Genomic DNA, 57,671 nt, shown 5'->3' with positions numbered 1-57,671 from the left:
GGAATTCCAGAAGGTGGACGTGGTTCTATATTATATTATGGAGCAAATGCTTCACCATTAACACCAATATTTGACGGAACTGACGGAAGCGGTCCTTCGCGCGGATTCTCATATATTGGCTCTGAGCAAGGAATTGAAATCATTAACCCTTTTGCGGTAATCAACAATACCTTCAACGAAACAAAAACAAATCGTTTCACAGGAAAGTTAGAATTGCAATATGAAATTATTCCAGATTTACAAGCGACATCGCGTTTCAACTTTAACTATGCGGATGTTGTCAACCGTTTTTACATTCCATTGCAATACTACGGACCAAACAAAGTGCAAAACACAGTAAATGTAACCAACAACCAATTTGTATTAGATACGAATGATGATGGCGATAGAGATGTGTACAGTTTGGTAGGTGAAAACGTGCAAAACTTCTTTGATTACACTTGGGAAAGTTTCATCAACTACAAAAAATCCTTCGGAGATCACAACTTTGATGGATTACTAGGAACATCCTTACAAAGTTTCCAATACGACGGATTCTTCGCAACAGGTTTCTTAGTAAACGGACCAGACGAGTGGAGCAATGCCTATTTAAGCAATACACAATCATTTATCATTGATGATGACGATACGCCAAACGGCGATCCAAATGACATTCAACAAACGCTAAGTCCAACAACAGGTATTGGAGAAGATCGTTTATATTCTATCTTTGGTAGAGTTCAATACGATTATCAAGGAAAGTATTTATTTTCAGCAATGTTACGTCGTGATGCTTCTACGCGTTTCGGACCAAACAATCGTGTAGGATATTTTCCATCATTATCTGGAGGTTGGATTGTTTCGCAAGAAGAATTCTTCAAATCAAGCATCATCGACAACTTAAAACTAAGAGGAAGCTGGGGAATCACAGGTAACGACCGAATTGGTAGTTATCGTTGGTTAGGATTGTTACAAGGAGCCAATGCCGAAGCAACCTATCCTTTTGGCGATGTATTATCGTTTGGAAATGCCATTGGAGCACTCTCAAACCCTAGCTTACAGTGGGAAACTACGAAACAAACCAACATTGGTTTGGATATGAGCTTATTTGATCGTAAATTAAACGTAACTGTCGATTACTATAAAAAACGTACGGAAGACTTGTTATTAGTGCCAGAAGTATCTGCGTTATTAGGAACAAGTGCTGGAGGAAGTTCAGCGCCAGTCGTAAATGCGGGAATCGTAGAAAACAGAGGATTGGATTTAAGTATCAACTTCTCTCACGATTTCTCTGACGATTTCAGCATTCAAGTTGGGTACAACCTAACAAGTATCGACAACGAAGCCATTGAAGTAAACAATGCCGCAGGATTCTTGCCAGGAGGTTTATTCGATTTGAATCAAACAACCTCGCGTTTCCAATCGGGCTTACCAATTGGTGCTTTTTGGGGATTACAAACAGACGGAATCTTCCAAAATCAAGCAGAAATTGATGCGCATGCAGCACAACCAGGTGCGCAACCAGGAGACATTCGTTACGTAGATGTGGATGGTGATGGCGTCATTGAATTTGGAAGTGAAGACGATCAAACGATGATTGGTAATCCAATTCCAGACTTTACCATGGGCTTCAACTTAAACTTAAATTACAAACAATTTGACTTTGGTACGTCATTATACGCTTCTATCGGAAATGACATTGCAAGAAGTTATGAGCGTTTCTTAACATACAGTAACAAACCAACACTATACTTAGATCGTTGGACAGGCGAAGGAACGTCGAACTCTGTACCAAGAGCTTCTACAAATGCGTCTAACAACCGTTTATTCTCAGACTTCTTTGTAGAAGATGGATCATACTTACGTATACAAAACATTCAAATTGGGTACTCGTTGCCAAGCGAAATCTTAGAAAAAATTCACTTAGATCGCTTCCGACTGTACTTCAGTGTTAACAACTTGTATACGTTTACAAAATATCGTGGATACAACCCAGATGTCAACAATGCCAATCCATTAGCAGCAGGAGTTGATTTAGGGCAATATCCATTAGCAAGAACATTTACAACAGGAATCAATGTATCATTCTAAACACATCACTATGTATAATAAGATAACAAAACTAGCAGCCGCACTGCTAATCATTATGAGCATACAATCTTGTGATGATTACTTAGAAATATTGCCGCCAGGGCAAGAAAACACCGAAAACTTTTTCAACACTCCAGAAAACTATCAAGATGCACTTGTAGGTGTGTACGATTTACTCTCTACAACGTATTTGAATAATATTTTGGGTGAAATTGCCTCTGATAACAGTCTCTGTGGAGGAGAAAATCCTACAGATGTTCTCGATTGGCAACAAATTGACGACATGATTCATACACCAGATAATGGTGCGTTGCGAAACGTATTTCAGTGGATGTATGCAGGAATCAGTCGTGCAAACTATATTGTAGAATTTCAAGACAATCTAGACTTTGATGGAAAAGAGCAACTATTAGCAGAAAATCTATTCTTACGCTCGTACTATTACTTTGAATTGGTAAAATTCTTTGGAGATGTTCCAATGTACACCGACAGAAGAATCACCATCGAAGAAACACAATCGATTGACAGAACACCAAAAGAAGATGTCTATTTACAAATAGAAGTAGATTTGATGAATGCCATTCCAAACTTACCTTGGACGCAAACACAACCAGGGCGCGCAACCAAAGGAGCTGCGTGGGCATTGCTTGGTAAAATCTATCTCTACCAAGAAAAATTTACAGAAGCAGCACAAGCTTTTAATGAAGTTATTAACTCTGGACAATATCAATTGGTACAAGATTTTAATACAATCTTCCTAAACAACAACGAAAACAACTCAGAATCTGTATTTGAAATTCAATACTCAGGTACGCAAGAAGGAGCAAGTTTCGGTTGTTTTCAATGTGTAGAAGGAAATGTTGCCGTAGGATTTATGGGACCACGTTTTCAAAGTGGAAACTTTAGTCCGTATGCTTCAGGTTTCAGTTTCAACGTGCCTGTACAAGATGTGGTAGACTTATACCAATCTGGAGATTCGCGTTTGGCAGCTACGGTATTAGACATCAATGCATTTGTAGTAGAACGTCCAGATGTAACCTTTACAGAAGGTTCTGAGCATACAGGATACTTCAACCTAAAATACATTCCGTATGCGAATGACAACGTAATTCAAGATGCAAACATCAACCGTAGTAACAACTACAGAGCTATTCGTTATGCAGACGTACTATTAATGGCAGCTGAAGCCAACTTGCGTGCGCCAGCACCAATTGCCAATCCGCAAACATTCTTAGATGCGATTCGCGATAGAGCTTTTGGAAATACCAACAATCGAATTACAGCAACGTTAGAAAACGTATTAGCAGAAAGAAGAAGAGAGCTAGCAGGCGAAGGACATCGTTTCTTCGATCAAGTTAGAACAGGAGAAACAAGTACTATTCCAGGGTTTACGCCAGGGAAAAACGAAATATTTCCAATTCCACGAATCGAAATTGAATTGGCAGGAAATCGTTGGCAGCAAAATGCAGGATATTAATCGCTAGAAAAAAGAAAACATACAATATGAAAGCAATAAAATATGTATTCAGTATCTGTCTTATCGCGCTGATTGTCTTCAGTTGCGATGACGACGAAAACTTGGACTTTGTAGATACCGTTAACGCGCCTACAAATCTGTCCTTACTCACAGAAATTACACAAGACAATACAGGTCTGGTAAAAATCACGCCACTTGGCGAAGGAGTTACTACCTATAACTTAAACTTCGGAGATGGCTCAGACGCCGTAACAGGCATAGCTCCAGGAAGTTTTGTAGAACACACATACGCAGAAGGAACGTATGATGTTACTTTAACAGCAAAAGCATTAAATGGCGACACTACAACGCTGACGCAGCAAATCGTCGTATCATTCATTGCACCGCAAAACTTAGTAGTAACTATTGAAAATGATCCAGGCGTATCTAAGCAGGTAAACATTACCGCTACAGCGGATTTCGCTATGAGTAACCAAATCAATTTTGGAGACGGAAGTGAGCCTGTAACAGGAAACATCGGAGAAACCATTTCGTACATCTACGACGAACCAGGGATTTATACGATTACAGTAGTAGCGATGGGTGGAGCAATTGAAACCACTACCTATACAGAAGATTTTGAAGTAACAGCAATCGTAGCGCCAATAGCATCTGCGCCAGCACAACCTGCTAGAGCAGCAGAAGACGTTATTTCTATATTTAGCAGTGCGTACGACGATGTGCCAGGAACTAACTACTTCCCAGATTGGGGACAAGGCGGACAAGGAAGTAGCTGGGCAATGTACGATTTGAATGGCGACCAAATACTTCAATACATCAACATCAGTTATCAAGGGATTGCGTTGGCAGACGGAACAACGATTGATGTTTCAGGCATGGAATTTTTACACTTAGATGTATGGACAGCGGATGTAGTAACTGATTTAGAAGTATCACTCATCAACAGTCCGTCAGCAACAACAGAAGCGCCAGTAACGCGACCATTAACAGCAGATTCATGGACAACTATCGAAATTCCAATTGCAGAATATGTTGATCAAGGATTATCAGTCAATGAAATCTTTCAATTAAAATTTGTAGGAACGCCATGGGCGCAAGGAACGGTATTTATTGACAATATTTATTTCTACAAGCAACCAACACAAGCACCAACCATTGCAGGAACATGGAAAGTGGCTCCAGTAGCAGGATCGTTAGCTGTAGGACCAACACCAGGTTCTGGAGAATGGTTCTCTATCAGTGATGCACAAGTAGCAGAAAGAGCTTGTTATTACGATGATACCTATGTTTTCGGAACTGATGGATCGTTTAGCAATGTATTAGGAATGGATACTTGGATTGAAGGTTGGCAAAGCGGAAGTGGCGATGCTTGCGGAACACCGATAGCTCCGCATGACGGATCTGCAGCAGCAACCTACACGTATGATGAAACGGCAGGAACAGTTACAATCAACGGAACAGGAGCATACATCGCTTTACCAAAAGCAAATAACTCGGGAGAACTTTCAAACCCAGCAGATGCGCCAAGTTCTATCACATACAATGTCACATTAGACGATATCAACAATATGACCGTTCAAATTGAAGCAGGTTCAGGTGTATTCTGGACGTTCAAATTAGTTCGTGAAGGCGATGTACCAAGTTCACCATTAGTAGGTTCATGGAGTATTGCTCCAGAAGCAGGTTCATTAGCAGTAGGACCAACAGCAGGTTCAGGCGATTGGTTTGCTATCAGTGATGCACAAGTAACAGAAAGAGCTTGTTTCTACGACGACGAATATGTGTTTAATGCAGACGGATCTTTCAGTAATGTACTAGGAATGGATACTTGGATTGAAGGATGGCAAAGCGGAAGTGGCGACGCTTGTGGAACGCCAGTAGCACCACATGACGGATCTGCCGCAGCAACCTACGTGTACGATGACACTTCAGGAACGGTAACGCTCAACGGAACAGGAGCGTATTTGGGAATTCCAAAAGCGAATAATGCCGGCGAACTTTCAAATCCAGCAGATGCGCCAAGCTCAATTACGTACGATATCACCTTTATTGACGATAATACGATTACAGTACAAATAGAAGCTGGTGCTGGTGTATTCTGGACATTTAAGCTAATTAAAAATTAACACAGAAAACGATGAAAAACATAAAATATATACTTACATCCTTACTTGCGGTCGTACTGTTTACAGTAAGCTGTCAAGATGAGGCAACTGTAGGAGACTTATTAACGCCAACAAATTTGCAAGTAACGGCAACCATTGTTGGACAAGATGCAAACAATCCGAATGGTGATGGAAGTGGTGTTGTTAATTTTAGCGCTACTGCAGATGATGCCATTTCCTACCGATTTATTTATGGAGCCAATCAACAAACAGCCGCAACAGGAACAGCGTCGTTTATTTTCTCTGAATTAGGCGTAAATACATACACTGTTAATGTTGTAGCGTATGGAACAGGTGGAAATTCTACATCAACTACAATAACAGTAGATGTATTAGCAACGTACGCACCTCCTGCAGAATTGATAGAAAAATTAGTTGGTAACGGTTCTAGAACATGGAGAATCAAATCTGAGCAAGCAGGTCACTTCGGATTAGGACCTGTCGGTGGAAGCATTCCAACCGAATGGTATGGAGCGCAACCTGATGAAAAAGCAGATGTAGGAATGTACGATGATAGATACATCTTCAGCGCAGATGGAACATTTACATTTGTTACGGATAATACCAATGACGAAGGCGGAGAAGATCCAACAGGAACAGTATTTGGTCGTATCAATTTGATAGACGAACTAGGCGCTTCTGGTGGAACTGTTGACGGTTCTGATATTGAAAACCTTCCTTACAATGATTTCCAAGAAAGTTGGGCATTAATCGCGCCAGGAGGTGTAGAAACGATTAGCCTTACAGGAAATGGATTTATCGGGTATTACACAGGAGGAACACACAATTACGAAATCTTTGATCGCTCTGTCCCAAATGAATTGATACTAAGAACTACAGACGGAAACGGCGAATTTGATTGGTGGTTTATCATTACATCGGCAGAACCTTCTTCAAGTGATTTCCAAACGCAGTATAACAACTTAGTTTGGGAAGATAACTTTGATGTTGCTGGAGCGCCAGATGCTAACAACTGGACATACGACCTCGGCGATGGCGGATGGGGAAATGAAGAAGTGCAAAACTATACAAACAATGCAAACAACGTTATTGTGGAAGATGGTATGTTAAAAATAACTGCTATCAAAGAAGCTGGAGACAACTACACGTCTGCACGTATAAAATCGGAAAACCTTTATGAATTTACCTATGGTAGAGTAGAAGTGCGTGCCAAATTGCCTGCATCACAAGGAACATGGCCAGCAATTTGGATGCTCGGAGCCGATTTTGACACGGTAGGTTGGCCAGTTTGCGGAGAAATTGATATTATGGAGCAAAAAGGACAAGACAAAAACACGGTTCTTGGAACGGTACATCATCCAGGAGTTTCTCCAGGTGCTGGAGATTCTTCTACGACAGCCTTGCCAACATCTACTTCCGAATTTCACAATTACACAGTTGAATGGACCGATACAACCATCACATTTTTAGTAGATGGATTTGTATATCATACGGTAGATAACAATGTTACATTGCCTTTCAACGGAGATTTCTTCTTAATCTTAAATGTTGCCATGGGCGGAACCTTAGGAGGAGATATTGATCCTAATTTTACGCAAGATACAATGGAAATTGACTATGTAAGAGTGTATCAATAAGCATTGAAAATTTATTGAATACAGCTATACAACTTGTAAATGTTAGTTCTTTTCAAGCTTGAAAAGAACTAACATTACAAATAAACAATTGTAAAAATTAGTTTTTTAAAATTAGGATACCTTAATAAATTTTACAATCTTTAAGACATTAACACACCATATTACTAAAATCTACACCTAAAAAATGCGAATTCCATATTTCGATATCGATTTCGTTTCACAGTTTAAAAAAGTGAAAAAGCAAGAAAACTATAAAATTGTTTAAAAATAGATACTAGAAAAGCTTTCAAATCACTACAACATTACCACAACATGCAGTAAAAATCAACTGTTGTTGCTATAATGTTTTAAAAAAAGGTTCATCTGAAAATATTGTGAATCCTGCAAAAACAGGCTAACTATATTGAAAAAAATATAAAATTAACATCTTATTATTGAGATGTATGTTTTTTGTTGTAGTATAAATTTACAATTCCATAATAATTATATATAGATTTAGAAAACATAAAAAACATAGTGAATTACGCTACCATACCAAACCAATGTAAATTAAAAAAGCAATGAAATGAGCAGAATCACCTTCGTAATTCACAAAATAGATTCTAAGCGAATTCCATCTGACCTAATTAACAAACTAAAAACAAACAGATGAAAAAAACCTTTCTAACGTTAGCACTGATTTTTTTAACGACATCTATGTTTTCGCAAGCAGATAATGTAACTGTTCAGAAATCGGATCAAGGAATGAAATTAGTAGTGAATGGAAAAGATTTTATGATCAATGGTATGAACTGGGACTACGTGCCAATAGGTTCAACCATTACCGATCCTGGAATATGGAACCGATCGGACGATGTTATCAAATCTGCTCTAGATGCTGAAATGCTACTACTCAAAAACATGGGCGTAAACGCCATTAGAACGTATAACTTACCACCAAAGTGGATTACGTATATCTATGAAAACTACGGCATCTATACCATGTTGAACATTACGTTTGGTGCGTATGGACTTACCATCAACGGCGCATGGACACCGCAAACGGATTATGCCGATCCTGCAACCCGAGAGGTATTAATGCAAGAAGCCATCGACATGGCAAATACCTACAAAAACACACCAGGATTACTCTTATACATGATTGGAAATGAAAACAACTACCACTTATCATGGACTGGTGCAGAAACAGAAGCAATTCCAATTGAAGGAGTCGATTCTGAAAAAATAAAAGCCGCACGTGCACTCTACAAAGCATTCAATGACGCGGCTATCGAAGTAAAGAAAATTGATTCGTCGCATCCAATAGCCATCTGTAATGGAGACTTATTATATGCTGATTTGGTAAAAGAAGAATGTACAGACGTTGATATCTATGGTACAAACATGTATCGCGGAATCTCTTTTGGCGATGCATTTCAACGAGTAAAAGACGAATTAGACATGCCGATTCTATTTGCAGAATTTGGTGCTGATGCTTTCAATGCGAGAGACAATCAAGAAGATCAATACTCGCAAGCATACTACATGACAGGAAACTGGAAAGAAATTTATGCAAATGCTGCTGGAGTTGGTGGCGCACAAAACTCTTTAGGAGGTTTTACCTTCCAATTCTCTGACGGATGGTGGAAATACAAGCAAACAGAAAACTTAGACGTTCATGATAACAATGCTTCTTGGCCAAACGGAGGATACTCTAGAGACCAAGAAAAATCAACAGACAATAACATGAACGAAGAATGGTTTGGCGTTTGTGCCAAAGGACCAACAAATGCGAGAGGATTATACACACTCTATCCACGTGCAGCATATTATGCATTAAAAGAAGCACATCAACTAGATCCGTACGCACAAGGAGTTACCAAAAAGTTTGTAGAAAATTACTTTGACAACATTCAAATTATGGATGCGGTGCTCAAAGCTAGAGGAGACCAAGCAGCGATGGGCGGCGGAAGCAGTCAAAAAATACGCGTAAGTCAGTTGAGAGCAGAATTTACAACCTTCAATACAGGAGGAAGCTTAATCACAACACCAGACAATCCTGATCCAGATTCAAATGATTTTCCAAATCAATTGGGATTCGATCACATGCAATCGTACTTTATTGGTGTAGAAGGAAATCCTGCGCCAAACATGAGAGCCAATGTAGTTATGAACGTGATTGGAAAAGTAGCTGAAAATCCTATCAATGAAATTTTCTATGAAAACCGAGCGCGTCCAGTAACAATTACGGATGCTAGTGGAAATGAAGTGGTACTCAACGATAACAACCGCGTCAATGTGTACCAAGCTGAATTTGAATGGAAAGCGAAAGATTTCGATTTACGAGGATTCTATCGAACAGGACACTATCATTGGGGATACGAAGGTGATTTCTTCGGACTTTACCCAGAAGCCAACTATGGTCCAAACTTAGACATCTACGGAGGTGAAATTCTAGGTTTCGAAGTAGACGGTAAAGGTGCATTAAATGGCGCAAAAGCAGCGTTTGGTCCACAATTATGGTGGGGTGCCAATCCAACAATGTTATTCAAATACTCAAGAAACATCAAAGGTTGGGACGTAACAGGAATTTATCACAGAGATTTTGAAACCGATTTAACGTTTGATGAGACAGGACGTCGTGTTTTAGATGAAAATCAATTGCGAAGTGGTGTAATTCCACCGTGGCCAATGGAACGCGCTACGTTAGCTGTAGAACGTGATTTTGGTAAATTTGGGTTGCAACTTGGAGGTATCTGGGCAGGAAGTCCTTTAAATGGAAGTACCTATCAAGATGTGGCTGGTTCGTCAGGAAATTACGTTGTTGTACAAGACAAAGTAAAATCTAGTGACAACTGGGGAGCAAAAGCAAAAATTACCTATCAAGGTGGACGTTTCAATTGGTATGCACAAGGTTCTGTAATGGGATTAGTTGCTAATGGTGGTGCTGACCAAACACAAACTTTTACAGGATGGCGATTAAGAGACTCAGGAAGTGGAAACATGACCAACTTCTTATCTGGTTTCACATATACGTTTGGAGATTTCCAAATTGCGCCAAACTTCATGTACCAAAAACCATTAGTAGAAGCAATTCCTACGGATGCGCCAGCACCGGCGAGACTTCGTAATGTAATTGATGATCCATTTGCGGTACGCGGTGGAAATCGTGAAACTACAGCAGGTGAAATTTTAATCACGTATGATCCAACACCTGGAACTTGGATGTATGAGTGGAACAATGACAGAGCAGAAGATGCAAAATTTGCTGCCAACTTAGGATTTGTATTCCGCCACTTGCCAACACAGCAAGATGCACACATTGGTTTCAACGCAAATCGTCAATTCTTTGCATTTCCAAATACAGTTCCTGCGGAAGATTTATGGGAAATCAACTCCCGTATGGTATCCAAAGTATCTCCAGATTTAGGAATCATTGGTAACTTCTACTACGGAAACGGACAGGCAAATGGTGATAGCAACAGACTCATCAAGCGTTTTGGAGGTGATATCAGAATGATTTACAAGAATATAAAAGTAGAATCACACGTAAAAATCAATGATTGGGGACCATTTGATTACCATAGAGATTTTAACCTAACATATCCAACACAGTTGATGTTAGACGTTTCTACATCACTCGGAAAACCAGATTGGTTCATTTTGCCAAGTACTCGCATCGGAATTCGTGGAACATGGCGTTCGCTAAACGAGTTTTCTCCACGATACGCTCCAAATGCAACAGCTGGACAATTTTCAAACGTACCAATTCTAAGTCCTGTCGGATTTGACAATGGTACCGAATGGGAAATTAGAACTTACATACACATCAACATCGGAAAATAATAAGCTAGTACAATGAAAGCATTTACATATATAAAAAATACACTGCTTGCAGGATTGGCAATTGCGCTAACCGTAAGTTGTGAACGAGAAATATCGGATGATGCCGTATTAGCATCATTCCCAAATACACCAGACATTTTTACGGATACTCCAGTGGGACTTACAGATGCATTCTTCGAATCATTTGATCCTGCGGTGGGAGCCAATCCTAATGGTTTTGGAACGGACGAAAACGAAGCCTATGAAGGTTCAACTTCTATTCGAATTGACGTGCCAAGTCCAAGTGACCCAGATGGTGGTTTTATTGGTGGAATCTTTAGAGATCGTGGCGCTGGTAGAGATTTATCAGGCTATGACGCATTGACTTTTTGGGCAAAAGGAACCTTAACGGGAAATGTAACTGTTGGTTTCGGAACCGATTTTGAAACAAACCTATATCCTGTATCAACAGAAATTCAATTGACAAGCGGGTGGTCAAAATATGTGATTCCAATTCCAGATGCTTCCAAATTAACCCAAGAAAGAGGAATGTTCCTATTCTCAGCAGGTTCATTTGATCCGCTAGGAAATGACAATCCAGCGATTGCTGATTCTTTCAGCGATAACATCGGATATACTTTTTGGATTGACGAATTACGATTTGAAAAATTAGGCACAACAAGCTTGCTATTTCCGTACATTCTCAATGGAGAAGATGTTGCCATTGACAATTTCACAGGCTACATGCAAGCCATTGACGGATTGGGCGCAACGTTCAATCTTGCCAATGGACAAAATGTATCTGTAAATGCAGCCATAGCATATTTTGAATTTGCTTCTTCAAACAACTCAGTTGCTACAGTAGATACTTTTGGCAATGTAAATGTTATTGGCTCTGGTGTGGCAACAATCACAGGAAGTATTGGGAATCAACAAGCAAATGGTTCGTTAGAAATCACATCTTCGGGAGCATTTGTAAATGCACCAGTTCCAACGCAGGCAGAAGCAGATGTCATTTCAATCTACAGTGACTCGTATGTAAGTGTCAACGGATTCGATCCAGGTGTTTTTGCAGGTTCAAATACAGAAAACATTTCGGTACAAACCTTTGACGGAAACAATCATGTGCGCTATGAAGGAATTGACTTTATAGGAATTGGTTGGGACGGAACTGTAAACGTAACCGGAGAAACAATGGTACACGTAGACATTCAACTAACAAGTGCGGCGGGCTCAGCATTGGTGATGGAACTTATCGATTTTGGACCTGACGATACAGACAATGGTTTTGGTGACGGTTCTGCCGGAGGATTCAACGTAAGTAGCCAATTAATTCAAGGACAATGGGTTGGAATTGACATTCCACTAAGTGCCTTTACATTGCCAACAGGTGGTGGCGGATCTGGAAATCCTAACTTGGCGAATATTGGGTACATCGTTTTTGTTTCTTCAAACGGAGCATCATTCCTAGTTGACAATATCTATTTCTATTAAGAACTCAAAAATTGAATACATGAAAAAATTAATCAAACATACTATACTAGCGCTGACGCTCATTTCAAGTATTGCTTTTGTGAGTTGTGAAGCAGACGAAACGCAAACCGTGGTGACCAAAACGAATCTAATCATGGCAGATGAGTTTGATGTTGACGGCGCGCCAGACCCAAGTTTATGGACATACGATGTAGGCGATGGTTCGCAAGAAGGATTGCCAGGTTGGGGAAATAACGAACTACAAGTGTACACGAGTAATGCTGAAAATGTAGAAGTGCAAAACGGACTTTTAGTAATTACAGCTAGAGAAAATGGTTCAGGTGGGTATACTTCTGCAAGAATCAAAACAGAAGGACTCTTTGAGCAACAATACGGACGTTTTGAAGCGCGAATTCGTTTACCGCAAGGGAAAGGACTATGGCCAGCATTTTGGCTCTTAGGAAACAATTGTGACCAAAATCCGTGGCCAGCTTGTGGCGAAATTGACATCATGGAAAATGTAGGAGACGAGCCAACCATTGTTTTTGGTAGTGCGCACGGACCAAATTTTTCAGGAGCGGAATCCATCACAAAAAAATATGAATTGGCTAGCAGCAGATTTGACACTGAATTTCATGTTTTTGGTATTGAGTGGAGTCCAACCATCATCAATTACTATGTAGATGATGTATTGTACCAAAGCATTACACCAGAAACAATAGCACAAGATACGAACGGTGAAGGAACGTGGGTTTTTGACAATCCTTTCTACATCATCATAAACGTAGCTGTCGGCGGAAACTTGCCTGGAAATCCAGACGCAAACACCACATTCCCGCAACGAATGCTTGTTGATTACGTAAGAGTTTATAACTAAAAAAAGAGTAAAACATGAAATTTCTAACATATAAATTAACCTTTCTCGCTTTCGCAGTATGCTGTATAAGCTTATTTACTTCTTGTGAAGATGATAACGAAAGCGGAGTAACACTAATAGGACTAGAAGCCAGATTTATTGCTGAAATCAATTCAAAAACCATCACATTTGTAAATGCTTCTAACAATGCTACCTCATATTCATGGGATTTGGGTGATGGCACTACGTCTACACTTGAAGAATTAGAAAAACGCTATTCCAACGGAACCTACACAGTGGTTTTAACGGCTTACAACGACAAAGGAGAATCTAGCACATACGAAGAAACGTTTATCATTGATGGCTGTGTGGATGAAGAAACGCAAAACATCAATCCTGCTAATGGCGACTTAAATTGGACATTCTTAAATGACGATGCTGCTTTTGATGCATTTGGTGATATTGGTGGCGCTATTGTGGCAAACCCTGTATTAGACAATGTAAATAACAGCTGTTTTGTCTACAGATATGACAAAACTACAGGTTGTCAAACATGGTCAGGAGTTGGTGTAGAATTGGCAACTTCGCTCGATTTTTCAACCATTACAAACAAAACGTTTAAAATGAAAGTATTGGCAGAAAACCAAATCACGGACGTAACGCTGCGATTGGAATTTATGCCATTTCCAAACGTAAATCCTTTCCAAGAACGAATTGCAAGCATCACGCAAGTAGGCGAGTGGCAAGAACTTAGTTTCGACTTTACCAATGTCAACTCTGGAACGTTTAAAAGTGTGATTATCTACTTTGAACGAAATGCACCTTGTGATGGCGATGTTTATTATTTTGACGACATCACGCAAGAATAGAAATTAACAACACTATATCACAATAATAGAAACGAACCTAATACTAAGACCAAAGATACCTAATCAATTATGTCTCAAATAGAAACCGTACACATAAACGACGAACGTTTTTTTAAAATTTCCAATAGCGATACTATTCGACCATTTTTTATGAGTATTGTGAGCGATTCCAATCACTGGATGTTCATCTCTAGCAATGGCGGATTGACCGCTGGACGTAAAAACTCAGAATATTCGTTATTTCCATATTATACAGACGATAAAATCACTGAATCAACTGAAATTACAGGAAGTAAATCCATCTTTCAAGTTGAAAAAAATGGTAAAACTCACTATTGGGAACCGTTTTCAGAACGATTTGACGGAATGTATAAAGTTACGCGTAACTTGTATAAAAATACCTATGGAAACAAAATTCTCTTCGAAGAAATCAATCACGATTTGGCATTGACATTCCGCTATCAGTGGAATTCGAGTGATGAGTTCGGATTTGTTAAAAAATCTGAATTAAGCAACAATGCTGACGAAGGAGTAACTGTAAATGTGTTGGACGGAATTCAAAACGTATTGCCGTATGGTGTCGGTGCAGACATACAAAATGCGAGTAGTAATTTGGTGGATGCCTACAAACGCACAGAACTAGAAGAAAACTCAGGTTTGGGAATCTTTGCGTTGAGCGCGATTATTGTAGACAAAGCAGAACCAAGTGAAGCACTGAAAGCCAATGTAGTTTGGTCATTAGGAGTGAAAAATCCAACGTATTTATTATCGTCATTACAACTAAAAGCGTTCCGAAAGCAACAGCCAATACAGCAAGAAACAGACGTAAAAGCTGAAAAAGGTGCGTATTTTATCAATACCAAAATTGACTTAAAAGCAAACGAAAGTAGCAATTGGATGACAATTGCCAATGTAAATCAAGATCACGACGATATTGCTACTTTGGTACATCGCATTACCAATGAAGCTGACTTAGCAGACAAAATTCAAGCGTCTATTGATGCTGGAACAGAAAAACTACTAGCACTCAATGCCGCTTCCGATGCGATGCAGCTTACGGCAGATAAATTTAGAGATACACGTCATTTCGCCAACACATTGTTTAACATTATGCGTGGCGGAATTTTTGACAATAACTATCAAATAGAGAAGTGGGATTTCAAAAACTATCTAGCAAAAGCAAACAAAAAAGTAGCGAGAACAACCGAAGCAATCATCGCAGGATTGCCAGAAGAATTCTCTGTAGCTGACATCCAAAAAATAGCGTACGAAAGTGATGATAAAAACTTCAGACGTTTGTGTTTGGAATACATGCCGTTGAAATTCAGTCGTCGTCACGGAGATCCAAGTCGTCCTTGGAACAAATTCTCCATCAACACACGAAGTGAAGAAGACGGTTCTAAAATTCTAGATTATGAAGGAAACTGGCGCGATATTTTCCAAAACTGGGAAGCGTTGGCACATTCGTATCCAGAATTCATCGAAAGCATGATTCACAAATTCCTAAACGCCACTACGTTTGACGGATACAATCCATATCGTGTGACAAAAGACGGTTTCGATTGGGAAGTTGCCGAACCAGACGATCCTTGGTCGTATATCGGTTATTGGGGCGATCACCAAATCATCTACCTGCAAAAGTTTTTGGAAATCATTGAAAGTCACAAGCCTGGCAGATTGGAAAGCTTCTTTGAGAAAGATTTATTTGTGTACGCAAACGTACCGTATAAAATAAAGCAATATGCCGATTTGCTCAAAAATCCAAAAGATACGATTGAATTTGATGAAGAATTAGACCATAAAATTCGTCAACATCGTGAAGAGTTGGGAGCAGATGGCGCGTTGCTTCGCGATGAAAACAGATTCATTGTCAAAGTAAACTTTATCGAAAAAATACTAGCAACGACGCTGGCTAAAATCTCCAACTTTATTCCTGAAGGCGGAATTTGGATGAACACACAACGTCCAGAGTGGAACGACGCTAACAATGCGTTGGTTGGAAATGGTGTATCGATGGTGACATTATATTATTTGCGTCGCTTCTTGAAGTTTTTTGAAACTATTTTTGAAGGTGCAGATACAGAAACTGTTGAAATTTCTAAGGAATTGGCAACATTTTTCCAAAAAGTTAGCAAAACGCTTACAGACAATCAATATGTGCTTGCTGGAAAAATAAACGACAAAGACCGTAAAACAGTCTTAGACGGATTGGGAATTGCAGGTAGCGAATATCGTGAGCAAATCTACAATCATGCGTTTTCAGGTAGAAAAGAAACGGTTTCCATTCAAAATATCAAGTCGTTTGTAACGGTAAGTTTGGCATATTTAGAACATTCTATCGAAGCCAACAAACGACATGACAATTTATATCACGCCTACAACTTAATGACCGTAGAAAATGATAACGAAATCTCTATTTCGTATCTCAATGAAATGTTGGAAGGACAAGTTGCTGTATTAAGCTCAGGATACATTTCGTCAAAAGAAGCCTTAGCGGTGTTGGACGGATTGAAAAGTAGCAAACTCTTCCGACCAGATCAGTACAGTTACTTGCTCTATCCAAACAAAGAGCTAAAAGGCTTTATGGAGCGAAATACCATTCCGCAAAAAGCAATTAATGAATCAACACTATTCACAAAACTGCTTGACGACGGAAATAACGCCATCGTTTCAAAAGACATCAACGGCGAATATCACTTCAACGGAAACTTTAAAAACGCTGGCGATTTAGAAGCAGCGCTTACCAAATTAAAAAATACCCAATACAGCGATTTGGTTGAAGCAGAAAGCAAACATGCATTGGCAACGTTTGAAGAAGTATTCAATCACAAAGCATTTACAGGTCGTTCAGGAACCTTCTATGGCTATGAAGGTTTAGGTTCTATCTACTGGCACATGGTTTCCAAACTGCAATTAGCAGTGTTAGAATGCTGTTTAAAAGCCATTCGCGATAGTGAAAGTGGTGAAATTGTGGGCAGACTTTTAGAACACTATTACGAAATCAACGAAGGAATTGGCGTGCACAAATCACCATCATTATACGGTGCATTTCCAACCGATCCGTACTCGCATACACCAGCAGGAAAAGGAGCTCAACAACCAGGAATGACAGGACAAGTAAAAGAAGACATTCTAAGTCGTTTTGGCGAATTGGGTGTTTTTGTATATGAAGGAAAACTCTATTTTGATCCGTGTATGTTGCGTAAAGATGAATTTTTGATTAAGAATAGCACTTTCCAATACATTAACATTGCTTCTGAAGCCAAAGAACTTTCCATTGCGAAAGGTTCGTTATGTTTTACCTATTGTCAAGTACCAATTGTATACACAATAGCAAATTCCAATGGCTTAGAAGTGCAACTATCTGACGGAAGTACGCAAACATTCGACAGTTTAAGTTTAGATGCAGCAACCAGTCAAAAAGTATTTGATCGTTCAGGCGATGTTGTACAAATCAATGTACATATCCAAAAAGATCATTTAAAGTAAAAACAGCAATCATGAGAACGTTAAAGCACATATCTAAATTACTAATGGTAACGCTCTTAATGGTGTCTTGTGAAAACGGACAAAAAAAGAAAGCTTCGTCAGAACAACTAACACAAAAAGCAGTGACAGCGAAAGATATACTAGGAAATAAAGACTATGTAGCCATTTCTTACGGTGGATATCGTGCCAAAACACGCGATATACAACCTACCATAGCCGAATTGAAGGAAGATATGAAGATTCTCCATGCGATGGGCATCCGAGTTTTGCGTACATACAATGTACAACTACCACACGCAGCTAACCTTTTAAAAGCAATCAGGGAACTGAAAAACGAAGACAACGATTTTGAGATGTATGTCATGTTGGGTGCGTGGATTGATTGTAAATATGCCTGGACAGGGCAAACTCCCGATCACAATCAGGAAAGTGAACAAAACGAGGGCGAAATCGAAAGAGCTGTCGCATTGGCGAATCAATATCCAGATATTATCAAAATCATAGCCGTAGGTAACGAAGCTATGGTGAAATGGGCAACAAGCTACTATGTACAACCTGATGTCATTTTAAAATGGGTGAATCATCTGCAACAGCTAAAAAAAGACGGAAAACTTGACAAAGACTTGTGGATAACCAGCTCTGACAATTTTGCATCTTGGGGCGGAGGCGATAGTTTGTATCATGTAGAAGACTTAAACAAACTCATCAAAGCAGTTGATTATATCTCCATGCACACCTATCCGATGCACGATACACATTACAATCCTGTATTCTGGGGAACTGTGGACGATGGAAAACGCTCAAGCTTGGAAAAAATCGACTATGCCATGCAAAAGGCAAAAGAATATGCCATTTCACAATATGACAGTGTGTATAAGTACATGAAAAGTCTAGGTGTTGACAAGCCAATTCATATCGGTGAAACAGGTTGGGCATCCTATTCCAACGGACATTACGGCGATACAGGAAGCAAAGCAACCGACGAATACAAGGAAGCGTTGTACTATCACAGCATACGCGATTGGACAGAAAAGAACAACATCTCTTGTTTCTACTTTGAGGCTTTTGATGAAATATGGAAAGATGCGCGAAATCCTGGCGGTTCTGAAAATCATTTTGGATTATTTACCATCGATGGAAAAGCAAAATATGCGCTTTGGGATTTGGTAGACAAAGGCGTCTTTAAAGGACTTACGCGCAATGGAAATCCTATCGTAAAAACCTATAAAGGCAATAAAGACTCACTTCTGATAGAAGTACAATTACCACCAGTAAAAGCAAAACTAGTCGTAGACCATTAATCATGAAACAACTAAAAACATATAGCTTTTTAATGCTACTCATTATGATTACAGCTTGCAACGAAAAAGAAGAAAAGAAAACGTTGAAACAGTTGGAAGCAGCTGTGTTTGAAACTTCCGAAAGCGGAAACAAACTCACAAAACGTGAAACATTCAATATGCCACAAGATACTACAGTAAACGTAAGTTCGATTGTATTGAATCCTGAAAAACAATACCAAACAATCACTGGATTTGGCGGCGCGTTTACAGAATCTTCTGCATATCTATTAAACAAATTAAGTAAAGAAAACAGAGAAAAAATTATAAAAGCATACTTTGATAAAGACCATGCCAATTATTCACTCACGCGAACGCACATGAATTCGTGCGATTTCTCACTGACAAATTATTCCTATACGCCAGTGCCTGATGATGTGAATTTAGAGCATTTCTCTATTGAAGAAGACCGAGACGACCTGATTCCGATGATAAAAGATGCGATGGCAGCTTCGCAAGATGGTTTCAAAATATTTGCGTCACCGTGGACAGCAGCTCCTTGGATGAAAGACAACAATCATTGGGTTGGAGGAAAATTACTCAAAAAATACTATGATACGTGGGCACTATTTTTCTCAAAATATGCAGACGCTTACAAATCAGAAGGTATTGATATTTGGGGATTCACGGTAGAAAACGAGCCACACGGAAACGGAAACAACTGGGAAAGCATGCACTTTACGCCAGAAGAAATGACCGATTTCGTTCAAAATCACCTAGGACCAAAACTTGAAAAAGACGGAAAAGGCGATTTAATCATTTTAGGATACGATCAAAATCGAGCTGGACTCAAAGAATGGGTGGATGTAATGTACAAAGACGAAGCTTCCTCAAAATACTATGACGGAACTGCGATTCACTGGTATGAAAGCACCTATAAAATCTTTGCAGAAGACTTGCAATACGCACACAACAAAGCGCCAAACAAATACCTAATAGAAACTGAAGGTTGTATTGATGCGGAAGTTCCTGTATGGCAAGATGATGCTTGGTACTGGAAAAAAGAAGCAACCGATTGGGGTTGGGATTGGGCAAAAGAAGAAGAAAAATACTTGCATCCAAAATACGCACCTGTCAATCGCTATGCGCGTGACATCATTGGCTGTTTAAACAACTGGGTAGATGGTTGGGTAGACTGGAATATGGTGTTGGACAAGCAAGGCGGCCCAAACTGGTTTAAAAACTGGTGTATTGCGCCAATCATTGTCGATCCTGAAACCGATGAAGTCTACATGACGCCATTGTATTATGTCATGGTTCACTTTAGCAAATACATTCGCCCTGAGGCAAAAATTATAGATGCACAACATACAGACAAAGAATTAATGGTAACTGCCGCAAAAAATCCTGATGGAAGCATTGCAGTAGTCATATTTAATGAGGGAAAAACGGAGAAGCACTTTTCACTTCACCTAGGTGAAACAGCTAAAAACATTTCCATCAATCCTCAAGCCATTCAAACCATTGTTATAACCAACTAAAATTACCAATATGTCAAAAATTATAACTGCTAGAAAAGACAAAGTCCCTTTCGTTCAGAAAATCTCATTCGGTTCTGGTCACTTTGTTTTAAACATTCTTCCAGGAACTCTGGGTGTTTTTATTCAATACTTTTTATTAACTGCATTTGGAATGGATCCATTCTTAGCAGGATTATTGGGTGGATTGCCTAGAATATTTGATGCCTTAACAGATCCTATCATGGGATTCATTTCTGATAATACAAAATCTAAATGGGGAAGAAGAAGACCATACATCTTTTTCGGAGCCATCTTTAGTGGATTGATGTTTATCTTAATGTGGCAAATTGATGAAAATGATACTGAAATGTATAATTTTTGGTATATCATGATACTTCAAATTATTTTCTTAATTGGAAATACCATATTTGCAACTCCTTTAATTGGTTTAGGATATGAAATGACATCAGACTATAAAGAACGCACGCGATTAATGGCATTCTCAAACACTATGGGACAATTTGCTTGGATGATTGTTCCTTGGTTATACTTCATAATTCCAGACGAAACACTTTTTACTACGCAAGCAGAAGGAGTTCGCTTCATGGCTATTGTGGTTGGTTTAATATGTATTGTATTTGGAATCATTCCTGCAATATTTTGTAGAGGAATTGATGCTGAAAATATGGAGAATCGTAAGGAAATCAATATGAAAACCTTGTCTTCTAACCTCAAAGATTTATTTATTGGGATTAAGCAAATTACAAGGAATAAACCTTTTATGAAGTTATGTGGAGCAACATTCTTAGTATTCAACGGATTTCAAATGGTAGCAGCTTTTAGTGTATATATTATTGTATTTTATATGTACGGAGGAAGCTATGAAGCTGCTGGCACTTGGCCTGCTTGGTTTAATACCGTAAATGCTATAGCAACAGCTTTTCTAATCATTCCAATTATATCTTGGATGGCAAACAAATTAGGAAAACGTAAAGCTTTTTTAATTTCAACGTTTATCTCAATTATCGGCTACATCTTAAAATGGTGGGCTTTTGATATTGACAATCCATACTTAGTATTTATGCCAATTCCACTAATGGCATTTGGATTAGGAGGGTTATTTACACTAATGATGTCCATGACAGCTGATGTATGTGATTTGGATGAATTGGAGAATGGAATGCCACGTAAAGAAGGAACGTTTGGTGCCATTTATTGGTGGATGGTAAAACTAGGACAAGCTATTGCATTAATTTTAGGGGGCTTAGTGTTAAAATTAATTGGCTTTGATGGTGAATTACCAACACAAACAGCGGAAACTTTACATCAATTACGAATAGCCGATATAACCATACCTGCGGTAACTGCTGCATTAGCAATGATTGTAATGTGGAAATACAGTCTTACCGAAAGTAGAGCTATGGAAATAAAAGAAGAGCTCGTAGAACGAAGAGGAGAACTATAAAAAACCTATTATAAATCAGAATAAAATTTAAAAATGTCATACAGAGAGGAAGATTATCACTTATACGGCGGAATTAATTTCACCGAACATTCCGGAATAGACTTTAGCAAATATTCTTCGGAAGATTTAAAGAAACTTTGGAGAGCAACCCTCAAAAAAGGCATGCACGGTATTTGCTTTAGTATGTACGAAGACGGGCAAGAACCAGGCGATATTATCAGTGAAGCTCAAGTAGAACGACGCATCAAAATTTTAAAACCCTATTCAAAATGGGTACGTTCGTTTTCTTGTATTGAAGGAAATGAACACATTCCTCGTTATGCAAAAAAACACGGTATGAAAACACTCGTAGGAGCTTGGCTTGGCGATGACAAAGAGGATAATGAAAAAGAAATTGAAGCGCTAATTCAACTTGCTAAAGAAGGAGTTGTGGATATTGCAGCGGTTGGAAATGAAGTATTATATCGAAATGACTTAACGTTAGAAGAACTGCTAGATTACATCCGAAGAGTAAAAGAAGCTTTGCCTGAAGGAATTCCAGTAGGATATGTAGATGCATATTATGAATTCTCTGTACATCCTGAATTGGTTGAAGTGAGTGACGTTATTCTGGCCAATTGTTATCCGTATTGGGAAGGTTGTCACATCGATGGTTCATTGGCACACATGCAACAAATGTACGGACAAGCATCGCACGCGGCAAAAGGAAAAAAAGTCATCATCACCGAAACTGGTTGGCCAAGTGAAGGCGGAAGTCTGCGAGGAGCAGAATCATCGGAAACCAATGCCATGAAATATTTTATAAATACTCAGGTTTGGGCAGAAAAAGCCAATATCGAAAGTTTCTATTTTTCATCATTTGATGAATCGTGGAAAACAGGCGATGAAGGCGATGTTGGTGCCTATTGGGGATTGTGGGATAAACATGAAAAACTCAAATTTTAAATAAAAACAATGTCTCTACGTAAAGAAAAATTCTTTTCACTAGCAGCTTTAGAATTCGAAGGACATTCCTACGAAGAGCTAAAAGTGCTATGGCGCAAAACACTCCAAGCAGGGATGCATGGTATGTGTTTTAGTCCTTATGTAGAAGGGCAAGAGCCAGGAGATACATTATCGGAACAACAAGTAAGACGCCGTTTGGAAATCATCAAACCGTATACCAATTGGGTGCGTTCATTTTCTTGCACGGAAGGCAATGAATTAATTCCTGAAATCGCAAAAGAAATGGGGATGAAAACGCTTGTGGGTGCTTGGTTGGGAGACAATCCTGAAATAAACGAAGCTGAAATTGAAGGGTTAATCAATCTTGCAAAAAAAGGCTGTGTAGACATTGCGGGCGTTGGAAATGAAGTCATGTATCGTGGTGATTTAACAGAAGAAGAATTATTACAATTCATTTACGACACAAAAAAAGAACTCAACGGAATTCCCGTAGGTTATGTAGATGCGTATTATGAATTCATAGAACGCCCGGAAATAACGGAAGCCTGTGATGTTATCCTAGCCAATTGTTATCCGTTTTGGGAAGGTTGCGATCAAGATTATTCGTTGTTGTACGTAAAAGATATGTATAACAGAGCATTGCGTGCAGCAAACGGGAAGAAGGTCATTATTACAGAAACAGGATGGCCAAACAACGGAACGAGTCTGGAAGGCGCGTATCCGTCTAATACAAATGCAATTAAATATTTTATAAACACTCAAAGATGGGCCCAAGAAGAAGGCATCGAAATCTTTTATTTTTCCTCTTTTGACGAATCGTGGAAAGTCGGAAGTGAAGGCGACGTTGGCGCGTATTGGGGACTTTGGGACAAACATGAACAATTAAAATTTTAAACAAACTAGTATATTATGAAGAAAATTACATTTTTGTGCTTGTTATTGATGACCTCACTAGCATTTGCACAACCAACAACAAATCCTGCAGCACCAACAAATGCTGCTGTGGATGTGATTTCTGTGTATGGTGATACCTACACGAATATCGCAACAAACTATGACCCTAACTGGGGACAATCGGGTCACATGCAAGTAAACCCTAACTATGACCCAGGAACAGGACAGTTTTTATTAGCGTACCCTAACTTTAATTACCAAGGTACAGAAGTAACAACTACGGATGCTTCACAAATGGAGTTTTTACACATTGACATTTGGACATCTGCAAGTCCAGGAGCTACAGACATCCAAGTGAGTCCAATTAACAATGGCTCTGGTGTAGGAGAAACGTTAGTTTCTATCGCTTATACCTCTGGTACATGGACAAGCGTTGATATTCCAAAATCTGCTTTTACAGGAATGACATGGGATAGTGTTTTTCAAATGAAATTTGCAGCTAATGGACCAGGAAGTACGGTGCCAGTAGACATTTACTTAGATAATGTATACTTTTGGAAAAACCCAACGGCACCTGGCTCTGATGCTACATTGAGCGACTTGCAAATAGACGGATCAACAATATCAGGATTTGGTTCAGGAGTTTTCAATTACACAGTTGGACTAGCGCCAGGCACTACAATGCCACCTCAAATTACAAGTGTTACAACTACAGATCCTGCGGCTACTACAAACATTACACAAGCACCAGCAGTACCTGGAGATGCAACAGTTGTAGTAACTTCTCAAAATGGTATGGTAATGGAAACATATACAGTATCTTTTGAAATTAGTGGTCCAGCAACAGGAGCACCACAACCACCAAACAGACCAGCAGCAGATGTCGTTTCTATCTATAGTGATGCATATCCTAATATAACTGTAAATACGTATGATGCAGGTTGGTGTGGAGCAGCAATTACTGAAGTACAAATAGGTGGTAATAATACATTCAAAAAGAATTCAGGTATTCCTTGTCAAGGAATTGATTTTTCTACAAACCGACAAAACTTAACAGACTTTACATATATACACTTTGATTTCTACACAGATGATGTGGATTTAACAGGAGATGTATTTAATGTAAAATTAGTTGATTTTGCTGGCGGCGGAGGAGAAGCTTCTGCACTTGAAGTAAATATTAATACAGGAACAACACCAGCGATAGTTGCAGGAACTTGGGTTTCCGTTGATATTGATATCACTTCTTTAGGAGGTGTGGTAGCAGGTAGTCTTACAAGAAGTGACATTGCTCAAATAGGAATTACAACAGCTAATTTGACAAATGTTTGGTATGATAATATTTACCTTCACAAAAACACGGTATTGAGTACGGAAGAATTTAATACGTCTTCATTCAAAACCTATCCAAACCCAACAAATGATGCATGGAATGTGGTAACTGACGATACCGTAATCAATACCATTGCAGTATATGACATTTCTGGAAGACAAGTACTGACAATGGAGCCAAAAGCGACACGTGCTACCATTGATGGAACATCTCTACAAGGAGGAATCTATTTTGCCAGCATTAGTACTGATAAAGGAACAAGTAGTGTGAAACTAGTTAAAAACTAAATCATATTTCTTTTAAGTAAACCAAAGTGAGTTTGTTGTAAAGCAAACTCACTTTTATATAAAAAATAAAGTAATATATTTGATACTATAATTAATCTTTAAACTTAAAACCCTATAAAGTATGAAGAAACTTTACTTTTTTATTGCAGTATTAATTAGTTACGCAAGTGTAGCACAAAATGATGTTACCTTTAGTGTTGACATGAGTAGCTATGGAGGTTCATTCACCACGGTATATGTAAGTGGAGAATTGAATGGTTGGAGTGGAGATTCCAATCCTATGACGGATATGGGCGGCGGAATATGGTCTACGACTATTAATCTTGCTGCTGGCGAATACCAATACAAGTTTACAATTGATAACTGGACAGACCAAGAAAATTTTACTGCAGGCGATGCTTGTACAGTAACTGATGGCGGATTCGTAAACAGAATTGTAGAAGTAAACGGAGCCATGACATTAGATACACCAACATTCAGCGTGTGTTATGATGATGGAAATCCAGGACCACACGATACTACATTCAATGTAGATATGAGTGGATACGGCGGTTCGTTTACTACAGTATATATCAGTGGACAATTCAACGGTTGGGACGGATTATCCAATCCTATGACAGATATGGGCGGCGGAATGTGGTCTGTAACACTTCCTCTTCCAGAAGCATATACAGAATTTAAGTTTCAAGTAGATAACTGGACCGACCAAGAGAATTTTGTAGATGGAGACGCAGGAACGGTAACCAACGGCGGATTCACAAACCGATACATCAACGTTACGGGACAACAGTCTAGAAACTATGTTTGGTCAACGGAAGGAAGTACGTTAAGCACGGAAGAATTTACGCCAGCTTCGTTCAAAACCTATCCAAATCCAACAAACAATTCGTGGAATATTGTCACAGACAATGTAATTATCAATACCATAGAAGTGTTTGATATTTCGGGAAGACAAGTTTTAACCTCTTCTCCAAAAACATCACAAACTTCTATTGATGGCACAGGATTGCAAAACGGAATTTACTTTGCAAAAATTAGTACTGATAACGGCGCAAGTAGTGTCAAATTAGTAAAAAACTAATTGTACAAAACTATAAAAGTGTGTTTATGAAAATAGACACACTTTTTTTAACTTATTGAAGTTGCAAGATTGTAACACAGTTCGAATCAAATAACAAACAACCTATGAAAAACGTAGTTTCTTTAAAATCACTAGCAAAAGAATTAAATATCTCAGTTTCTACGGTGTCAAAATCGTTAAATGATAGTGAGGAAATCAGCGAACAAACGAAAGAGCGTGTAAAAAATCTTGCCAAACTTCGAGGGTATTCTCCAAATCCTATTGCGGTGCGTTTGCAAAAGCAAAAAACCATGCAAATAGGAGTCATTCTGCCAAATATTGAAAATCCTTTCTTTGCTTCTGTATTAAAAGGAATTGACGAATTGGTAAGTTCGTCCAAATACAATATCATTACGTTTTTTAGCAATGAAAGTCTGGAAAAAGAAAAAGAATGTTTGGACTTTTTCTCCAAAGGAAATGTAGACGGAATTCTCATCTGTATCGCAGAAGAAACCAACAAAAAGAAAACATTTGACCATATTATAGACATCAAGCAAAAAGGAATTCCGCTCGCATTATTCGATCGTATTCCAATGCAACCACTCGGATTTGATGCAGTACAGGTAAACGACTACGAAAGTATTGTCAGTGCTTACAAATACTTAGAAAGCAATAAGTGTCAAAACATTGCTTTTGTATCGTCCATTCCAACTCTTATTGTAGGTAGGTCAAGAGAAGAAGGCTATTTATCGCAAACTAACAATCCAACAGTGATTGCGTTTGAAGATTTGGAAGAATTAAAAATCACCTTAGAGAACACAATCAAACAAGGTGAAATTGATGGCTTTATCGCCGCAGATATCAATGCAACCTTGTTATGCAATGCAGTACTTCAAAAACAAGGATTTACGCCGGGGAAAGAAGTTTCGTTAATTGGCTATGTAAATGCCGTTCAAAACGATTTAAGCTACCCAAAAATATCGTACATAGACCAACATCCGCAAGAAATTGGCAAGCAAACGGCGAAAATATTATTGCTCCGACTCGAATCAAAATTAGAAGACATTCCTGTGAGCGATATCGTGCTCAATACCACCATTACCATTGGTGATACCAGTCGTTAACATTGAAAAAGAACATTTTGTAGTCTACTGTTTTTAGACAATCCTATAAAATCTTGATCATCGAATGATGGTTGGGTTAATTTATGATGAAATCTGCTGACAAATAACATTTTATACAGCGATTATTGTACTTTTGCCAAAACATCATGTAGAATAATGAAAAAACTATTTCCCTTATTCGTATTGTTATTGGTTTCTCAACTTGCTATAAGTCAAGTTGTTATTAACGAAATTGACTGTGATACGCCAGGAACCGATACAGGAGAATTTATTGAACTCAAATCTGATACGCCCAACTTTCCACTTGATGGCTATGTATTGGTACTTTTTAATGGTTCTACTTCTGGAAACGACAGTAGTTATTTTGCGTTAGATTTGGATGGACAAACCACAGATGTCAACGGTTTATTATTGATTGGAAGTAACACAGTTTCGCCTGTACCGCAGCTTATCATTGGTGCCAATGTAATTCAAAATGGAGCGGATGCTGTGGCGATTTATCAAGCAAGCGGATTCGATTTCCCGCAAGGAACACAAGCTACAACTACAAATCTTATTGATGCAATTGTATATGACACAGGAGAAGCGGATGATGTCGGATTGTTAACGCTACTTGGTTTGACAGAACAAATCAGTGAAGGCGGAAACAACAATACAAACTCTATTCAGCGCAACGAAACAGACGGAACGTATTACACGGCAACACCAACACCGCGACAATTGAATGACGGAAGCGGAATTGTTCTTAACGGAATTGCCATCAACGTAGCTAATAATCAATATACAGAAGGCGAAACGTTCACAATAGAATTTACTACAGAAATGCCAGTATCGTCTAACTTGGACATTACGTTTACGCTTGACAATGGTACCTTTGATGCTGCCGATTATACAGGAACAACCACAGTAACGATTCCAACAGGACAAAGTTCCATCACTACAAACATTACGCTTGTAGATGATACACTAGACGAAGGCGATGAAGAACTTATTATAGATTTAATAGATAACTTTTCAGTAGAATACATCATTTTAAATGATGAGGTGTTAATTCGTGCGGTGGATGATGACTTTACGGTGGCACCATTCGGAACGCCTTTAAATCCTACGTTTGGTGTAGTAACAAGTACAGCTCCAACTGGATATTACGATACGATGGATGGTTTAGCAGATGCAAATTTACGAGACGCTATGCAAGCCATTATTGCCGATCCTGCTGTGGTAAGAGCGCAAACTTATGCCGATGTATATGATATTCTGCGCGAAGCAGATCAAAATCCAGCAAATAGCAATCAAGTATGGCTGGTATATACAGAGCAGGGAAGAGCCAAACTCGATGTACAATCGGGTTCTAACAATACAGGAACTTGGAACAGAGAACACACCTTTCCACGTTCATTAGCTGGTTATAATAGCATTGAAGCAGATGATGTTGCCGATGGAAGAGATGTTTTTTGGGTAACCAGAGCCGATTCGTTGCGACATGGAAACTCTGACGGACATGCCTTGCGTGCTGCAGACGGACCTGAAAACAGTTCGAGAGGGAATCAACATTACGGACAATATACAGGACCTACAGGAACTGCGGGAAGCTTTCGAGGCGATGTAGCACGAAGTGTTTTTTTCTTAGCGGTTCGTTACAACGGATTGTCTGTGGAAAATGGCTTTCCTGCTACTACAGGACAAATTGGGGATTTGGCAACCTTGTTAGACTGGCACCGAAACGATCCGCCAGATGATTTTGAAATGAATCGTAACAATGTCGTGTATACGTGGCAATTCAATAGAAATCCGTTTATCGATCATCCTGAATTGGTAGAGCATCTTTGGGGAAATCAAATAGGCGTGGCGTGGCAACAACCGTTATCTACGGAAGAATTTACGGCAGAAACTATCAAACTCTATCCGAATCCAGCAAAAAATCACATTACAATCGCAGGAATTCAACAAGAAGCATCTATCGAAATCTTTTCGGTTGATGGACGAAAACTGCAAACAAGTCAATTCTCGGGAACGACACAAATACCGTTACAGCTACAAAGTGGTATGTATGTAGCGAAAATTACTGTCGATGAGAAAACTGTGACAAAAAAGATTATTATTCAGTAATTTTTATAGTCTGAGTTGCAAACTCAGATTAGCCAAGATTTCTAAAAAATCTAACAATCTAAAAATCTAAGCGTCTAAAGAACAAGTCTAAAAAATCACTTCGTTCCATAGGCTAAATCGCCTGCGTCACCCAATCCAGGTACTATATATCCGCGAGCGTTCAGTTGGTCATCTACGGCGGCAATCCATAAATGTGTGTGTGATGGAAAGTTATTTTTGACATAAGCTACACCTTCAGCAGCACCCAAAACGGAAATGATATGGAGCTGTTTTGGCGTACCTTTTTCCAACAACATATCATATACACTTTTCATGGTTCTTCCTGTGGCTAACATTGGATCCACGAGCAACAAGGTTTTTCCTTCAAGAGAAGGTGATGCCATATAATTCACCACAATTTCAAAATCATCGCCGTCGTCAATATGGTCGCGATAGGCTGAAACAAAGGCATTTTCAGCATGGTCAAAATAATTTAAAATTCCTTGATGCAAAGGCAAACCTGCTCGGAGAATGGAGCAAATAACGACGTCTTTTTTCGGCGTTATGATTTCCTTGCTTCCTAGAGGAGTCGTTACAGTTTCGGTAGTATTTTCAAGCGTTTTGCTGCATTCATAACTTAAAATTTCACCAATACGCTCAATATTTCTGCGGAAGCGCATCGAATCTTTCTGAATGGTAACATCGCGCAGTTCACTGATAAATTGATTGAGTAAAGATGATTGAGAAGTAAAATCGTGAATGGTCATACTACAGTTATTTAATGCGATAAAGATAGTATTTTCTTAAATTAATGTCACGTTAGAATCAGGTACTTTTTAGTATATTCGCTCAAAATAAAAAACATGTTACAAGGAGTTTTATTTGATATGGACGGCGTTATTGTGGATACAGAACCACTGCATCACAAAGCATATCACCAAATGTTTGATGAAGTAGGTATTGAGGTGTCTCCTGAATTATATCAATCGTTTACAGGACAATCGACCATCAATATTTGCAAGCGTTTGTGTGACCTTTTTGATTTAAAACAAACTCCTGAAAGTTTAATGTACACAAAACGCAACAACTTTAAACAGTTGTTCGCAAACGATTCTAGCTTGCAACTCATTGACGGCGTGTTGGATATTATTAAAGAATATCATGAAAATGAGCTAAAATTGGTATTGGCTTCTTCCGCTTCTATGATGACGATTGACAATGTGTTTGAGCGTTTTAATTTGAATCAATACTTTATTGCCAAATTTAGTGGTGCTGATTTGAAACAATCCAAACCGCATCCTGAAATCTTTGAAAAAGCAGCGTTTGCAACAGGTTACAAGCGTGAAAATTGTATGGTGATAGAAGATTCTACCAACGGAATCAAAGCGGCAAATGCAGCGGGAATTTTTTGTGTAGGGTATGACAGTAAGCATTCCAAAAATCAGGATTATAGTATTGCCAATATGGTCATTTCAGATTTTAAAGAAATTCAACACGATAAAATTCAAAAGGTTTTTCGTCGAAAAACCTAAGTCTAGTGTTATATTAATTGTTTAGATTTAGTTTTTAGTATGTACATCATCGTCTGTGTACGGAATTTGATCTTTACCAACAGAAAATAGGACATAATCTTTTCCATCATTAATACGCTCGTAAATCAGTGGGTTTTTCCAACCATCCATAGTTCTATATTCATAACAATCCAAATTATATGGATATTCATTTGTAGCAGCTTTTTCAAGCTCTAAAAACTTTGAAATCCAATGCAATCTGTTAGTTGTAGCACGATTTATTTTCATAGAAGTGTACGAAGTGTAGAAAACAATAGTGATCAAAAAGAACACAGCAATGGCAGTAAAAGAAACTAATTTTTGAAATGTTACTATGCTTATCATTTACTAACGCACTTATATGTTTAATACATATTAATATATTTAATCAGCATTAAATATAAGTAAAATATTATAAATATGTAAGAAAATTATTTTATAAGCATCATTTTCTTCTGAATGAGAAATAATTATAGAATCATCTTAAAAATCAAAAGCATTTAAACTTGAAGTCCAATTCCGATTGAATATATGGTATTCCCGTAAATACTTCAGAATCAGTTTTTATATATTAAGTTTTTAATCTAAAAATTTCATATCATGAAAAAAAGAAACCTAAAAAGCTTAAAAGTTAGAAAATCTATTATTTCAAATTTCAAAAAAGAAAAAATTAAAGGTGGCGACACTGATAATAGTTGGCAATTGACACATTGTTGCAATGTTCAAAAGCATTAAAAAGTAGAAAAAGCGAGTTGAAAAACTCGCTTTTTTTTATACAAATTATAGAAACTTCGAATCATTCATCATCCAATCATCCACTTAAATTTTAATCAAACTTTACTTCACTAAAGTTTGTTAGCAGTACAAATTGTACGTAATTTTGCATTTCTTTTAAAATAAAATTGTGATTAAGGATATATTGATAACGATGATGTGGAGCATTTCGCCATTAGGAGAAGCCAAAGTTGGCATTCCTATCGGGTTGCAATCCGAAGTGAATCCATATCTGATTTTTGTAGCCGCATTTGTGGCGAATGTATTGGTATTTCCTGTGATGATTTTCTTCTTAGACCACGTAAATCGTTACTTTTTGCGTTGGCGTTCGTATAAAAAAGGCGCTATTTTCGTGGCTCGCAGAGCTAAAAAAGGTGCCAAAGATAAAATTCAGAAATACGGTTTTTGGGGTTTAATGATTTTCGTGATGATTCCTATTCCAGGAACAGGTGTGTATGCTGGTACCATTGCTACGTATTTGTTCAATATTGAACGTAAGCAAGCCTTTGCCGCCAATACCATTGGTATCTTTTTCTCTTCCGTAATTGTTTGGGTAACGTTTATGTTTTTTAAGTAATATTTACAAAAACAAACTCGTAATACTCAGTACAACCAACGAAAGCAAACCAATAACAAAAATGACAATCATTTTGTTAGTGGCTTTTTCTTTTTCCTGTTGTGTTGCTTTGGAAAATACTTGATAACTTTTCTCATAACGCTTTTTTGAACCAAAAAGTAGCATCACAATTACATAAATAATCGCCACAATTGGAATCGCTACAACTTTACTCATGGCTTTTCCCATACTTCTTCCAAACATGCGCCGTAAAGGTCTAAAAACATCATCCAAAATATCTTCATTAATAAAATTTAAAACCATCACAAGTAAAAAAAGGTAAATGATAATAACAGCAGTTAATAGGAGATTTCCATAAAATCGCCCTTTATTCACATCGTAGCCTTTCTTTTTTAATTCCGCGTATTGTCCGCCGTACAGCGCATCTATAATATTCATGGTGGTAAAGTTTGTGTTAAATTAAAAATAAAATAATAGGACGACAAATTCGTAGTGGTTTTTAAAAGTCTTGCAAACAATTAATTGTATCTTTTTTTAAAATTTTTGTCACATTGGAAAATGTGCTACGTCTTTAAGAATGTATAACAATTACCAAAACCAAAAAAAGCGAACCAAAAAGTATGTCTCAAATTGAGCTCATCGAACAGTGTAAACGAAATGACAGGAAAGCACAACTGCATCTGTACAGGCAGTATTGTGAAGGAATGTTTGTGGTTGCCTCTCGATTTTTGAAACATACGCCAGATGCCGAAGATGCCATGCAAGAAGCATTCGTCAACGCATTTCAAAAAATTGATCAATACAACGCGGAAGTAAGTTTTGGAGCTTGGTTAAAAAAGATTGTCATCAATAAAAGTCTAGACAAATTACGCACTAAACAACAATACTATTTGAGCATTGACGAAGCACAATTGGAAGTTGTTGCCGACGAAGATAATTGGCAAACAAGTGATGAAACTACGTTAGAAGAAGTGAAAACTGAAATTGAAAAACTACCCGATAAATACAGAGTCGTCGTGATTTTATTTTTGTTGGAAGGATATGATCATCAAGAAATTTCAGAAATATTAGACATTTCAACCACAGCATCACGCACACAATTATTACGAGGAAAAAAGAAGTTACAACAAGCATTACAAAAGAGAAATCATGGCACAGGATATTAAAGATTTGTTGAAAAAAGAACCATTGCACATTCAAAAAGGATTGTCAGACGGACATGAAGCTCGTTTTTTAGAACGCTTAGATGCTGCATTGCCAACTGAAGAAAAAGTAGAAAAGAAGCGCTCGTTTGCGTTTTACAAAATTGCGGCAGCAGTGATTCTATTAACTAGTTTGAGTATTTTGGTGTATCAACAACTCTCAAATACTCCTTTTAATTCGAATACAGAATTGACAAATGCAGAAGATACTGCGAAAAACACCAAACCTTCTCTAAAAAGCTTGGGCGATATTTCTCCCGATTTAAAAAAGATTGAAGATTACTATGTGGCAAGTATCAATTACGAACTGACGCAAGTAGAAGTCTCTGAAATCGGGAAGCAATTGTTTGATAGTTATATGCAAAAACTCGCGCAGCTTAATGAAGAACATAAAGTATTGCAACAGGAGTTAACCGATATTGGACCAAACGAGCAAACCATCAACGCGATGATTGACAATCTACAATTTAGACTGAAATTGTTATACCAATTAAAGGAAAAATTAAACGAACTAAAAAAATCAGAAAACGATGCATAACGCAAAACTAACAGCAAGTTTATTGATGATGTTATTTATCATCAGTCTTGGCTATTCACAATCAAAAACACGAACAAAGAAAGAAGTTTTTACGGTAAATAAAGACGTGACACTTGAAATTAACACGTCTCATGCCGATGTAGAATTTGATACTTGGAATAAAGATAAAATAGAAATTACCGCAACAATTGAAGTAGAAGATGCTACCGAAGCTGAAATTGACGAATACTTTAAAAACTGGAATTTTAAAGCGATTGGAAACAGTGAAAAAGTAACCGTGACCTCTAAAGGTGGACATAGTTTGTTTGGAAATACGGGACAATTCGTGTTAGCAGATCCTATTGTGATAGAAAAAGAATTTCCAGTTATTGTTGAAGTTCCAGAAATTGCAGCGTTTCCAGAAGCAGTTCAAATTATTGAAGTGCCTGATTTTCCAGAAACCCTTCTCGAATCGATGGAAGGCATCAAGTTTGATTACGAAGCGTTTGCCAAAGATGGAGAAGCGTATATGAAAAAATGGAAAGAGCAATGGAAATCGGGCTTTGACGAGAAAAAATTCAAAGAAAGCATGGAGCAATGGCAAGAAAAATTTGAAGAACAACAAGAGAAACGTGAGAAAGTTTTAGAAGAATTTTACAAAAAGCATGCTGGAAAACAAAAAGAATTAGCAGAAAAGAAAGAAAAAATATTGGAACAATTAGAAAAATCTAAAGCGTTGAAATTACGCGGAAAAGCAATGTTGCAACATGCTGATAAGGACAATATTTTTATCATGTCTTCAGGTGGAAAACATTTAAAAGTTAAGAAGAAAATCAACATTAAAATGCCTAAAAAAGCAAAGTTAAAACTCAATGTGCGTCATGGAGAAGTTACAATTGCTTCGGTGGGAGAAAATATGGATGCAAAGCTGTCTCACGCAGCTTTGTACGCCAATGTTATTGAAGGTGCAAATACGACGATAGAAACGTCGTATGCACCTATTCATGTTACCAAATGGAATGATGGCGCTTTAAAGGTAAATTTTGTGGAAAATGTAGATTTACAGTCGGTTGCAAAAATTAATTTGATGTCAAATTCGTCCAAAGTAAGTGTTGGAACGCTAGGAGAGAAGGGAATTATTAGTGGAACTTTTGGCAATTTGCTGATTCACAATATTGGTGAAAATTTTCAGACATTAGACATTATTTTAGAGAATACCGATGCGCGAATTCAATTGCCTGCTGCTGCGTTTAAATTGTACTATATAGGTTCAAACTCTAGTATTGCATATCCGGAAACGGTAAACGGAACAAAGAACAAAACGCAATTCAACACGATTGTTCGCGGCTATCAAAAAAGTAGCAACTCTGGAAGCGAAATCAACATCAACGCTAAGTATAGTGATGTGACTTTGCATAAAAAATCGTAGTTTCAGTTATCAGTTATCAGTTATCAGTTATCAGTTATCAGTTATCAGTTATCAGTTATGAGTGAAGAGTTTATAAAAGATTAATTCAACATTCAAAACTTAACATTCAAAATCATTTAGAAGTTGAAAAGTTTATGAGTTTAGATGTTTAAAAGTTCACCTAAAACCCAACACCTAACACCCAAAACCTAAAAATCAAGGTAAATAAATCTTATTCTTAATGGCATAAATCACCAAGCCGATTCTATTCTTCACATCTAGTTTTTCAAACAGCGCATCACGGTAGCCATCAATGGTTTTTGGACTCAAACACATTTGATCGGCAATTTCTTTATAGGTCATTTCCGTGCACACCAATTTCATAAATTCGATTTCGTTGTCTTTCAAGCGCAAGCCAGAACCTTTTTTTCCATTCAGTGAACCAATCAAAATATTCGTCACGTGTTTTGAATGATAAAAACCGTTGGTAATGACTTCGTTCAGTGCCATTTCCAACACACTTTTTTCTACATCTTTCATCAAATATCCTTTCGCACCTGCGCGTAGCATTTGAATAATGGTACGTTCGTCTTCTTCAATGGAAAGACCAATAACGTCAATATCAGGAAAATGTTCTGCCAACCAAAGCGTAGTTTCAATACCGTTCATCATGGGCATGTTGATGTCCATTAAGACAATATCGGGCACTTTGGTTCTTTTTTGTTCCAAGTGTGTGATGAGTTCTTTTCCATTTTTACATAAATAGCTTACTTTAAAACGGTCAAACGAATCGACCAAACCGCCAATGGCTTGTGATAGTAATACATGATCTTCTACGATGACAACTGAATACGTTTTCAAAATGGTGTTTTTTTATGGTTGCTATGAGCTTTTTTATTGTTAGCTTTTATTTTCTTTTTAGTTTATAAGTTTAGGTGTTTAGAAGTTTATCAAATTCAGATTACACTAATCCCTAATCCCCAAAACCTAATGCCTAACTAAAGGTAATGAATAATCGTTAGTTGTGTTCCTTTTTCTATGACGGATTCGAGTTCAATTTCGGCGCCTATCAATTTTCCTCTACTTTTCATGTTTTGCAATCCGATGCCTTTATTAGGTGTTTCGAGCGATTTGTCAAAGCCTTTTCCATTATCGGTGGCTGTAATCGTCAGTTTTTCGTCGGTATAGTTGAGCGTAACTTCTAACTTAGAGGCTTTTGCATGTTTAATCGTATTTGAAAAGAACTCTTGTAAGATACGAAACAGAATGATTTCTGCTTTATCATCAATCAATTTTTCTTCACCTGCTACCGAGAGCGTTGCTTCGATAAAGTTCAATCGATTAAAACGCGCGACTTCCAAACTCAAGGCTTCGGGAAGCATGATATTTTTCAGCGCATCCGGATTGATGAGTTTCGACAACGCACGTAATTCGGTTAAACTCTTTGAAATTGTTTCGCTAACGCCAGAAATATCCTCGCTACTTCCTGACAATTGATGCAATTGTATTTTGGCAAGCGTTAACAACTGCCCGATGTTATCATGCAATTCCCAGCTGATATTGCGCAGGGTTTGCTCTCTAATTTCAATCTGTGTTTCGGCAATTGCGTTTTCAAACTCCCGTTGTGCTTGTTGTTTTTCGGTCAAGAGATTATTCTTTCGCTTGATGAATACCAAGAAAAGTGCGATGATTACTATAACTAATAAAATGAAAATCAGAGTTATTGCAATTACTCTGATTCCTTCATCTTGTGACTCCATATAAAACCTATTATATAGCAAATATTTAATATAATTATTAATGCTCTAGATAATACATTTACAGTATCAATTGATTCAGCAAAATACTCTAAAGTAATAATCCATGGTATTATTCCTATATTAAAAAGTAAAACTCCTACGCTTATCCAAAACAGTAGATTTCTTGTTATATTTAAAATCTTTTCAGAATTCAAAACTTCAATGAAATAGAAAATTACTGAAATAATTAAAAATGAAGAACCAATTATGAAAGGATATGTAACCAATTCTATTTCATAATCCTCGAAAAAAATTCCATTAAAAATGAAAATTAAAATATATGAGTATATGAAATAAAATATAATTCTACGGTGTAGTTTATTATTTATAAAATGTCGATAAATAGAAAATAGAAAAGGAAAATTTATTAATAAATATAAATTAAAAATAATTAAATTATATTCTCCTAAAATTTCTGCTAAATACCTTCCTAAGAGCTCATTAAAAGCAATATACCACAAGAATATTAAAAAATACTTTAAATACGTTTCTTTATATTTATAGAAATAAATGCTACCAACTATGGCAGCAATTATTTCTATCCATAATGATAAATTTTCTATTCTTAATGATGTTACGCTATCAAAGAAAGTCATTTTATATTAATTAATTTCTAGGAGGTGGTGGACTAACCTCTCCTAAATTGAAAGATAAACTTGTTCCGTCATCTCCACTTTTAGCATCACCTGATTTTTGAACCATCGTTTCTCTAGTTTCGTCTTTATTGCCTAAGTTATTATTTGCCATAAAAGCACGCTCTTCAGGATTGTATTGGTCTATCAACAAACGTCCAATAATTTTATATTTTCCAATGAGCGGATCGTTTGTGCTTGTTGGCTTGATATAAAACGGTAAATTTTTCATGTTGGAATGTTTTTCACTCAGTTTGGTATCAATAGTCGGTGTAAAGAAAACCGTTTGTTGGTTTGGATAGTCACTATTATTTGCATCATACGCTCCAAAATACACACGAACTCCTGAAATTGGCGGATTATTTGGGTTTTTCATTTGTACAGCTTCCAAATACTGCATGTACTGCTTCATTCTGTCGTATTCAAACCATACAAATTGGGTGTCTAAAAAATTGTCGCCCATTGCATTATTGATAGCCGTATAATGTTCTCCTACGTAGGTTTCATGTAAGGCAATAGCTTGGTTGGTAGAAATAATTCCTGCGGGAGCTTCCGTAGTTGACGTTGGTGGACATTCAGGGCAATTGGTTGGTTTGTCACAGTAATATTCTTTACAAATAAAGAATCCAATCGCTGCTCCTAAAAGTAGCGGAACAATGGCAAGTGCAGTTTTTTTCATAAGGTTGTAGTTTTAGTCTTTTTTAATTTTGTTAAAATTAGCCAAACTTTTGAGAAAAAAAATGCAAAAACAAAAATTGGGTGTTTTTCCCTTATATAAAAAGTGATTAAAAAAAATTATGTAAGAAAAAGATTATTTATCTTAAAAAGATAACAGGAAGAGAGTTTCTTGAAGAATAAAGTTTAATCAGGTAGGAATGGAGGAGTGTATTAATTGTTTTTAGGTGGTGGTGAAATTTCACCTAGATTAAAAGCTAAACTTTCATCAGTATCATCTTCTGAGCTTGTATCTTTAACAATAAAGTCATTTTGTAGATACTCTTGTAAAAGTGTTCCCTTAAAGTTGATAATCGTTTTATTTTCTGTATTGGCAGCTAGGAAAATTGTTTGCGCATTGGATTTCAATTCCAATTCAGCATTGGTGTCATAAACGCCATAAAAAACGTTAATACCCGTAATTCCAAGCTCATATTGGCTTGATTTCTTTGTCACATACGTCAAATATTCTTCAATTTCTTCCAACGAATACCAAACGGCTTTGGTGTAATAATCTTTTTTAACAGTTGCTTTAAAAGGTTCAATGTATTGATTTTGATACTGATTGAAAAGTATAGCCGCTTCATTAAAAGAAATAAATCCATCAGTTGAAAGCACTAAATTTTCGTCATTTGCTGAATGATTTTTAAGTGAAATATAATCGTCAATATGCTTAAACGTCACAAATTCATCATTCTCAATCGTAAAGGATTCTTGATAATCCAACGTAGCATTTCTCGTGGAAGGCATCAAAAATACGGTTCGTTCTCCATGTTGTGTCGCACCAAAAACAAAACTGACACCTGTAATCGGAATATTTTTGGTGTTGGCAATTGTTTCAATATGATTAATGTAATTTTTAAGTGTATTCAATTCAAAATACATCGATTTTTGGCTTAGCGTGGTAGTTGCTTTTCCAATTTTTGATAATCTGGTTTCGTGGTCGTTTGTAAGCAGTGTGGCAGCTTTTGTATTAGAAATAATTTTTTCAGGTATTTCTATAGAAGAAAGCTGTTCTTCGGTGTTTGGGTCATGTAGCTTACAGCTTGGGAAAAATGCAATACACACTAGTCCCAAAGAAAGCAATGACATCATTTTTTTCTTCATGGTGTTTAGTTTACGATATTAATTTATTGAATTAAGATGCTGCTTGGCAGCAAGAATACAATCTACAACTTGAGCAATCTTGGTGGGATTTCCCAAAGTGGTTTTCATTAATAGTCGCGACATGAAATGTAATTACACCATCTAAAGTAGTAAAAATGCGACATCGTTTTCGTGAAGTTGTGTAGATGTCCGTTTTTGATGTATGAATGTCATATTTCTTAATAGAATGTTAAAACCGATAACAAAAAAAGGGTATCGGTTTTAACAACTATATTAAATTAATCCGGGCAAATATAACGCCTTCCATTCTCATCATAACAGTAGTGTGGAGGAGGAGGCGAAAGTTGTCCTTCATTAAACGTCAAACTCTCATTCGATTCTTCTGCATCTGCTTTCAGAAGAAATTCATCTTGCGTCAAAATCTGTAATGACTTTTTAGCAGTATTGACAATAGTCTGTTTATTGGTGCTAGCGGCTAAGAAAACGGTTTGTGCATTTGATTTTAATTCCAAACTAGCATCATTGTCATACACACCAAAAAAGACGTCCACACCTGTAATCGCTAGGTTATATTGCATAGATTTCTTCTGTAAAAATGAAATATACTGTTTGAATTCCTCTAACGAATACCAAACTGCTTTGGTGTAATAGTCTTTAGTTACTTTCTTTGCAAATGGTTGAATATACTGCGTTTGATAGTTATTAAATAATACCGTTGCTTCATTAAATGAAATAAAACCATTTGGCCAAAGAATCAAGTTTTCATCATTTTGAGAACTGTTTTGTGGTTGTAAGGATGGATCTACATGCTTAAAAGTTAGAAACTGTCCATTTTCAATGGTAAATGATTCTTGATAATCCAATTCCGCATTTCGGGTAGACGGCATTAAAAATACAGTTCGTTGTCCGTTTTTATCTGCACCAAACACAAAACTAGCGCCTGTAATCGGAATATTTTTAGAAGTTGCCAATGTTTCTAAGCGATTAATGTAGTTTTCTAAAGTAGTCAAGTCAAAATGTATAGCTTTGTCTTCAAAACGCGTATTTTTCTTGCCAATTTGTTCCAAACGCGTTTGTTGATCGTTTTGAAATAACTTCGCTGCTTGCGCATTGGAAATGATTTTTGCAGGTGTTTCTAAAGCAGTTTGTAATTGTTCTTCTTCTGCTTGGTTGTTAGATTCACAACTTAGGAAAAATGTAGCACATACCATTCCTAAAGAAGCGAATGTGAGCATTCTTTTCTTCATGAGTTTTTATAATTTGATTTGTTAAACTAAAAAAACGCGTTTTTTGTATGTAATTACATTTTAAATGTAAGAATAATAATTAAATGTAGTTGCGATTATTTTGTAAGCGTAATGTTTTTTTTATGAGCGTAAACAATTGATACTATCGTAAACTAAAAACCGACAACAAAAGTCATCGGTTTTTATAATTCAGAATTCAGAATTGATAATTAATGCGCATTCTTCTTTAACAATTCTGGAAATTTCTTTTGAAAACGCTTTAATCTCGGAATGGAAACATTTCTAATATACGGATTGTTTGGGTTTCTAGCTTCGTAATCTTGATGATAGTCTTCTGCATCATAAAAAGCAGTGTATTTGGTCACTTCAGTAGTAATATCGCCGCTAAATACGTTGTCTTTTTTAAGTTGCGCAATATAATCGTCTACAATTTTCTTTTCCTTCGCATTTTTGTAAAAGATTGCCGAACGGTATTGTCTACCAGCGTCAGGACCTTGTCGGTTCAACGTTGTTGGATCATGCGAACCAAAAAATACTTTTACCAAGGTTTCATACGAAACTACTTTTGAATCATAATATACTTTTACAGCTTCCGCATGGTCTGTTCGTCCTGCACTTACCATTTGATAGTTAGCTGTTGCTGCTTTTCCACCAGCATAGCCTGAAACGACTTCTTTTACACCTTCAACACTTTCAAAAATAGCTTCCACACACCAAAAACAACCACTCGCAAAATACGCGGTTTCATAAGTTTCTAGTTGTGCCGGCGTAAATGTTTCTTTGTGGATATTTTTCTGAGTAACATTCGAATTACAACTTAATGTAAAAAACAAAATCGCGATTAACGATACATACATAGATTTCATAGCAATAAAATTAATTTTTAATTGAGTCGAAAGCGATTTCAAAACTTACAAATCAACTTCGCGACGTCTTCTTTTTCTTTTTACAAAGATACAAATTGGATGTTAGACTTTTTTTTAGACAATATTAGATGTGTTAGAGTGTTAGACTTTTTAGAAGATTTTTTTAGTTGACTATGTCACTCAAAATCAAAAAAACGATTGCCTTTCCGAAGAAAAACAATCGTTTTATGCGCAATTAACTAACTGGTTTTTTGATTGATGTGGAATAGTTAGTCCTTTGTAGTTAATTTTTTTGTCACGAAAAAGCCTGAAAATAAAGCAATTCCGCCCACAAAGAAAATCGTTCCTGGATAGGCTACTTCTTCTGGCAAACCTGCAGAGTTGTGTAGCATATATCCAATAAAAATTCCCAATCCGATGCCCATCGCCAATACGGCAAAATTTAATACAATAACTTTCCACGTGGGCGTTAATGATTTTTTAGAACTAAAGAAAATAGAAGCTTCCGCACCTTTTTCAATTAGTGCTAAACGTTCTTTATTTCTTGAAGAAATGTACAAATAATACATTCCGAAAATAACACCAAAAATAGCTGGTATAATAATTACTTCTGATCCCATAATGATTGTTTTTTTAAGAGTTTAGCTTTTGTATTTGCCCATTATGACGAACCCTTTTTGAATTCGGTTACAAAAAAGTTAGATTTTTTTTTAAAAGTTTATGAGTTTATCTGTTTAGAAGTTTACTCGATAATCGAGATTTATGATGCTTCGACGCTAGCGTTGAAATGTTTTAATAGTTTCTACTGAATGCTTCAAGGGCTTGCCCCGAAGTAGTTGACTTCTTTATCAGAGAGCGAATCGAATAAATCGACAAGGAACAAAACACGAAAAACAAAACACAAAGAATAAAAAAACAAAAAAAATCTGTAACCAAATTCTAAAATCAATCGTCTTAACACTAATGACACCAAACACTGACCAAGAATATATAGCACAAATTCGCGCTGGGAACGCAAATGCGTACGCTGCTCTTGTAACTAAATACAAGAATATGACGTTTACCTTGGCGCTGCGAATGGTTGGTAATAGGGAAGATGCAGAAGAAGTGGCGCAAGATACGTTTGTAAAAGCGTACAAAGCGTTGGACAGTTTTAAAGGAACGTCCAAATTTTCTACGTGGCTGTATCGTATTGTGTATAATACAAGTTTGGATTATATCAAAAAGCAGAAAAGAGTTGTATTGTCAGAACATATTGACGAAGTGAATGAAGCAGCTATCGGAAGCATGCAAAACGCGCTGACCTATATTGAAGAAAAAGAAAAAAAGGAAATGATAGAAAAAGCATTGTTGCAAGTACCCGAAGACGAACGTGTGTTGTTGACTTTGTTTTATTTTGAAGAACTATCGCTCAAAGAAATCACTGAAATTGTTAACCTATCGTATGATAATGTAAAAATCAAGTTGCATCGCAGTCGAAAAAAACTATTTCATATTTTAAAAAATGTTGTAGAACCTATATATTTGAATCATGGAAGCAGAAAATAAAAAGTTAGACCAATTTACCAAAGAAGTCATGCAAGATGCTGGATTACAAGCACCTTCTACAGACTTTTTAGCCAATGTGATGGCAGAAGTTTCCAAAGAAAAAGTAGCTGTAAAAGTCTACAAACCGCTGATTTCTAAAGTGGGTTGGCTGACAATTGGTGCTTTATTTTTGATTTTTGCGTACGTATTGACAAATTTTTCTCTCGGATTTTCCATTTTTGGCGATTGGGATTTGTCGAGTTTATTGATGGAAAAGTATCGACTAAACGTAACAATTCCTTCAACTTATGCATATGCTTGTTTCTTTTTCTTAATTTTTGTGGTGATTCAAATTAAAATCTTCCAAAAACAACTAGATAAACGATTTCATAGTTGAAAGTTTGATAGTGAAAATTATGTTGCCAGTTTTCTAGATGAAACCCACATTTTTTCCGCAAAAGAAAAATAAATCGTCGCTAAAAAACTTGTGATAAAGTAAGTTGCCATCAACACGCTTCCGAACGAAAAATACGTGTTCAATCCGTACCAATCACTTGTAGAAACAAGCACAAAAAGTCCTAAAACTAGTTTAATACTTTCAAAAATAATGGTGTATTTGTAATGATCGAGTAGACTTGTGTAACTGTAAATTCCAACAAAAACAATCATTCCATACAACACCATCATGCCATAACCGTAGGATTTTAAAATAGTTCCGAAATTATAAAAGAGAAACAGCATCAAAACAATTGTAAAAATCAACTGAAAAGCGGACCAAATTTGCAATGATGTTGACGTTTTGGTGTTATATTTCTCAACCGCATACACATTTTCGATTATTTTCACAGGATATGTATCTCGCACATCTTTCGGTCGCCAACCTGTGGGCATAAACCAAATACGAAGTTTATCGTAATAACTTTTAGTGTGCCACGCATCTTGGATTAATCGCCATACATGTTGAAAATTGATCAAAATCGGATTCCAAGTCGCCGCAGGTTTTAACACGCCATACACAGGTGGAACTTCATCCAATTCTTCTTGAAACGTACCAAACATGCGATCCCACACACAAAAAACAGCCGCCAAATTCTTATCAATATATTCTGGATTAATGGCATGATGCACGCGATGTTGCGATGGTGTCACAATGATATATTCCAGAACACCCAATTTTCCAATATGTTTGGTATGATACCAAAACTGCGCAAACAGATGAATCGGCGTTAAAATGGCAATGATTTTATACGGAATGCCTAGCAAAGCCGCAGGAATCAACAACAACGGAAAATAACCCAAAATATTCGAAATGGACTGTCGCAACGCACACGCCAAGTTAAATTCCTCGCTACTATGATGAATGACATGTTGGTTCCAAAAAAAGTTGATTTTATGACTCAATCGGTGATTCCAATAACTGGCAAAATCGATGGCGAGAAAGGCTAGGAGATAGGTATACCAGGTTTCAGCAATTGAGAAAAGTGCCAAATGTTCCAGCAGAAAAGGATACGAAATTAAAATCACTGCCAAACCCAGTGAATCCTTCACAATACTCGTCAATCCTGAACTAATACTAGAAATCGTATCATTCACCGTATGTGTTTGATGCTTTACAAAATAGCCATACGCAATCTCCACGATAACTAAAATCGAAAAGAAAGGGATTGCATATAGTAGTGCATTGGCGTAGGCTTCCATCGCGCAAACAATTTTCTATAAAATTACATTTTTTTCTTAAAAAGGAATGCGTGCATGGTATTTTTAATGTATTAACTTGATAATTTGGAGATGCATCAAATTAAACATCATTTTTAGCGTAATTGTTATAAATTGAATAGGTTCATCTGATTTTTGTCCAAGATACTATATTTAGGTAATTCAATCTTTATAGCATTTAATTTTTCAACCTAAAAACAAAAACTCCCAAGTTTCCTCGAGAGTTTTTAAAATTTTAAGCAAAGTACTGTAGCAAGGCTAGAGTACAAGTATGCAAGTCAGGCTGAGCTTGTCGAAGCCTGTAGTTGAGCTTGTCGAAGCTAGTCTTCCACAATCACCCACTGACCTTTGGTAATCAACGGTTCTGCTTGCTTGAACTTTACCGTTTTGTTTTCGCCAGTCATGACGTTTTTGATGGTAACACGTTCGTTACGACCAATTTTCGGCTTTTCGCGAACAATGGTTTCCGTTACTTGCGGACGTTGTCCTTGTGATTGTTGCATGGCTGCACGTTGTGCCGCTTCTTTTTCGTCACTGTTTAATACTTCTTCTTTAGAAGTGGTATAATTGTCTCTTTTACGTTTTTGTTCACGTGCTTCACGAACACGATCTGGATTGTTGTCTGCCAATTCTCCTTTAAACAAGAACGATAAAATTTCACGGTTTACCTTGTCAATTACTTCTTTGAACAATTCGAAGGCTTCAAACTTATAAATCAATAATGGATCTTTTTGTTCGTGAACGGCTAACTGAACCGATTGTTTCAATTCGTCCATCTTACGCAAGTGCGTTTTCCAAGCATCGTCAATAATGGCTAGCGAAATGTTCTTTTCAAAATCGTTTACCAATTGCTTTCCTTGCGATTCGTAGGCGTCTTTTAAGTCACTGACAACGTTCAATTCTTTCACGCCATCGGTAAACTTCACCACAATACGCTCGTATTTATTCTCTGGATTTTCATACACTTGCTTGATGACAGGATATACCATTTCAGCATTCAATTCCATCTTTTCGTTGTAGCTTTTAAAAGCTGCTGTGTATACTTTTCCGATGATTTCTTCTTCTGTCAACGTGCCAAATTGCTCTTCTGTAATTGGACTTGCGATAGAGAAGTAGCGAATCAACTCAAATTCAAAGTTTTTAAAGTCATTTGCCGCTTTGTTCGTTTGCACGATGATTTCGGTAGTGTCATACACCATATTCGAAATATCTACCTTTAAACGCTCTCCGTGCAAGGCGTGACGACGACGTTTGTAGACAACTTCACGCTGTGCATTCATTACATCATCATATTCTAACAAGCGTTTACGAATTCCGAAGTTATTTTCTTCTACTTTTTTCTGCGCACGTTCAATCGATTTGGTCATCATGGAATGCTGAATCACTTCACCTTCTTTCAAACCAAGTCGGTCCATCATTTTTGCGACTCTGTCCGAACCGAACAAACGCATCAAGTTATCTTCCAACGACACATAAAACTGTGAACTTCCAGGATCTCCTTGACGACCAGAACGACCTCGTAACTGTCTATCAACACGACGTGAATCGTGACGTTCGGTACCAATAATTGCCAATCCGCCAGCCGCTTTTACTTCTTCTGTTAATTTAATATCCGTACCACGACCTGCCATGTTGGTGGCAATCGTTACCTGACCTGGACGACCAGCTTCCGCAACAATGTCTGCTTCTCGTTGGTGCAATTTTGCGTTCAATACGTTGTGTGGAATTTTTCGGATAGAAAGCATTCTTCCTAATAATTCCGAAATTTCAACCGACGTTGTACCAATCAATACAGGTCTTCCTTGTTTTGATAATTCGGTAACTTCGTCAATAATGGCGTTGTATTTTTCGCGTTTTGTTTTGTAGATTAAATCTTCTTTGTCTTTTCGTGCAATTGGACGGTTGGTTGGAATTTCTACCACATCTAATTTGTAGATTTCCCATAATTCGCCTGCTTCCGTAATTGCCGTACCTGTCATTCCTGAAAGTTTACGATACATTCTAAAGTAGTTCTGTAACGTAATGGTTGCGAATGTTTGTGTAGCGTCTTCAATCTTTACATTTTCTTTGGCTTCAATCGCTTGATGCAATCCGTCAGAATAACGACGTCCGTCCATAATACGACCAGTTTGCTCGTCTACGATTTTTACCTTGTTGTCCATCACCACATATTCCACATCTTTTTCAAAAAGCGTGTAGGCTTTCAACAACTGATTCATGGTATGAATACGCTCACTTTTTACTTGAAACTCACTGAACAATTCTTCTTTCAGTTCCACTTCTTTGTCTTTTTCAAGTTCTTGCGCTTCAATTTTGGCAATTTCGCCGCCAATATCAGGCATTACAAAGAAATCTTTATCGTTACTTCCCGCAGATAAGTACTCAATTCCTTTGTCTGTTAAATCAATTTGATTGTTTTTTTCTTCAATCACGAACAATAATTCTGCATCTACTTTGTGCATTTCGCGATTGTTGTCTTGCATGTAAAAGTTTTCCGTTTTTTGAAGCAATTGCTTGATTCCTTCTTGACTTAAAAACTTGATTAATGCTTTATTTTTAGGCAAACCTCTGTAGACTCTTAATAGTAAAAATCCACCTTCTTTAGTTTCGCCGTCGCTGATTAATTTTTTAGCTTCCGCCAGAACGCCTGTTAAGTACTGACGTTGTTTTTGTACTAAATCGGCAACTTTTGGTTTTAGCTCGTTGAATTCGTGTAAATCACCTTTTGGAATTGGTCCTGAAATAATTAATGGTGTACGTGCATCATCTACCAAAACAGAATCGACCTCATCGACAATGGCATAGTTATGTGGGCGTTGTACCAAATCGTTTGGCGAATGCGACATATTATCACGCAAGTAGTCAAAACCAAATTCGTTATTCGTTCCATACGTAATATCGGCTAAATACGCTTTACGACGCGCATCCGAATTCGGTTGATGGTAATCGATACAATCTACCGACAAACCGTGAAACTGAAAAATAGGCGCCATCCAAGCGCTATCACGTTTTGCCAAATAATCGTTTACAGTTACCAAATGCACTCCTTTTCCAGTAAGTGCATTCAAATACACAGGAAGTGTTGCTACTAAGGTTTTTCCTTCTCCTGTTTGCATTTCGGCAATTTTACCTTGATGCATGGTGATACCTCCGATTAACTGTACATCATAGTGAATCATATCCCATGTGACTTGCTTTCCAGCGGCATCCCAAGAGTTTTGCCAAATGGCTTTGTCGTCATCTAGGGTTACATAATCATATCGTCCAGATAATTCTCTGTCGTACGGAGTTGCCGTAACGGTTAATTCTGTGTTGTGCGTAAAGCGTTTTGCTGTTTCTTTTACAACGGCAAATGCTTCCGGAAGGATTTCAGCTAAAACGCCTTCAGAAATGGTGTATTCTTCATCGCGGAGCGCATCAATTTCTTGATAGATATCTTCTTTACGCTCAATATCTGAGATGGTTTCGGCTTCTTTTTGTAAAGCAGCTATTTTATCATTTACTTCTTTGCACGCTTCTGTAATGCGCGACTTAAATTGTGTTGTTTTGGCTCTCAATTCATCAAGCGATAACTGTCCTAGTTGTTGCTCGAATTCTTTGATTTTATCAACAATTGGTTGGATGCCTTTAATGTCTTTTTTGGATTTATCTCCAACAAACATTTTCAACACTGAATTTAAAAAACTCATAGTGTGTGTGGTTTTTATTAAACCAAAAAAAAAGTCTCAATATGGAGACTTTTTTCGTGGTTACATTTATTTTAGTATTCGTCTTCGTTCCAGAGGTAATCTTCCTCTGTAGGATAGTCTGGCCAAATTTCTTCAATAGATTCATAAGAATCGCCCTCATCTTCAATAGATTGTAAGTTTTCTACAACTTCCAACGGAGCTCCTGTTCTAATGGCATAATCGATCAACTCGTCTTTTGTAGCTGGCCAAGGTGCATCACTTAAATGCGATGCTAGTTCTAATGTCCAATACATATTCTTCGATATTAATTTTTTGCAAAAATAAATTTTTAAATGAAAAAGTCAAGTAAAAAAATCATTATTTACACATTATTTTTAAGAACGTTTTTTTAAGGATGTTTATTCCTTTAATTTTGAATGATTTACGAATTCTTTTTAGGAATCCATTTTATTTCGTTTGCTTGCAAGTCATGTGACAACTTTCGTGCCAACACAAAAAGGTAGTCAGAAAGTCGGTTTAAGTACTTTAGCGTGAATTCGTCAAACGGTTCTACTTCGTAAAGTGCTGTGGCTAAACGTTCTGCTCTGCGGCACACACAGCGCGCAATATGACAGAATGACACAGTTTGATGTCCGCCAGGTAAGACAAAATGCGTCATTGGTGGCAATTCGGCATTCATGGTGTCCATTTCTTTTTCTAATACGGCTACTTCAGCTTCTGAGATTCTCGGAATGTTTAAACGGTCTTTTCCGTTTTTTAAAGTTGCCTTTTCAGGATCGGTCGCTAAAACAGCTCCCACCGTAAAAAGTAAATCCTGAATTTCCATTAAAACGTTTTGATAATGTGGATTCATTTCTTGATCGCGCAACAATCCAATATGCGAATTGAGTTCGTCAACCGTTCCGTAACTATCTATTCGGATGTGATGCTTGGGAACACGTGTGCCGCCAAATAGGGCTGTGGTTCCTTTGTCACCAGTTTTTGTGTAAATTTTCATGTTTCTTTTTCTTAACAATTTATCGGTTTCTCCTGTTTCGTTGATACGCATACAAAAGAACAATGCCAACAATAACCGCAATAAGAATGATTCTAAGTCTCATGCTTCTTTTTTTGTTTGTCTTTTTTTATGAGTTGCTCGTAGTGATACTGTTTTAGAATTTTCATAGTTTCTATTATAGAAATAATAAATCCAATAATTAGCGCTATGATATAATCCCAAATGGTCACTTTTTTTCCTTTTCTTTTTTGTCTAAGTAATCACTCATAAAACCACGATTTTTACGGTCGTTGATACGACGTTTGTTTTTTCGTGCATTGATGAATAACAAAGGCGCTAATACGGCAACGATGATGATAAAAACAATTAATTCTGTACTCATATTAGTAATGTTCTTTCATTAACATAGTCAAATGCATGCATTTATACAAATGACGATCGTTTGTTTTGGATTGTTCCCAATCTTTTTGATGCAATTTTTTAATATAATTTAGCTTTTTTTCAGCACGCATCGGAAGTAGGTTTAGAAAAAATGCCCATTTGGAACTTCCTAAAATTGCTCTGCGTTCTACGACATTGAATTCCTTATGAAAGCGTTGTACTGTTTTTTTTGTAAATGGCCATTCCCAATCCGCATCCGATTGAAAAGGTCTGTACAAACCGCGAATGATACGCAATGGCAGACTTGTTTTTAGCGGGTCGTATGAAATTAAGATTCCGTCATCGGCTAACTTTTCTTTGAGTTTGTCAAATAGCAAATCCAAACTTTCAAAGTGATGCAACACACCATACGCATAAATGATATCAAAATCAGTTTCTTTGAATTCTGGCGACAAAAAATCGACCGCTTCCGCTTTGGCGTTTGGAATGTCTTTTAAGCGTTCGTTTAATTGTCCAATGGCTTTGTCGCTTAAATCAATTCCTAAATAACTTTTGGCATTTTCGGCTAAATATAAACTCAAGTGATTTCCTGCGTAACAGCCTAAATCTAAGACTTTCTTATCGGATAAATCGCCGAGCCATGTTTTGTGTTTTTCGTAGACTTGCTCGTTGATTTGTAATTCTTTGCGGAAATCGGACAACAATTTATTTCGCATAAACGACCAAAGTCGTGTTGCAAAATTCTTCTTTTTTACATTGTAGAATTCTTTCTGTTTCTTGTTGACTTCTAAGACTTCCTGTAAACGTGTATCACTCACTGTACTAGATTTTGGGACTAATATATAAATTACTGCGAAATTACTGCATTTCCAATGAAAAATTGTGCTTTTTAGTAGAAAATGGAGTTTGCTTACGCACGAGCTTGAAACTAGCGCTAACGATTTGGAAATCTGTAGATTGTTTTCAACATCAAAGTCAGTTTGAGTCTCCGACTCAGACTAACTTTAAAACAAAAAAGCTTATTCCAAAATATAAATTAATTTCTCAAAACCATTTTCTGCAAAAAACTGCTGTATCACGTTACTTTCTTCTTGTTTGAGAATGATGACGTCGTAGGTTGCTAGTTTTTCTTTGATTTCAGAAATCGTATGGTTGGTTGTCAATGCAGTAAACGTAATTGGTTCGTTGTTGACTTCTATTGGCAGCAGTTCGTATTTAAGATGATACTGTGTAATGTCTTCAATATTGTCATAACTGATAAACGCTGCTTTTTGGATGTCTTTTTGTGTAATTAATGAAGCGAATTGTTGTTGGATATTCCATCTGTTTTCTACAGTAGTTTTTGTAGTAGAATTGAATAGATTTGGAAAAAACGATCTTGGCAACACCAACAAAAAAAGGAATAAAACTGTCACAATATAATACGTGTATTTTCTTTTTGAATTATACATCAACAAACTAAAAAAGAAAAAGAACGCCAATAACAAACTTCCCATATAACGATAATAACTCGCCAATTCACCAGCTTCTTTTTGTGTGATTTCATAAAAGACAAACGCATAAATAAATAACAACAGAATCGCATAGCCTATGATTGCTAGGAACATGGTAATTGTTAAAATGACAAAGCTGTATTTTTTTGGGAAATAGGAAAGCAGTTGTTTTCTGTTATAGAGTGCAATACTTATCAAAAATAAAATAACGACAAGCGCGCTAATTTTAATGTTGGAAGCATCTTGTAGAAACGACAAGTTAATGCCTGTATATTTCTTAATATCTTTTTGAAGTGTAGCTGGCTTTAAAATCGCGCTTCCAATCTCTTGTCCGCCAAAGAAAAACGCATCCACAAACGCATCTCGAATTGGATAATAGTGATTGGGCGGATTCTGAATATTTTCAAGCGTAATTTGTGAGGTAGTTTTGGAAATCGGTTGTGTGTTTTTGATGGAAATAAACACTTTCCAGCTTCCAAACGTGAATAATACCAACAATCCTGCAATAACTAAGGGTTTTACTTTTTGTGAAAATTGTGCGCGAATATTGCTCGTCCAAAGATAATTTACACCTATAATTCCCAATCCAATCACACTGAACAATATTCCGATAGGTTTTGTCAACGTCAATGCGGCTAATGGAATTGCGGCAAATAATAGTGCTTTTTGTTTGTTTTCAATTAAAAAGTAAAACGCCAATCCGACACCTAATAACATCGCAATAAAATTATCAGCATATAAAAAGTAAATCGGCGTGCATAACACTTGGTATGCCAAAAACAACACTATACAAGTCAAAATCAGGTTCAAATAGTGTTTTTTTCGTTGATAACAGATCATCGGGATAAACGCTAGCGAAAACACAACTTGTGCAGAAATACTGATACCTTCATGCAAACTTCCCGAAATGGTTTTATTGAAATAGTATTGAATCAAGGTTGTAATTCGTGGATATTCTGGAAAGTCCGTAAAGTTTAAACCGTACATTTCGTTGGTTACGACCAATTCTTTGAGTGCGACAGCCCAAAAACTGAATTCATCCCATGCAGAAAAATAGGTGTTTCCGTACAGCAAAAAACTCAGACCGAACAATACTATAAAAATTCGCAATGGAAATTCAACGAGAGTTTCTTTTCTTTCATTTTTGAAATAATCAAATAAATAATATCCAAAACCAGCCAAACCAAGCGAAAACAGTAGATACGTAACAATTTGCAAGATGCCAAACATCAAACCAAAAGTCAACAATATTCCTAATACACAAAAGGTCAGAATAGGCGTGAAGCTAGCGTTTATTTTGAACTTTCGTTGCAAAAAAAACATGCTTCCTAAAAGCGAAATTAAAAGTGTTATGGTTGTAAAAATCAATCCCAACATAGCTTACAAACGTACGATAAAATGTTCTTTTACTTGTTCTTTTCGGAAAAATACAAATCCCCAGAAAAAAGTATCAATTGTCACGGTAACTTCAGGACGATTTTTAATGATTTCCCACGCTTCGGTCATTTCTTTGCTCCAATGAATGTCATCAAAGATAAAAACCGTATCGTTGTGCGCGGTTTTGAGTAATTGTTCAAAATAGGAAAGTGTTGCTGCTTTTTGATGATTTCCGTCAAAATAGACCAAATCGAACAACTCATCGTTAAAAAGTGAAATGGATTTTTCAAACGGCGCAATAGTTATGGAAACGTTGTTCATATCATGCTTTTGCAACTGTTGTTCCGCGATTTTTGCAGTTTCTGGACAACCTTCAATGGTGTACACATCGGTAGCATTTTTCATAGCAATCGTGCCAATTCCAAGCGAAGTTCCCAATTCCAAACATTTGGTGCAATTGAAATAAGAAGTCAAGCGCGACAAAAGTTGTGCACGTTTTTTGGTAATTCCAGCATTTTTGGCAATGGCAGAAATTTTTCGTTTGTTAGATGAAAATACTCTGCTTCCTGCGCCAAAATCTGTGACTTCAATTTCGGTGTGATTTTGTAATAATTCTCGACGATAGTTTTCAATAACTTTGTAATGTTCTCTTGGAGTTGTGTCGTAAAAACACTTCGTTACCAAGTCGTACACAAACGGCGAATGAATGCCATGCTGATTGGAAGATTTGAACAAGAATTTAAAATATGCTACTATTTGATACCACATTATTATTCCTCAATTTTTGAAGCCAATTCAAACCAACGCTCCGTTTTTTCTTCTGATTCGTTGATGATTTTTTGCAATTCCAACGATTTCTCCTGAATTTCATCTTGCGACAATTCGCCTGTCACAAACAAGGCTTCAATGGCTTCTTTTTCTTCTTCTAAACGTTGAATGTCTTTTTCCAAACGCTTGTATTCTTTCTGTTCGTTATAACTCAGCTTGTCACTATCATCTTGCCGCCACGTTTTCTTTTCTTTCTTTTCCGTAGTTTTTGTTTCAGGTTCAGCGCTGTCTTCATACACTCTGAAATCGGTGTAATTCCCTGGAAAATCTTCAATCACACCGTTTCCACGAAATACAAATAAATGGTCTACAATTTTGTCCATAAAATAGCGATCGTGCGAAACAACGAGCAAACAACCTGGGAAATCGAGCAGGAAACTTTCCAATACATTGAGTGTGACAATATCCAAATCGTTCGTAGGCTCATCGAGAATTAAAAAGTTTGGATTTTGTATCAAAACGGTACATAAATACAGACGTTTCAATTCGCCACCAGACAATTTTTCTACAAAATCGTATTGTCGTTTTCGGTCGAATAAAAAACGTTCCAACAACTGCGCTGCGGAAATAATTCTACCTTTTTTTAACGGAATGTATTCGCCAAATTCTTTAATGACATCAATGACTTTTTGACCTTCTTTCGGGTTGATGCCACTTTGTGTATAATAGCCAAATTTAATCGTATCACCAACAATAATTTTTCCCGCATCAGGCTTTAATCTTCCTGTAATTAAGTTGAGAAACGTAGACTTTCCTGTGCCATTTTTGCCAATAATTCCGATGCGTTCGCCTTTTTTAAAGACATATTCAAACTTGTCGAGCAGTACTTTTTCTTTAAACGATTTGGAAACATTGTGCAACTCCAAAATCTTACTTCCCATGCGTTCCATGTTGATTTCCAACTGTACTTCATGTTCTTTTCGGCGTTGATGCGCTTTTTCTTTAATCACGTAAAAATCATCGATACGCGATTTAGATTTCGTCGTTCGTGCTTTTGGCTGACGACGCATCCAATCGAGTTCTTTTTTGAATAAATTTTTAGCTTTTTCAACCGAAGCCTGTTCGGCTTGAATTCTAGCTTCTTTTTTATCTAAATAGTAGGAATAACTGCCTTTATACGTGTATAACTGACCATTTTCCAACTCCACAATTTCATTACATACACGTTCCAAAAAATAACGATCGTGTGTTACCATAAACAGCGTGATGTTTTCTTTTTTGAAATACTCTTCCAACCATTCAATCATTTCCAAATCCAGATGATTCGTAGGTTCATCTAAAATTAGCAAATCGGGTTTGTTGATCAAAATGGTTGCCAACGCCAGTCGCTTTTTCTGTCCGCCAGACAAATTTTTCACTTTTTGCGCTAAATTTTCAAGTTTTAGTTTGAACAGAATTTGCTTGTACTGCGTTTCAAAATCCCACGCATTGTGTACTTCCATTTTTTCAAACGCTTTTTGGTACGTCTCCGTGTCTGCGGGATTTAGTAAAGCACGTTCATAATTGGCAATGATATCCAAAATCGGATTGTCGGAAGCAAAAATGGTTTCTTCTACCGTTAAATTTGGATCTAATTCCTCGTTTTGCGATAAAAATGCCATGTGAATTCCTTTTCGAGAGGTAATTAGTCCGCTATCCGCTTCTTCACGCCCTGTAATAATGTTTAGTAAAGATGTTTTTCCGGTACCATTTTTGGCGATAAATGCCACTTTTTGGTCTTTGTTAATACCAAAAGAAATATCTTCAAACAAAACACGTTCACCATAAGATTTGGTAATATTTTCGACGGATAAATAATTCACGCTGTAGATTTTTTTACAAATTAAAAATAAAAAGATCAGATAAATGGTATAGAATTTTATTATTACTGCGTAAAACTTATATTTGCTTGGTAAACAACAGCACTTAATTAATGAATTTGAAAGCCCCAATATCAATTCTGAGCCTTTTTTTCCTATTAGCTTCGTGTGTAACGAATAAAGAGCTGACGTATTTTGGAGAAAAAGAAGGTGATGAAGCGCTGATAAAACAGTCTATAAAACTCAACGAAAAACCGTACCGAGTGCAGGTTGGCGACTTGTTGTCTATCAATATCAAATCTTCGGATACCAAATTGGCAATGATGTTTCAACCTGTGGCTACCGAAAGTGGCGGAAGCGGAACTCAATCGGAACAAACCTTATACTACAACGGATTCACGGTAAGCAAACACGGAAATATTGAAATTCCGATTCTTGGGAAGCTGAATGTATTGGCATTTACGCTTGACGAAATCGAAGAAGCCATTCAAAAGAAATTACTTGAAGATTATTTCAACAAAAAAGAAGATGTATTTGTTGTCGTAAAATTAGCAGGATTACGTTTTACCGTTACCGGAGAAGTTTCCACTACAGGAATTTACACGTTGTATCAAGACCGCGTCAACATCATAGAAGCTTTGGCGAGTGCGGGCGATATTACTACGGTTGGAAACAGAAAAGATGTATTAATCATTCGTCAATATCCGCAAGGACAAAAAATTCATCATATCGATTTAACAAGTGTTGATGCGTTCAATTCGCCGTATTATTACATTCAGCCAAATGATATGGTATATGTAAAGCCATTGAAACAAAAGTCGTTGGGAACAGGAACTACGCTGGTACAATCGATAACGACTGTTGTAACGGTATTATCATTAGTAACTAGTGTGCTAGTATTGTCAAGAAATTTATAGGAATATGGAAGCGGAATTTGATGAATTAAAATCACAAAATTCTTTTGATATCAAAGCACTCGCTTTTCGAGCGCTGAACTATTGGTATCTGTTTGTGATTACGCTCGGAATAGCTTTTGTAGTCACGTATTTCTACAACAAACAACTAGAGCGCATTTACCGAATTGAAAGTTTGATCTCCATTAAAGAAGAGCAAAATCCGTTTTTCTCATCGAGTATGAATTTAACCTTCAATTGGGGCGGCGCGAGTGATAAGGTTGAAACGATAAAAACCATCCTAAAATCAAGAGCGCATAACGAAAATGTGGTACGCATGTTGCAATCGTACATTCACTACAAAAAAGACGGTTACTATCGTTTGGAAGACATTCACACAGATGCGCCTTTTGTGGTGAGTTTGGACGAAAATTTTCCGCAACTCTTCAACACGCCGATTAAAATTGTATTTAGCGACGAGCAAAACTTTACCGCAAGTGTGGAGTTTTTGGAAGATGAAATCTACAGAGGGATCAATTACAAACTCAATAAAGTTTCTAGTTTTTCACCCAAAAGTCCAACGTTTTCGGGCGATTATGTGATGAATCAGGAAGTGGAAACGCCATTTTTTAAATTTTCGCTCACACCAAGAAGAGATACCAATATCAAAATCGGGCAACCGTATTATGTCTATTTTACAAGTTTGAACGATGAAATTTCCAAATATCGTTCTATTGGCGTTAGTTTGAAAGTACAAGGAGCGTCTATGTTAGTATTGAGT

48 protein-coding genes (2 of these 48 running past the window's edge) are annotated in these 57,671 nt (G+C 37.0%); 28 read left to right on the top strand and 20 right to left on the bottom strand.

Features of this window, described 5'->3' with window-relative positions; translation table 11 throughout:
* From C8N46_RS10140 to C8N46_RS10060, 18 genes are all read left to right on the top strand, one after another.
* Window positions 1-2,070, top strand: the 3' portion of a protein-coding gene (locus C8N46_RS10140) for a SusC/RagA family TonB-linked outer membrane protein (RefSeq protein WP_108114781.1). It extends 1,092 nt beyond the left edge of the window; the window shows 2,070 of its 3,162 coding nt (coding positions 1,093-3,162); its start codon lies off the left edge, out of view; its stop codon occupies window positions 2,068-2,070.
* 10 nt (window positions 2,071-2,080) lie between these two features.
* Window positions 2,081-3,547 carry a RagB/SusD family nutrient uptake outer membrane protein gene (locus C8N46_RS10135; protein WP_108114972.1) on the top strand — a complete coding sequence of 489 codons (1,467 nt, stop codon included), beginning with the start codon at window positions 2,081-2,083 and terminating at the stop codon, window positions 3,545-3,547.
* 26 nt (window positions 3,548-3,573) lie between these two features.
* Complete coding sequence (locus C8N46_RS10130) at window positions 3,574-5,673, top strand: PKD domain-containing protein (protein ID WP_108114780.1); 2,100 nt, start codon at window positions 3,574-3,576, stop codon at window positions 5,671-5,673.
* Window positions 5,674-5,684: 11 nt separating this feature from the next.
* A complete protein-coding gene (locus C8N46_RS10125; RefSeq protein WP_108114779.1) occupies window positions 5,685-7,310 on the top strand; it encodes a glycoside hydrolase family 16 protein in 1,626 nt (541 codons plus the stop codon).
* Between the two features lie 648 nt (window positions 7,311-7,958).
* Complete coding sequence (locus tag C8N46_RS10120; RefSeq protein WP_108114778.1) at window positions 7,959-11,135, top strand: glycoside hydrolase family 2 TIM barrel-domain containing protein; 3,177 nt, start codon at window positions 7,959-7,961, stop codon at window positions 11,133-11,135.
* Between the two features lie 12 nt (window positions 11,136-11,147).
* Window positions 11,148-12,608, top strand: a complete 1,461-nt coding sequence (locus C8N46_RS10115) for a hypothetical protein (RefSeq protein ID WP_108114777.1) — start codon at window positions 11,148-11,150, stop codon at window positions 12,606-12,608.
* 19 nt (window positions 12,609-12,627) lie between these two features.
* Window positions 12,628-13,464: a glycoside hydrolase family 16 protein gene (locus tag C8N46_RS10110; protein ID WP_108114971.1), complete on the top strand. Its 837-nt coding sequence runs from the start codon at window positions 12,628-12,630 to the stop codon at window positions 13,462-13,464.
* 14 nt (window positions 13,465-13,478) lie between these two features.
* Window positions 13,479-14,312 (top strand): PKD domain-containing protein, encoded by an 834-nt coding sequence (locus C8N46_RS10105; RefSeq protein WP_108114776.1) that lies wholly within the window; start codon window positions 13,479-13,481, stop codon window positions 14,310-14,312.
* Between the two features lie 69 nt (window positions 14,313-14,381).
* A complete protein-coding gene (locus C8N46_RS10100; RefSeq protein ID WP_108114775.1) occupies window positions 14,382-17,801 on the top strand; it encodes a hypothetical protein in 3,420 nt (1,139 codons plus the stop codon).
* An 11-nt stretch (window positions 17,802-17,812) separates the two neighbouring features.
* Window positions 17,813-19,102, top strand: a complete 1,290-nt coding sequence (locus tag C8N46_RS10095; protein WP_108114774.1) for a glycoside hydrolase family 17 protein — start codon at window positions 17,813-17,815, stop codon at window positions 19,100-19,102.
* A 2-nt stretch (window positions 19,103-19,104) separates the two neighbouring features.
* On the top strand, window positions 19,105-20,622 hold the full coding sequence (locus tag C8N46_RS10090) for a glycoside hydrolase family 30 protein (protein ID WP_245896809.1): 1,518 nt from the start codon (window positions 19,105-19,107) through the stop codon (window positions 20,620-20,622).
* 10 nt (window positions 20,623-20,632) lie between these two features.
* Complete coding sequence (locus tag C8N46_RS20895; RefSeq protein WP_245896807.1) at window positions 20,633-22,066, top strand: MFS transporter; 1,434 nt, start codon at window positions 20,633-20,635, stop codon at window positions 22,064-22,066.
* Between the two features lie 33 nt (window positions 22,067-22,099).
* Window positions 22,100-23,011, top strand: a complete 912-nt coding sequence (locus C8N46_RS20890) for a glycoside hydrolase family 17 protein (RefSeq protein WP_245896805.1) — start codon at window positions 22,100-22,102, stop codon at window positions 23,009-23,011.
* Between the two features lie 9 nt (window positions 23,012-23,020).
* Window positions 23,021-23,905 (top strand): glycoside hydrolase family 17 protein, encoded by an 885-nt coding sequence (locus C8N46_RS10080; RefSeq protein WP_108114772.1) that lies wholly within the window; start codon window positions 23,021-23,023, stop codon window positions 23,903-23,905.
* Window positions 23,906-23,920: 15 nt separating this feature from the next.
* Window positions 23,921-25,525, top strand: a complete 1,605-nt coding sequence (locus C8N46_RS10075; protein ID WP_108114771.1) for a T9SS type A sorting domain-containing protein — start codon at window positions 23,921-23,923, stop codon at window positions 25,523-25,525.
* Window positions 25,526-25,646: 121 nt separating this feature from the next.
* Window positions 25,647-26,606, top strand: a complete 960-nt coding sequence (locus C8N46_RS10070; protein WP_108114770.1) for a glycogen-binding domain-containing protein — start codon at window positions 25,647-25,649, stop codon at window positions 26,604-26,606.
* 104 nt (window positions 26,607-26,710) lie between these two features.
* The gene (locus tag C8N46_RS10065; RefSeq protein ID WP_108114769.1) at window positions 26,711-27,709 is read left to right on the top strand and encodes a LacI family DNA-binding transcriptional regulator; all 999 of its coding nucleotides are present in this window, start codon (window positions 26,711-26,713) and stop codon (window positions 27,707-27,709) included.
* 156 nt (window positions 27,710-27,865) lie between these two features.
* Window positions 27,866-29,818 (top strand): endonuclease, encoded by a 1,953-nt coding sequence (locus tag C8N46_RS10060; protein ID WP_108114768.1) that lies wholly within the window; start codon window positions 27,866-27,868, stop codon window positions 29,816-29,818.
* A gap of 95 nt (window positions 29,819-29,913) precedes the next feature.
* On the opposite strand, the gene upp is transcribed toward C8N46_RS10060, so the two are convergent.
* Window positions 29,914-30,564, bottom strand: a complete 651-nt coding sequence (upp, locus tag C8N46_RS10055) for a uracil phosphoribosyltransferase (RefSeq protein WP_108114767.1) — start codon at window positions 30,562-30,564, stop codon at window positions 29,914-29,916.
* A 96-nt stretch (window positions 30,565-30,660) separates the two neighbouring features.
* On the opposite strand from upp, the gene C8N46_RS10050 reads away from it, so the two are divergent.
* On the top strand, window positions 30,661-31,329 hold the full coding sequence (locus C8N46_RS10050) for an HAD family hydrolase (protein WP_108114766.1): 669 nt from the start codon (window positions 30,661-30,663) through the stop codon (window positions 31,327-31,329).
* A gap of 27 nt (window positions 31,330-31,356) precedes the next feature.
* Here C8N46_RS10050 and C8N46_RS10045 read toward each other — a convergent pair whose 3' ends face one another.
* Complete coding sequence (locus C8N46_RS10045; RefSeq protein WP_108114765.1) at window positions 31,357-31,596, bottom strand: hypothetical protein; 240 nt, start codon at window positions 31,594-31,596, stop codon at window positions 31,357-31,359.
* Between the two features lie 351 nt (window positions 31,597-31,947).
* Here C8N46_RS10045 and C8N46_RS20955 point away from each other — a divergent pair, with 351 nt between their 5' ends.
* Both C8N46_RS20955 and C8N46_RS10040 read left to right on the top strand, forming a co-directional pair.
* Window positions 31,948-32,082, top strand: a complete 135-nt coding sequence (locus C8N46_RS20955) for a hypothetical protein (RefSeq protein WP_262498074.1) — start codon at window positions 31,948-31,950, stop codon at window positions 32,080-32,082.
* A 169-nt stretch (window positions 32,083-32,251) separates the two neighbouring features.
* Window positions 32,252-32,698: a COG2426 family protein gene (locus C8N46_RS10040; protein WP_108114764.1), complete on the top strand. Its 447-nt coding sequence runs from the start codon at window positions 32,252-32,254 to the stop codon at window positions 32,696-32,698.
* Between the two features lie 3 nt (window positions 32,699-32,701).
* On the opposite strand, the gene C8N46_RS10035 is transcribed toward C8N46_RS10040, so the two are convergent.
* Window positions 32,702-33,136: a hypothetical protein gene (locus C8N46_RS10035; protein ID WP_108114763.1), complete on the bottom strand. Its 435-nt coding sequence runs from the start codon at window positions 33,134-33,136 to the stop codon at window positions 32,702-32,704.
* A gap of 182 nt (window positions 33,137-33,318) precedes the next feature.
* Between C8N46_RS10035 and C8N46_RS10030 the strand changes: the two genes are divergently transcribed.
* The 3 genes from C8N46_RS10030 to C8N46_RS10020 are packed head-to-tail and all read left to right on the top strand — an operon-like array spanning window position 33,319 to window position 35,846.
* Complete coding sequence (locus C8N46_RS10030) at window positions 33,319-33,864, top strand: RNA polymerase sigma factor (protein ID WP_108114762.1); 546 nt, start codon at window positions 33,319-33,321, stop codon at window positions 33,862-33,864.
* Complete coding sequence (locus C8N46_RS10025; RefSeq protein WP_108114761.1) at window positions 33,848-34,438, top strand: hypothetical protein; 591 nt, start codon at window positions 33,848-33,850, stop codon at window positions 34,436-34,438. The genes C8N46_RS10030 and C8N46_RS10025 overlap by 17 nt, the downstream gene beginning before the upstream one ends.
* The gene (locus C8N46_RS10020; RefSeq protein ID WP_108114760.1) at window positions 34,431-35,846 is read left to right on the top strand and encodes a hypothetical protein; all 1,416 of its coding nucleotides are present in this window, start codon (window positions 34,431-34,433) and stop codon (window positions 35,844-35,846) included. The genes C8N46_RS10025 and C8N46_RS10020 overlap by 8 nt, the downstream gene beginning before the upstream one ends.
* 195 nt (window positions 35,847-36,041) lie before the next feature.
* On the opposite strand, the gene C8N46_RS10015 is transcribed toward C8N46_RS10020, so the two are convergent.
* From C8N46_RS10015 to C8N46_RS09980, 8 genes are all read right to left on the bottom strand, one after another.
* On the bottom strand, window positions 36,042-36,686 hold the full coding sequence (locus tag C8N46_RS10015) for a response regulator transcription factor (RefSeq protein ID WP_108114759.1): 645 nt from the start codon (window positions 36,684-36,686) through the stop codon (window positions 36,042-36,044).
* 137 nt (window positions 36,687-36,823) lie between these two features.
* Window positions 36,824-37,585: a sensor histidine kinase gene (locus tag C8N46_RS10010; RefSeq protein ID WP_108114758.1), complete on the bottom strand. Its 762-nt coding sequence runs from the start codon at window positions 37,583-37,585 to the stop codon at window positions 36,824-36,826.
* Window positions 37,555-38,220, bottom strand: coding sequence for a hypothetical protein (locus C8N46_RS10005; protein WP_108114757.1), 666 nt, complete (start codon window positions 38,218-38,220; stop codon window positions 37,555-37,557). The genes C8N46_RS10010 and C8N46_RS10005 overlap by 31 nt, the downstream gene beginning before the upstream one ends.
* A 10-nt stretch (window positions 38,221-38,230) precedes the next feature.
* Window positions 38,231-38,935: a hypothetical protein gene (locus tag C8N46_RS10000; protein ID WP_108114756.1), complete on the bottom strand. Its 705-nt coding sequence runs from the start codon at window positions 38,933-38,935 to the stop codon at window positions 38,231-38,233.
* 209 nt (window positions 38,936-39,144) lie between these two features.
* On the bottom strand, window positions 39,145-40,077 hold the full coding sequence (locus tag C8N46_RS09995; protein ID WP_108114755.1) for a hypothetical protein: 933 nt from the start codon (window positions 40,075-40,077) through the stop codon (window positions 39,145-39,147).
* A 278-nt stretch (window positions 40,078-40,355) separates the two neighbouring features.
* Entirely contained in the window at window positions 40,356-41,324 is a 969-nt protein-coding gene (locus tag C8N46_RS09990; RefSeq protein WP_108114754.1) for a hypothetical protein, read from the bottom strand.
* Between the two features lie 209 nt (window positions 41,325-41,533).
* Complete coding sequence (msrA, locus tag C8N46_RS09985) at window positions 41,534-42,190, bottom strand: peptide-methionine (S)-S-oxide reductase MsrA (RefSeq protein ID WP_108114753.1); 657 nt, start codon at window positions 42,188-42,190, stop codon at window positions 41,534-41,536.
* A gap of 269 nt (window positions 42,191-42,459) precedes the next feature.
* Window positions 42,460-42,810 carry a DUF6249 domain-containing protein gene (locus C8N46_RS09980; protein WP_108114752.1) on the bottom strand — a complete coding sequence of 117 codons (351 nt, stop codon included), beginning with the start codon at window positions 42,808-42,810 and terminating at the stop codon, window positions 42,460-42,462.
* Between the two features lie 343 nt (window positions 42,811-43,153).
* Here C8N46_RS09980 and C8N46_RS09975 point away from each other — a divergent pair, with 343 nt between their 5' ends.
* Both C8N46_RS09975 and C8N46_RS09970 read left to right on the top strand, forming a co-directional pair.
* Window positions 43,154-43,738: an RNA polymerase sigma factor gene (locus tag C8N46_RS09975; RefSeq protein WP_108114751.1), complete on the top strand. Its 585-nt coding sequence runs from the start codon at window positions 43,154-43,156 to the stop codon at window positions 43,736-43,738.
* Window positions 43,722-44,114, top strand: a complete 393-nt coding sequence (locus tag C8N46_RS09970) for a hypothetical protein (RefSeq protein WP_108114750.1) — start codon at window positions 43,722-43,724, stop codon at window positions 44,112-44,114. The genes C8N46_RS09975 and C8N46_RS09970 overlap by 17 nt, the downstream gene beginning before the upstream one ends.
* A 17-nt stretch (window positions 44,115-44,131) precedes the next feature.
* Here the strand turns inward: C8N46_RS09970 and C8N46_RS09965 are convergent, their stop codons facing one another.
* From C8N46_RS09965 to C8N46_RS09930, 9 genes are all read right to left on the bottom strand, one after another.
* Window positions 44,132-45,415, bottom strand: a complete 1,284-nt coding sequence (locus C8N46_RS09965; protein WP_108114749.1) for a sterol desaturase family protein — start codon at window positions 45,413-45,415, stop codon at window positions 44,132-44,134.
* Between the two features lie 338 nt (window positions 45,416-45,753).
* Window positions 45,754-49,122 carry a preprotein translocase subunit SecA gene (gene secA / locus C8N46_RS09960; protein WP_108114748.1) on the bottom strand — a complete coding sequence of 1,123 codons (3,369 nt, stop codon included), beginning with the start codon at window positions 49,120-49,122 and terminating at the stop codon, window positions 45,754-45,756.
* 71 nt (window positions 49,123-49,193) lie between these two features.
* Entirely contained in the window at window positions 49,194-49,415 is a 222-nt protein-coding gene (locus tag C8N46_RS09955; protein WP_007093625.1) for a DUF2795 domain-containing protein, read from the bottom strand.
* A 128-nt stretch (window positions 49,416-49,543) separates the two neighbouring features.
* Window positions 49,544-50,119, bottom strand: coding sequence for a cob(I)yrinic acid a,c-diamide adenosyltransferase (locus C8N46_RS09950; RefSeq protein WP_108114970.1), 576 nt, complete (start codon window positions 50,117-50,119; stop codon window positions 49,544-49,546).
* 226 nt (window positions 50,120-50,345) lie between these two features.
* Complete coding sequence (locus C8N46_RS20455) at window positions 50,346-50,501, bottom strand: hypothetical protein (protein WP_158269127.1); 156 nt, start codon at window positions 50,499-50,501, stop codon at window positions 50,346-50,348.
* A gap of 1 nt (window position 50,502) precedes the next feature.
* Window positions 50,503-51,318 carry a class I SAM-dependent methyltransferase gene (locus tag C8N46_RS09945; protein WP_108114747.1) on the bottom strand — a complete coding sequence of 272 codons (816 nt, stop codon included), beginning with the start codon at window positions 51,316-51,318 and terminating at the stop codon, window positions 50,503-50,505.
* 201 nt (window positions 51,319-51,519) lie between these two features.
* Window positions 51,520-53,223: a hypothetical protein gene (locus C8N46_RS09940; protein WP_146169789.1), complete on the bottom strand. Its 1,704-nt coding sequence runs from the start codon at window positions 53,221-53,223 to the stop codon at window positions 51,520-51,522.
* 150 nt (window positions 53,224-53,373) lie between these two features.
* A complete protein-coding gene (locus C8N46_RS09935) occupies window positions 53,374-54,138 on the bottom strand; it encodes an O-methyltransferase (RefSeq protein WP_108114745.1) in 765 nt (254 codons plus the stop codon).
* A gap of 2 nt (window positions 54,139-54,140) precedes the next feature.
* Window positions 54,141-56,000: an ABC-F family ATP-binding cassette domain-containing protein gene (locus tag C8N46_RS09930; RefSeq protein WP_108114744.1), complete on the bottom strand. Its 1,860-nt coding sequence runs from the start codon at window positions 55,998-56,000 to the stop codon at window positions 54,141-54,143.
* 110 nt (window positions 56,001-56,110) lie between these two features.
* Here C8N46_RS09930 and C8N46_RS09925 point away from each other — a divergent pair, with 110 nt between their 5' ends.
* Window positions 56,111-56,914: a polysaccharide biosynthesis/export family protein gene (locus C8N46_RS09925; RefSeq protein WP_108114743.1), complete on the top strand. Its 804-nt coding sequence runs from the start codon at window positions 56,111-56,113 to the stop codon at window positions 56,912-56,914.
* 4 nt (window positions 56,915-56,918) lie between these two features.
* Window positions 56,919-57,671, top strand: the start of a protein-coding gene (locus C8N46_RS09920) for an exopolysaccharide transport family protein (protein WP_108114742.1). It continues 1,707 nt past the right edge of the window; the window shows 753 of its 2,460 coding nt (coding positions 1-753); the start codon lies at window positions 56,919-56,921; its stop codon lies off the right edge, out of view.

It is taken from the genome of Kordia periserrulae (assembly GCF_003054265.1).
GTDB lineage: Bacteria > Bacteroidota > Bacteroidia > Flavobacteriales > Flavobacteriaceae > Kordia > Kordia periserrulae.
The sequence above is the reverse complement of the archived record's forward strand: the minus strand, read 5'-3'. Positions and strand labels throughout refer to the sequence as shown.

Coding starts and splice junctions, on each gene's coding strand:
- C8N46_RS10090 (WP_245896809.1), top strand. CDS start 19,105: ATGAAACAACTAAAAACATATAGCTTTTTAATGCTACTCATTATGATT.
- C8N46_RS10030 (WP_108114762.1), top strand. CDS start 33,319: ATGTCTCAAATTGAGCTCATCGAACAGTGTAAACGAAATGACAGGAAA.
- C8N46_RS09990 (WP_108114754.1), bottom strand. CDS start 41,324: ATGAAGAAAAGAATGCTCACATTCGCTTCTTTAGGAATGGTATGTGCT.
- C8N46_RS10010 (WP_108114758.1), bottom strand. CDS start 37,585: ATGGAGTCACAAGATGAAGGAATCAGAGTAATTGCAATAACTCTGATT.
- C8N46_RS09935 (WP_108114745.1), bottom strand. CDS start 54,138: ATGTGGTATCAAATAGTAGCATATTTTAAATTCTTGTTCAAATCTTCC.
- C8N46_RS10075 (WP_108114771.1), top strand. CDS start 23,921: ATGAAGAAAATTACATTTTTGTGCTTGTTATTGATGACCTCACTAGCA.
- C8N46_RS09965 (WP_108114749.1), bottom strand. CDS start 45,415: ATGGAAGCCTACGCCAATGCACTACTATATGCAATCCCTTTCTTTTCG.
- C8N46_RS10035 (WP_108114763.1), bottom strand. CDS start 33,136: ATGAATATTATAGATGCGCTGTACGGCGGACAATACGCGGAATTAAAA.
- C8N46_RS10115 (WP_108114777.1), top strand. CDS start 11,148: ATGAAAGCATTTACATATATAAAAAATACACTGCTTGCAGGATTGGCA.
- C8N46_RS09950 (WP_108114970.1), bottom strand. CDS start 50,119: ATGAAAATTTACACAAAAACTGGTGACAAAGGAACCACAGCCCTATTT.
- C8N46_RS09970 (WP_108114750.1), top strand. CDS start 43,722: ATGGAAGCAGAAAATAAAAAGTTAGACCAATTTACCAAAGAAGTCATG.
- C8N46_RS10080 (WP_108114772.1), top strand. CDS start 23,021: ATGTCTCTACGTAAAGAAAAATTCTTTTCACTAGCAGCTTTAGAATTC.
- C8N46_RS10110 (WP_108114971.1), top strand. CDS start 12,628: ATGAAAAAATTAATCAAACATACTATACTAGCGCTGACGCTCATTTCA.
- C8N46_RS09925 (WP_108114743.1), top strand. CDS start 56,111: ATGAATTTGAAAGCCCCAATATCAATTCTGAGCCTTTTTTTCCTATTA.
- C8N46_RS10000 (WP_108114756.1), bottom strand. CDS start 38,935: ATGAAAAAAACTGCACTTGCCATTGTTCCGCTACTTTTAGGAGCAGCG.
- C8N46_RS09975 (WP_108114751.1), top strand. CDS start 43,154: ATGACACCAAACACTGACCAAGAATATATAGCACAAATTCGCGCTGGG.
- C8N46_RS10060 (WP_108114768.1), top strand. CDS start 27,866: ATGAAAAAACTATTTCCCTTATTCGTATTGTTATTGGTTTCTCAACTT.
- C8N46_RS10105 (WP_108114776.1), top strand. CDS start 13,479: ATGAAATTTCTAACATATAAATTAACCTTTCTCGCTTTCGCAGTATGC.
- C8N46_RS10045 (WP_108114765.1), bottom strand. CDS start 31,596: ATGAAAATAAATCGTGCTACAACTAACAGATTGCATTGGATTTCAAAG.
- C8N46_RS10125 (WP_108114779.1), top strand. CDS start 5,685: ATGAAAAACATAAAATATATACTTACATCCTTACTTGCGGTCGTACTG.
- C8N46_RS10095 (WP_108114774.1), top strand. CDS start 17,813: ATGAGAACGTTAAAGCACATATCTAAATTACTAATGGTAACGCTCTTA.
- secA (WP_108114748.1), bottom strand. CDS start 49,122: ATGAGTTTTTTAAATTCAGTGTTGAAAATGTTTGTTGGAGATAAATCC.
- C8N46_RS20890 (WP_245896805.1), top strand. CDS start 22,100: ATGTCATACAGAGAGGAAGATTATCACTTATACGGCGGAATTAATTTC.
- C8N46_RS10050 (WP_108114766.1), top strand. CDS start 30,661: ATGTTACAAGGAGTTTTATTTGATATGGACGGCGTTATTGTGGATACA.
- C8N46_RS09940 (WP_146169789.1), bottom strand. CDS start 53,223: ATGTTTGGCATCTTGCAAATTGTTACGTATCTACTGTTTTCGCTTGGT.
- C8N46_RS09980 (WP_108114752.1), bottom strand. CDS start 42,810: ATGGGATCAGAAGTAATTATTATACCAGCTATTTTTGGTGTTATTTTC.
- C8N46_RS10135 (WP_108114972.1), top strand. CDS start 2,081: ATGTATAATAAGATAACAAAACTAGCAGCCGCACTGCTAATCATTATG.
- C8N46_RS10065 (WP_108114769.1), top strand. CDS start 26,711: ATGAAAAACGTAGTTTCTTTAAAATCACTAGCAAAAGAATTAAATATC.
- msrA (WP_108114753.1), bottom strand. CDS start 42,190: ATGAAATCTATGTATGTATCGTTAATCGCGATTTTGTTTTTTACATTA.
- C8N46_RS10130 (WP_108114780.1), top strand. CDS start 3,574: ATGAAAGCAATAAAATATGTATTCAGTATCTGTCTTATCGCGCTGATT.
- C8N46_RS10120 (WP_108114778.1), top strand. CDS start 7,959: ATGAAAAAAACCTTTCTAACGTTAGCACTGATTTTTTTAACGACATCT.
- C8N46_RS10025 (WP_108114761.1), top strand. CDS start 33,848: ATGGCACAGGATATTAAAGATTTGTTGAAAAAAGAACCATTGCACATT.
- C8N46_RS10020 (WP_108114760.1), top strand. CDS start 34,431: ATGCATAACGCAAAACTAACAGCAAGTTTATTGATGATGTTATTTATC.
- C8N46_RS09955 (WP_007093625.1), bottom strand. CDS start 49,415: ATGTATTGGACATTAGAACTAGCATCGCATTTAAGTGATGCACCTTGG.
- C8N46_RS20455 (WP_158269127.1), bottom strand. CDS start 50,501: ATGAGTACAGAATTAATTGTTTTTATCATCATCGTTGCCGTATTAGCG.
- C8N46_RS10100 (WP_108114775.1), top strand. CDS start 14,382: ATGTCTCAAATAGAAACCGTACACATAAACGACGAACGTTTTTTTAAA.
- C8N46_RS09995 (WP_108114755.1), bottom strand. CDS start 40,077: ATGAAGAAAAAAATGATGTCATTGCTTTCTTTGGGACTAGTGTGTATT.
- C8N46_RS20895 (WP_245896807.1), top strand. CDS start 20,633: ATGTCAAAAATTATAACTGCTAGAAAAGACAAAGTCCCTTTCGTTCAG.
- upp (WP_108114767.1), bottom strand. CDS start 30,564: ATGACCATTCACGATTTTACTTCTCAATCATCTTTACTCAATCAATTT.
- C8N46_RS10070 (WP_108114770.1), top strand. CDS start 25,647: ATGAAGAAACTTTACTTTTTTATTGCAGTATTAATTAGTTACGCAAGT.
- C8N46_RS10005 (WP_108114757.1), bottom strand. CDS start 38,220: ATGACTTTCTTTGATAGCGTAACATCATTAAGAATAGAAAATTTATCA.
- C8N46_RS20955 (WP_262498074.1), top strand. CDS start 31,948: ATGAAAAAAAGAAACCTAAAAAGCTTAAAAGTTAGAAAATCTATTATT.